Origin of the sequence: Streptomyces sp. ICC4, from assembly GCF_003287915.1 — a bacterium.
GTDB classification, from domain to species: domain Bacteria; phylum Actinomycetota; class Actinomycetes; order Streptomycetales; family Streptomycetaceae; genus Streptomyces; species Streptomyces tritrimontium.
Genome location: NZ_CP030286.1, coordinates 4,823,696 through 4,879,601, shown reverse-complemented (window position 1 = coordinate 4,879,601; position 55,906 = coordinate 4,823,696). Strand labels below are relative to the sequence as shown.

The following is a 55,906-nucleotide window of genomic DNA, read 5'->3' as shown; positions in this document are numbered from 1 at the left end:
GAGATCCGGATGATCGGCGGGAAGCTGGTGACGATCTGGGCGGTCCGCGGGGACCTCGATCCGGCGCTGGCGGTACCGGGGACCTTCACCATGGAGTGGCCGCCGAAGTCGGGGCGGACGGCGGAGTTCCCCGAGCTGGACCGGGTGGAGTGGTTCGCTCCGGAGACGGCCAGGTCGAAGCTGGTGGTCTCTCAGATCCCCTTCCTGCAGAGGCTGTTGGAACTCCTGGAGAACGAGGGTTGACCCGACCTTTACTTGCCAACAAACCCCACCTGCATGGACATTGCACGTATGACGAACGTCGTGCTGGTGGGAACCCTGGACACCAAGGGTGTGGAGTACGGCTGGTTGCGCGAGGGACTGCTGCGCGCCGGCGTCGAAGTGGTCATGGTCGACACAGGAATCATGGACGAGCCCCGTGTGCCCGCCGATGTGCCGCGTGAAGCGGTGGCGCGGGCCGCGGGAACGGAACTGAACGAGCTGCGCACGGCCGCCGACCGCGGCGCCGCCGTGACGGCGATGGCCCGGGGCGCGGAGGCGACCCTCTTACGCCTGCACGCCGAGGGCAGACTGCACGGGGTCCTCGCCATCGGCGGCAGCGGCGGAACCTCCATCGCCACCCGGGCGATGCGCGCGCTGCCGCTGGGCGTCCCGAAGGTGATGGTCTCGTCCATGGCGTCCGGGGACGTGGCCCCGTACGTCGGGTCCGCGGACATCACCATGATGTACAGCGTCGTGGACATCGCGGGGATCAACAGCATCTCCGCACCGGTCCTGGCCAATGCCGTGCAGGCCGTCGCGGGGATGGCCAAGGCCTTCGAAGGCGCCTCCTCGGAGCTGCGGCGCCCGGCCCGGCTGGGCGAGGGCGGCCGGCCGCTGATCGCGGCCAGCATGGCGGGCGTGACCACGATCGGCGTGGACGCGGCCCGGGAGCGGCTGACCGAGCTCGGCTACGAGGTGCTGGTCTTCCACGTCAGCGGCACCGGCGGCCGGACCCTGGAGACCCTGGCCGGCCAGGGGATCTTCGCGGGCGTCCTCGACCTCACGCTCAGCGAGCTCGCCGACGACCTGTGCGGCGGCATACTCAGCGCCGGCCCCGACCGGCTCAGCGCGGCCGGGAGGGCCGGGATTCCGCAGGTGGTGAGCCTGGGAGCGCTGGACATGGTGAAGTTCGGCCCGCTGGAGAGCCTGCCGGAGCGGGTCCGCTACCGCCGCGTCCGCGTCCACAACCCCTCGATCACGGTGATCCGTACGACCGGGGCCGAATGCGCCGAACTCGGCCGCCGGGTCGCCGCCAAACTCCGTGCGGCCACCGGCCCCACGGCCGTCTGCGTCCCACTGCGCGGACTGTCCACCCTCGGTGCGCCGGGCGGACCCTACCATGACCCCGACGCCGACGGGGCGTTGTTCTCGGCATTGCGCGAGGGACTGCGGGGCAGCGCCGCCCGGCTCTACGACTACGACACCCACATCAACGATCCGGACTTCGGGCGGGCGGCCGCCGACCGGCTGCACGCCATGATCGGCGCGGAGGCGGAGGCGGAGGCGGCCTGATCCGGCCGCCACGGCCGCGTTACCCGGCCGAGACCGGTTCGCCGGGAACCGGCCGTGGCCGGAAGGTGTCCCAGTGGGTGGCCGGTCCCCGCGAGGACCGGCCCCGGGGCGCGGTCACGCCACGGCAGGGGGAAGGGTATGAACGGCATGTGGTCGGTTCCCGGTTACTCGGAGGTCCGCGAGCTCGGCTCGGGCGGCAGCGGCCGCGTCGTGCTCGCCGTCCACGACGGCACGGGCACGGCGGTCGCGGTGAAGTACCTGAACGACCGGATGCTCGAGAACCCGGCCTTCGTCCGGGAGTTCCGCGCGGAGGCCCAGCTCCTCGGCGACCTGCGCTCGCCGTACGTCGTCGGGCTGTACGAGTACGTGGAAGCGCCCGGCGGCGCCGCCATCGTGATGGAGCTCGTGGACGGCGTCCCGCTGAACGCCCTCCTCAAGCAGTCCGGTCGGACCGGCCCCGAGGCCGCGCTGGTGCTGCTGAAGGGCTCCCTGCTCGGGCTGGCCGACGCCCACCGGGCCGGCGTGGTCCACCGCGACTACAAGCCGGCGAACGTGCTGGTGGCCGCCGACGGCACCTCCAAGCTGGTCGACTTCGGGATCGCCACCCCGCAGGGCACCACGCCCGGGGCCGCCGGCACGCCCGCGTACATGGCGCCGGAGCAGTGGCAGGGCCGGCCGGCCTCGCCCGCGGCGGACGTGTACGCCGCGACGGCGACCTTCTTCGAATGCCTGACCGGCCGCAAGCCCTTCGACGGGCAGAGCTTCGCCGAGCTCGCGGTCCAGCACGTCGAGGCCCCGGTGCCCGAGTCCGAGGCGCCCGAGCCGGTGCGCCCGCTGATCCGGCGGGGGATGGCGAAGTCCCCGGAGCAGCGGCCCGTGGACGCCGACCGGTTCGTCGCGGAGCTGGAGTCGGTGGCCGTGGCCGCGTACGGGCCCGAGTGGGAGGAGCGCGGACAGCGCAAGCTGGCCGCGCTGGCGGCCCTGCTGCCGCTGCTGTTCCCCTCGGCCGGCGCCCCGGCGCAGGGCACCACCGCGCTGGCCACGACGACCCTGCCGAGTCCCGCGCCGCGCTGGACCCCAGGCCGGCGCGGCCTGGCCGCGGCCGGGGCCACCCTGGTCCTCGGGATCGTGGCCGTGCTCGGCTACCAGGCGGTCGGCGCGGAGCCGGGCGGGGCGAAGGCCCTGAACGCCTTCGCGACGTCGAGCGCGTCGGGCCCGTCCCCGGCCGGCACCTCGTCCCCGGAGCAGTCGGCCTCGCCGAGCCCGAGCACCAGCCCGAGCCCGTCGCCCAGTACGACGCCCTCGCCGTCCGCGTCCGCCACGCCGAGCCACACCGGCCCGGCGTCCCCGACGCCGACGCCCACCAAGTCCCCGACGCCCACACCGACGCCGAGCGTGATCGTCTCCTCGGTGTCCGTCACCCTCAAAACCGCGCCCACGTTCGGTGAAGCGACCGTGAGCCTCGATGTCAAAGGCGGGCCCGTCACCGTGGTCTTCGAGTGGTTCATCGGCAACGCGCCGAACGACCTCGCCGTCGCGGACGGCAGCGAGTCCGTCTCCGCGGGCCCGCCGGCCGCGGTGTCGCAGAGGCACACCTTCACGCGCGGCAGGGGCTGCTACCTGACCGTGCGCGTCTCCACCAAGCCCGCCGCCGCCAAGCAGTACTCGTACGCGACCGCCTCGATCCCGCGCTGCGTGCCGCCGGTGCCGGTGCCCCGATGAGCGACCCCCGCGCCCCGCAGGGCGAAGACGACGAGTACAGCGCCACCGTCCTGGGCAGCCACTGGATCAGCGGCCCGCCCCAGCGCACGGACGAGACCGAACGGCTGGAGGCGCCCGGCGAGCACGCGACCCGGCAGCTCGAGGCGCCCGCCGAGGACGCGACCGAGCGGCTGGCGCCCGCCGAGGGCGCGACGCGGCAGCTGGAGATACCGGCCGCAGGGGACGGAACCCGGCAGCTGGAGATGCCCGTCGGCGACGGGACCCGGCGCGTGCCGGCCGAGGCCGTGCCGGACCGCGTCGAAGGGTCCGTCCTGCGGTTCGGTCCGGGGGTGACGGCCGCCCTCCCGCTGCCGTTCCCGGTGGCCCCGCCACCCCGGCCGCCCCGCCGGCGCGGCGAATGGCGCCGCTACACCCTGGCGGCCGTGATCCTGCTCGCGGTCCTCGCCTACCTTGGCTGGCAGCGCTACGGCCCGGCCCTGGAGGTCCGGGACGTTGCGGTCACCACCGGCCCCGAGGGCCCCGGCTGCGACGCGACCGCCGACGTCGTCGCCGTCGTACGGACCAACGGCCGACCGGGGGTCATCACCTACCGCTGGCTGCGCAGCGACGGGACCCGCTCGGAGCAGCTGACCGAGCGGGTGCCGAGCGGCCGGCACGAGGCCCGGCTGCACCTGCTGTGGACCTTCCAGGGCGCGGGGACCTACCCCGCGAAGGCCGAGCTCCAGCTGGTCTCGCCGGACCGGCGCACGGCCTCGGCGGAGTTCACCTACCGCTGCCGCCCGTAGGCCGTCCCGCCGGGATCCGGATGACGGCGAGGCCGACGTCGAGGTCCACGCGGGAGCGCGGCGGAGCGCCGTCCTCCTCGTCGTCGCGCATGACGAGGGCGCTCTGCCGCTCCTTGAGCTCGTTCTGCTTGCCCGGCGAGAAGCTGGCGTGGAGCTGCTCGAAGCCGGTGGCGGACATCTGCCGTTGCTTTGATCATCAAGTGATCTCAGCAATCCCGGTGTTTCCACCGGAATGGTCCGTAACGGGTCACCAGCAGGCGAGTTGCGCGCCGGTGTCGTGTTGACGGTCTCCCGTTTCCTTCCCGGCCCGGGGGCTGGGGATCGCGCCACCTGCCCGCCCCGTCCCGGCCTTGCGGCGCGGGCGAGTGGCGCGGGTCTTCCGGTCGGCTCCACGGGGCTTCGACTCCGCCTCGACGGCGTTGTCCAGGTCTCCGGCCACTCCGGTACCTGTGGTGCGGGCCGCGAGGGCGACCAGGTTGTGTCCGGCGTTCGCGTCCCGGTCAAGGACGAGGCCGCAGGCGTCGCACTCGAAGACGCGCGTGCTGAGGGGCAGCTTGGTTTTCACCGCACCGCAGCGGGAGCAGGTCTTCGAGGAGGGGAACCAGCGGTCGGCGACGACGAGACGCGTGCCGTGCCGACGGGTCTTGTAGGTGAGCCGGCGTCGGATCTCGCCGAACGCGGCATCCGCGATCCGGCGGGACAGGCGCCGGTTGCGGCCCATTCCGGCGACGTTGAGGTCTTCGACGACGATCGTGCCGTACTCGCAGGCGAGACGGGTCGTCATCTTGTGGAGGGTGTCCTCGCGGAGGTTCGCGACCCGGTGATGGATCACGTTCCGAGCCCGGTTGGCCTTCTCCCAGCGCTTCGACGACTGCTGCCCGGTGTGCCGGTCGGGGCCGCGCCGGCGGGAGACGATCCGGCTGGCGCGGCGCAGCTGTTTCTGTGCGCGGTCGAGGTGGCGTGGGTTGGGTTCCTCGCTGAGGACACCATCGCTGTCCGCGAGGACGGCCAGCGTTTTGATGCCGAGGTCGATACCGACCGCCGCGTCCGGACGGGCCACTTTCACCAGCTGGTGCTTCTGCTCGACCTGGAGGGACACGAACCAGCGGCCCCGGTCCAGGCATGCGGTCGCGGAGAGGATCCGCATGTTTCCCTCGTCGATGAGGGCTCGCAGGTCAGCTCGGTTCTCGTGGAGGCGGACGGCGGCGATCCTGGGCAGGGTGATGTGCCTGCCGTCAGGCTCGATACGGATCGTGCCCGTGGTGAACCGGCAGGTCAGGCGCGCTTTCCCCTTCAACTTCAAGCGGGGGATACCCATCTTCGGGCCCTTGCGCTTCCCGCTCTTCGACTTCGTGTAGTTGCCGAACGCCGCCGACGCGTTGGCCAGGCCCGTGTTGTACGCCTCTTTGGAATTTTCCTCCCACCAGTCGGCGAAGCGCGGGTTGGTGCACTTGTCCTCGTTGAACGCCTTCCGCAGCGAGGGCAGCGACCACGACCGCCACGGAGTCAGCTCGTCCTCGGGGATGCCGTACGACTGCTCGGCCTTGCGCTGCCACCACACAGCGGTGACGTACGCGACCCCCCAGTTGTACGCGGCCCGCGCCCCACCTCCGTGCGAGTGCAGGTGGCGAGCGCGAGCTTGTGCGCGAGGACGGTGAAGCCCGGCCGTGGCTTGAACTTCTTCATCCGGCCACCTCCGGGCCTGTGGCGACGGCGACGGCCCGGGCGGCGCGATTGTTCGCGGAGCGCCGGCCGTACAGACGTGCGCACATCGAGGTCAAAACCTCGGTCATGTCCCGTACGAGGTCGTCGGCGGTCTCCGCCGGGTCAAGGACGACCAGACGCCGCCCCGAGGCCGAGAGGACAGCTTCCAGGTGCTCGACGCCGAACCGGGCGAGGCGGTCGCGATGCTCGACCACGATCGTCCCCACACCCGGGTCGGCGAGCAGCCGGTGCAACTTGCGGCGGCGCCCGTTCAAGCCGGAACCGACCTCCGTCACCACGTCAGTGACCGCGAGACCCTGGGACGTTGCGCCCTGAACGGTCCGGGCGACCTGGCGCTCCAGGTCCGCCTTCTGATCAACGGACGAGACACGGCAGTACGCCACGACCCGCCCGGCGGCCTGCGGGGCGGGCCCGGTCACGAGCCATGTACCCGACGGCGTCTGGACGACCGGGACCGGCATACGGCCCTCTTTCGCCCAGGTCCACGCGGTCTGGTAGTGCACGCCGTTGCGCGCCGCCCACTCGGAAAGCTTCACGACATCAGGATGTTCACTGATGATGCCGGATATCCACCGAAAGAAATGGGAACTGTTGTTCACCCCTTGCGGCCGTTCCAGCGCCAGGGGAGCACGCCCGCGCGCCCCGCGCGTTCCAGCGCCAGGTCGAGGAAGGCCATGGCGGTGAGCAGCAGCGCCAGCCCCGGCAGGGTCATGAAGACGATGAAGGCCATGGCCCGAGCCTAAGCGGTGTCCTGCCCCGGGCCCAGGTCGTCCTTTCGGCCCACTGCCGCGGCCCCGGGTCCGGTCCTTCCGGCCGGGGGATCGGGGCCGTGCGGCCGAGGCGCGCGCACCCCCGCGCTGGTTGACTCGAAGGTGTTGACGAAGGCGCTCAGGACGCCTTCACGGCACCCTTGCCGCCACGTTCCAGCCGGCGATACACCCCAAACGGAACGTGGCTGTCCCGCACGGCTGCCAAGTCCGCGCGGGAGGCCCGCAGTCCCTTTGGGGAGTGGCTGCGGGCCACCTTGCCGTCCGGCCTCAGAACCTCGCGTGGGCCGTGATGTCCGCCGCGAACTCCCCCGTCATCGCCGGGGTCACCGTCGGCCGGCACTGCGCCACGGCCGCCAGGTAGTCCTCCGTGCTCGCGCCGAGCTGCGCCGCCGTCGCGCCCCGCGCGCCCACCGCCTCCAGGTCCCGCTCGAAGGACACCTGCGCCGCGATCCGCGCCGCGTGCTCGATGTCGGCCGGGGTGAACAGCTCGGTCGCCGCCACCAGGGCCGCCACGTCCACGTCGGGGCGGCCCGCCGTGTAGCGGGACCAGATGGCGGCGCGGGCCCCCGCGTCCGGGGTGCCGATCGGGATCAGGTAGTCGAAGCGTCCGGGCCGCAGGAAAGCCGGGTCGAGCGAGCGGATGGAGTTGGTCGCGCAGACCAGCAGCCGCTCGTCGCCCTCCCGGAAGCCCGGTATCAGCTTGAGCAGCTCGTTGGTCACCCCGTGGATCCCGCCGGGCTGCGCGGGCTCGGTGCGCACGGGCGCGATCTCCTCGACCTCGTCGATGAAGACGAGGACCCGCTCCAGCTCGGCGATCCGCGCGAAGGCGTCGCGCAGCGCGGCCGCGAGGTTGCCCTCGTCGGCCAGCCGGGAGGGCAGCAGTTCCACGAACGGCCAGCCGAGCCGGGAGGCGATGGCCCGGGCGAAGGTGGTCTTGCCGGTGCCGGGCGGGCCGAAGAGGGTGATGGCGCGCGGCGGCCGGACCCCGTGCGAGGCGGCCCGCTCCGGTTCGGCGAGCGGCAGCACCACGCGCCGCTCGATGAGGTCCTTCTCCTTCTCCATGCCGGCGACCTTGGCCCACAGGTCGCCCTGCAGGAAGCGGCCGCCGAGGTCGTCGAGGAGGCCGGCGGCCGGGCCGTGCAGCGGCTCGGTCTTCTCGAAGTAGGCGACGGCGGGCTGCCGGGTGTAGCCCGCGTTCAGCAGGCCCTCGCCGAGCATGTCCTCCTCCGGCAGGACGTAGGCGATGCGGCCGACGCGGGCGGCGATGAGCCGCCGCTCCAGCTCCACGAGCAGGGCGCTGGCCAGGCCCCGGCCGCGCCAGCCGGCGGCGATGGCGATGCGCATGACCCACGCGCGCTCACCGGTGACGCAGGCGAGGGCGGCGCCGATCGGGACGCCCTGGTGGACGGCGACCACGCAGGGCTGCCGGTCGGTCAGGGCGCTGATGCACTCGGCGAGTGAGAAGACCGACTCCTGGCCGAGTTCGGCCGTGGTGTCGATCAGGTGGACAACGGCCGCGAGATCGCTCTCGCGGTAGTCGTGGATCAGCCAGTTCACCGGGTACCGCCCCTCGTTCGTGCTCCTGCGTGCCTGCCGCGCACCTTCTGCCGCGAGGCTAGGGGCGGGCGGGCCCCGCGCTCACGCTCCGTCGTGCACAACACCCGGTCCGGAAACCGTCCGTGTCGTCCATAGACTGGTGGTTTCCGCCCGAACTGTTGACCGAGGACCCCTACGCCTTCATGACATCCCACATATCCACCGCCCCGCGCCCGTACCTGGCGTGGCTGGTTCCGGTCTTCTGGACGCTGGCGCTCGGACTGTGGGGGCTCTCCCGGCAGGACAGCGTGTGGCGGGACGAGGCGGCGACCTGGCAGGTGGCGGCGCGCTCCCCCGGCGAGATCTGGCACATGCTCGGCACCGTGGACGCCGTCCACGGCCTGTACTACCTGCTGATGCACTTCCTCTTCGAGGCCTTCGGGGCGAGTACGACGACCCTGCGCCTCCCCTCCGTGCTGGCGGTGGCGGTGGCCGCAGCGTGCGTGGCGCTGATCGGGCGCCGGCTGGCCGGCCCGTGGGCGGGAGCGGCCGGCGGGCTGGCCCTCGGGCTGCTGCCCGCCGTGCAGTTCCAGCTCCAGGAGGGCCGCCCGTACGCGCTGGTCGCGGGCGGCGCCGGGGTCTCGACCCTGCTGCTGGTCTCGCTGCTCGCACCCGCACCCGGCGCCGGGGCCGGGGCCGGGCGGCGGAGCTGGCCGCGCTGGACGGCGTACGGGGGCGTCGTGCTGGTCTGCGCGCTGCTGAACTGGTTCTCGCTGCTGATCCTTCCCGCGCACGCGGTGACCCTGTGGTGGGTGCGGGCCGGGCGCGGCGTCCCGGCGCGCTGGCTGGCCGCCTCGGCGGCGGCCGTGGCGGGGGCACTGCCGCTGATCCTGTTCAGCCGGACCCAGTCCGGGCAGGTCTCGTGGATTCCGCCGCTGACCTGGCACATGCTGATCGGCCCGGCGGTCCTGCTGGCGGTCGGCGCGCTGGGGGCGTGGGCGGACCGGTGGAACGGGCCGCGCACCGGCCGGCGCCGGCGGCTGTCGGCGGCATCGGTCGGGCTGCCGCTGCTGGCCGTGCCGCTGCTGGGGCTGGCCGCCGCCTCGCTGGTCCAGCCGCTGTTCCTGGACCGGTACGTGCTGTTCGCCATGCTGGGCCTGGCCCTGCTGATCGGCGCGGGGCTCGGTGCGGCCGTACGGGCCCTCGCGCCGCGGTGTCCGAAGGCGTCGGCCGCGCTCGTACCGGCCGTGGTCGGGGTCGCGGCGCTGGCGATGCTGCCGGTGGCGCTGGCCGACCGGTCCCCGGCCAGCCGGGTGGACGACGTACGGGCGGCGGCCGGGGAGGTGTCCCGGCTGAAGCGGGACGGCGACGGGGTGCTCTTCGTCCCGGCGGCCCGGCGGGACACCGCGCTGGTCTCGCCCGGGGCGTTCGCGGGGCTGACGGACGTCGCGCTGGCGCGCGGCCCGGTGGAATCGGGCACCCTCAAGGGCGAGGAGGCCGGCCCTGACCGGATCCGGGCGGCGCTGGGCGGGCGGCGCCGGATACTGCTGGTGACGGACGCGGCGAAGGCGGCGAGGCCCCCGGGCTCCGCGGCGGACAGGATGAAGGCCGCCGTCCTGGCGGCGGACTTCACCGTGGTCGAGGACGTGCAGCTCAGGGGCCGCCGGGTGACGGTGTACGAACGCCGCCCCTGATCCCGCCGGGCGCGGGCGCGGGCGCGGGACACCGAGGACGGCCCGCGGGCGCGGGCAGGGGCCTCAGTTGTCGAACCACACGGTGAGCCGGACCCGTTCGTCGCCGTACAGCCCGGCGAGGGTTTCCATCACCGTCCAGAGCGGCTTCCATTCCCCGTCGGGTGCGACGGCGTCGCGCCGGGTGATCCGCCCGATCCGGTAGAGGCGGTCATCGCCGTCAGGCCATTCGGTGCCCTCCGGCAAGTCGTGCGCCTCGTACCGGAACAGCCTGCCGGGGTCGCGGACGGTGGACAGGCCCGCCACCTCGGCGATCCGCGGGTCCCAGCCCGTCTTGCCGGTCATCACCCAGCCTTCGTCGGTGCGGCGGTACTCGTGGATGCGGGCGTCGACCCGCTCCGCCGGCTCCGACCAGTCGACCCGCTTGAGCTCGGCCCAGCTGATCCAGGTGGGGCTGTGCCCGTCGACGCCCCAGTCCGCGAACTGCGCGCGCACCACGTCCGAGACGTCCTTCGGCAGCCCCCTGTCCTCGGCGAGCGGCCGGAAGCCGGCGAAGTTGCGCATGCCGAAGAGGCAGCCGAAGGCGTCGTACGACCGCCCGTGGTGGAGCAGCTCGATGTCGACGGCCGCCACCCACGGCTCGTCGTCCTCGACCACGCACTCCACGAATCCATGTATGTCTGTTCCCATGGGCCGTGATTCTCCGTGCGGTCCGGCTCTGACACCAAGGGGATTTCGCGCTCCACGGCGGACCCCCGAGGGACCCCCGGCGGCGACTTCACAGCCGATTCACATGAATTACCCGACTCCGGCCACAGGTTCGCCGACGAGGCTCTGGGCATGATCCAGCGCCTTCCCCACCGACCGGACCGCCGCCCCCGCGCCCGTGGCCGGCGCGCGTCCCGGATCCTGCTCGCCCTGGCCGCGATGACCGCGCTGCTCAGCGTCGACGTGCCCGACGCGCTCGCGAAGCCGCCGCTCGGCGTCACCGCGACGGCCGCGGCCGACGCGACGGCCCAGCGCGTCGGCGCGCTCTTCGCGGGCGGCCTCGGCGGTGGGCACTTCTGCACGGCCTCCGTGGTGCGCAGCGAGGACCGCGACGTGATCGCCACCGCGGCGCACTGTCTGGGGGCCCTGGACGACACCTACTTCGCCCCCGGCTACCGGGACGGCGAGGCACCGTACGGCCTGTGGAAGTTGACGGACATGTACGTGGCGCCGGACTGGACGGACGGCCGGAACCCGGACCACGACATCGCCTTCGCCACGCTGGCCCCGCTGGACGGCCGGCAGGTCGAGGACGTGGTCGGCGGCTTCCCGGTGGCGGCGGAGCAGCCCGCCGACGCCACGGTCTCGATCGTGGGCTATCCGAGTTCGGACGAGTCCCCGCTGTACTGCGCCAACGGCACGACGCTGCTCTCCGCGACCCAGCGCCGCATCGACTGCCCCGAGCTCAGCGGCGGCACCAGCGGCAGTCCCTGGCTCGTCGACGGCGCCCTCGCGGGGGTCCTCGGCGGCCACGAGGGCGGCGGGACCGTCCCGGAGGTCTCGTACAGCGCGGTCATGGGCGACCAGGCGGTGGAGCTCTACCGGGAGGCGGCCGACAACGGCTGAGGCGCCGTACGCCCTACGCGCCCCGCGTGCTCTGCGTGCTCTGCGTGCTCTGCGTGCCGGGAGTCGCGGACGCGGCGGCCGTGGCGGACGTGGCGGGGGCCTCGAACCAGGTCGGCTCGTCCCGCAGGGCCCGGCGGATCCGGTCGACGGCGAAGGACTCCAGCGGCTCCGGCAGCGCGTCCGGCTCGAACCAGGCCACCTCCAGCGACTCGTTGTCGTTGACGCGCGCCCGCCCGCCCGTGGCCCGGCAGCGGAAGGTGATGTCCTGGAACTGGCAGACGTCGCCGTTGGGGTACGTCATCGGCGGGAGCATCTCCACCAGCACCACCCGCTCCGGTACGCACCGCACCGCCGTCTCCTCGTACACCTCGCGCACCGCCGTGTCGGCGGGCTGCTCCCCCGGCTCGGCGATCCCGCCGATCACCGACCAGCGCCCGGTGTCGGCGCGCCGCCCGAGCAGCACCCGCCCCAGGTCGTCGACGACGATGGCGGTCACCCCGGGCAGCAGGAGCAGCTGGTGCCCGGCGGTGGCGCGCAGGGTGCGGATGAAGTCGGGTGTGGTCATCCCCCGACCTTACGAGTCCTTCGCGAAGCGGCGGGCGAACGACCAGCCGAGGCCGGCCGCGGCGACGGCCAGCAGGACGTACTCGGCGAGCGGGCCGTAGCGGGTGGCGGGGGTCTCGGTGGAGCGCAGCGGGATCTCCGCGACCAGGGCGTCGGCGGTGAACATCTTCGTCTGCTGCACGATCGCACCGTCGGGGCGGATGACGGCGCTGACCCCGCTGGTGACGGGGACCAGGACGGTGCGGCTGTGCTCGACGGCGCGGACCCGGTCCATGGCCAGCTGCTGGTAGGTCATCTCGGTGCGGCCGAAGGTGGCGTTGTTGCTGGGCACCGCGATGACCTGGGCGCCGGCCTGGACGGTGGAGCGGACGGCGTCGTCGAAGGCGGCTTCGTAGCAGGTGACCATGCCGACTCCGCTGCCCGCCATGTCGAAGACGCCGGGCTCCTCGCCGGGGCCGAAGTCGCGGCGCACCCGGTCGACGTCGGAGCTGAAGAGGCGGACGAAGGACCGCATCGGGATGCGCTCGCCGAAGGGCTGGATCTTGCGCTTGTCGTAGGTGTCGGTGGGGCCCTTGACCGGGTCCCACAGGATCATCGTGTTGCGCAGCGGTCCGGTCTCGGGGGCCAGTACGGAGCCGATGGCGACGGGCACCCCGATGGCCTTGACCGCGTTGTCGATGACGGCGTAGGCGTCGGCCTCGGCGTACGGGTCGATGTCGGAGGAGTTCTCCGGCCAGACGACGAAGTCCGGCTTGGGCACCCGGCCGGCCTTGACGTCCTCGGCGAGCTGGATGGTGCGGTTGGCGTGGTTGTCGAGGACCTGGCGGCGCTGGGCGTTGAAGTCGAAGCCGGCGCGCGGGACGTTGCCCTGGATGACGGCGGCGATCACGGTGCCGTCCTCTGCCGTGTCGGAGACCAGGGGCCGGGCCGCGAGGGCGCCGGCGAGCGGGGCGGCCACGGCGGTGGCGGCGAGCAGCGCGGCGGTGGCCCGGCGGGTGTCGGCGCCGACGCGCACCACCTCGTAGAGGCCGAATCCGCACAGGGCCACGGCGAAGGAGAGCAGCGGGGTGCCGCCGAACGCCACGAGCGGCAGGAAGACCCCGTCGGGCTGTCCGTAGGCGAGCTTGCCCCAGGAGAAGCCGCCGAAGGGGGCCCGGGCGCGCAGGGCCTCGCCGGCGATCCAGACGGCGGCGCCCCACAGCGGCCAGGCGGGGAGCCGGGTGACGAGGGCGATGCCGAGGGTGGTCAGGCCGAGGAGGAGGGATTCGAGGGTGACGAGGGCCAGCCACGGGACCGGGCCGACGCCCTCACCGGTCCAGACGAGCAGCGGCAGCAGGAAGGCGAGGCCGTGCAGGAGGCCGAGGCCGAACCCGGCCCGTGCGCGGCGCCCGTACAGGCACCAGCACCGTACGGGCCCCCTGCCCCTGGGGCCGGCACGTCCGGGCGGGAAGTTGCCCGGTGCACTGCCTTGCGGGCCGTGCCGGGTGGACTCCGTCCGGGGGGACCCCCGGTTCCCCCGTTCCCAGGGCTCCGCCCCGACCCGGCGAGCCCGGGTTGCGCCCGAGGCCCCCGGGGCGGAGCCCCCGGCGGCGGCGCCGCACCTCGCCGCAGTGGCACGGCACGGCATCACAATCCGGCCCCGCCGGCGTCGGGCGGGATCCCGCCCGGCGAACCCGTCATAGCCGGAGGCCAGCCGCTCCTCTACGCTGCACCCCTACCACGCGGGATCTTCAGGGGCGGGACATGGAACAGACGCACACCACCACCCACAACGGCGCCGCGGCCACCCCCGGCGCGCAGCGCCGGGTGCTCGTCGTCGAGGACGACCACACCATCGCCGAGGCGATCGCGGCCCGGCTGCGCGCCGAGGGCTTCCAGGTGCAGACGGCCGCCGACGGCCCGGCCGCGGTGACGGCGGCCGAGAGCTGGCTGCCGGAGCTGCTGGTCCTGGACGTCATGCTGCCCGGCTTCGACGGCCTGGAGGTGTGCCGCCGGGTCCAGGCCCAGCGGCCCGTCCCGGTGCTGATGCTCACCGCCCGGGACGACGAGACCGACATGCTCGTCGGCCTCGGGGTCGGCGCCGACGACTACATGACGAAGCCCTTCTCGATGCGCGAGCTGGCCGCGCGGGTCCACGTGCTCCTGCGCCGGGTGGAGCGGGCCAACGTGGCCGCGCACGCCCCGCGCGGGGCCACGCTGCGCCTGGGCGATCTGGAGATCGACCACGCGCAGCGGCGGGTGCGGGTGCACACCGAGGACGTGCACCTGACGCCGACCGAGTTCGACCTGCTGGTGTGCCTGGCCGGGACGCCCCGGGCGGTGCTCTCGCGGGAGCAGCTCCTCGCCGAGGTGTGGGACTGGGCCGACGCGTCCGGGACCCGTACGGTCGACAGCCACATCAAGGCCCTGCGCCGGAAGATCGGCGCCGAGCGGATCCGTACGGTCCACGGCGTCGGGTACGCCCTGGAGACCCCGGCGCAGCCGTGAGCGGGCACCGGCCGCCGGGGCAGCGGCCTCCCGGGGGGCTGCGGCCCTTCTCGCCGTTCTCGATCAAGACCAAGCTGGGCACGCTCGTCGTCGTGTCGGTCTTCATCACCACGGGCCTGCTGATGGTGGCGGTGCGCACGAGCACCGAGGTGCGCTTCATCACGGTGTTCTCGGTGATCGCCTCGATGCTCATCACGCAGTTCGTCGCGCACGGCCTGACCGCGCCGCTGGACGACATGACGACGGTGGCACGGGCGATATCGCACGGGGACTACACGCGCCGGGTGCGCGGGGCGGGCCGCCGCGACGAGCTGGGCGACCTGGCCTCCACCATCAATCTGATGGCGGACGACCTGGAGGCGGTGGACCGGCACCGCAAGGAGCTCGTCGCGAACGTCTCGCACGAGCTGCGCACCCCGATCGCGGCCCTGCGCGCGGTGCTGGAGAACGTGGTGGACGGGGTCTCGGCCGCCGATCCGGAGACCATGCGGACGGCGCTGAAGCAGACCGAGCGGCTCGGGCGGCTGGTGGAGACCCTGCTGGACCTGTCCCGCGTCGACAACGGTGTGGTGCCGCTGCGGGCCCGCCGCTTCGAGGTGTGGCCGTACCTGTCGGGGGTGCTGAAGGAGTCGGGTCTGGCGGCTTCCGGCCGGCCGGGGCTGTCCTCGGGCTCGGGCGGGCACACCCGCAACGACGTCCACCTCCACCTGGACGTGTTCCCGCCGGAGCTGACGGCGTACGCGGACGCCGAGCGGCTGCACCAGGTCGTGGCGAACCTGATCGACAACGCGGTCAAGCACAGTCCGCCGCACGGCCGGGTCACCGTCCGGGCGCGGACGGGCGACGCGCCCGGGAGCCTGGCGCTGGAGGTGCGGGACGAAGGGCCCGGGATCCCCGAGGAGGAGCGCCACCGGGTCTTCGAGCGGTTCAACCGGGGCAGCGCGAGGGGCGGCGACGGCGGGACCGGTCTGGGCCTGGCCATCGCCAGATGGGCGGTCGGGCTGCACGGCGGGCACATCGGGGTGGCCGAATCGGCACGGGGGTGCCGCATCCTCGTCACGCTTCCGGGCAGCTCGCAGGCGCCGGGTTGACGTAGGGTTCGAGTGGGAAGGACATGATCTCGGCCACACGCGCCGGGGTCCGTCAGGGGTGCGAAGCCAAGGGGGCCGCAACCGCGGTGCCTCCTGCCCGAACCGGGCTTGTTTCCCGCCATTCCAGGTGGTGAAACCCGCCGTTCGATGTGACGTACGCGACGGAAGTCCCGCCCGGTCTGCATCTCACGGTCTGGGAGGCGTAGCCTTTATTCCCGCTGTCCATACCTTGTGAAGCGGAAGAGGGCGGTTGCCGCCGTGTCGCCACAGTCCCCCAGTAACTCGAGCACCACGACCGAAGCAGGAGGGAGCGGGAAGAACCCCGCCCCAGGCTTCGGTGCCAATGAGTGGCTCGTCGACGAGATTTATCAGCAGTACCTCCAGGACCCGAACTCGGTCGACCGGGCCTGGTGGGACTTTTTCGCCGACTACAAGCCGGGGGGCGCTGTCGCTCCGGTGAAGGCGGACGATCCCACGGAGAAGCCGACTCCTCCCCCCGCCGCGACGACGACGGACGGCGCCTCCGCACAGGCCGCCGCCTCCGTCACCGCCGCGACTCCGCAGGCTTCCGACGCCGCCGCCGCGACCACGACACCTGTGCCAGCTCCTGCCCCTGTACCTGCCACCCCCTCTGGTGCCCCTGCTGTGACTGTCACCTCCCAGGCCCCGGCCGCCGCACCGGCCGCTCCTGCCACTCCTGCCACTCCTGCCACTCCTGCTCCGGCTCCCGCCGCCGCGCCCACCACTGGGGCCCCCACGGGCCCCGAACTGGTGACGCTCCGCGGCCCGGCGGCTGCCGTGGTCAAGAACATGAACGCCTCGCTGGAAGTGCCGACGGCCACGTCCGTCCGCGCCGTCCCGGTGAAGCTGCTGTTCGACAACCGCATCGTCATCAACAACCACCTCAAGCGCGCCCGCGGTGGGAAGATCTCGTTCACCCACCTCATCGGCTACGCGATGGTGCAGGCCATCAAGGCCATGCCGTCGATGAACTACTCCTTCGCGGAGAAGGACGGCAAGCCGACCCTGGTCAAGCCGGAGCACATCAACTTCGGTCTCGCGATCGACCTGGTGAAGCCCAACGGCGACCGCCAGCTCGTCGTCGCCGGCATCAAGAAGGCCGAGACCCTCAACTTCTTCGAGTTCTGGCAGGCGTACGAGGACATCGTCCGCCGCGCCCGCGTCGGCAAGCTGACGATGGACGACTTCACCGGGGTGACGGTCTCCCTCACCAACCCCGGCGGCCTGGGCACCGTCCACTCCGTGCCCCGCCTGATGCCCGGACAGTCGGTCATCATGGGCGTCGGCTCGATGGACTACCCCGCGGAGTTCCAGGGCACCTCGCAGGACACCCTGAACAAGCTGGGCATCTCCAAGGTCATGACCCTGACCTCGACGTACGACCACCGGACCATCCAGGGCGCGGCCTCCGGCGAGTTCCTGCGCGTCGTGGCGAACATGCTGCTCGGCGAGAGCGGCTTCTACGACGACGTCTTCGAGGCGCTGCGCATCCCGTACGAGCCGGTCCGCTGGCTCCGGGACATCGACGCCTCGCACGACGACGACGTCACGAAGGCCGCCCGCGTCTTCGAGCTGATCCACTCCTACCGGGTCCGCGGCCACGTCATGGCCGACACCGACCCGCTGGAGTACAAGCAGCGCAAGCACCCCGACCTCGACATCACCGAGCACGGCCTCACCCTGTGGGACCTGGAGCGCGAGTTCGCGGTCGGCGGCTTCTCCGGCAAGTCGATGATGAAGCTCCGCGACATCCTCGGCGTGCTGCGCGACTCGTACTGCCGCACCACCGGCGTCGAGTTCATGCACATCCAGGACCCGAAGCAGCGCCGCTGGATCCAGGACCGCATCGAGCGCCCGCACTCCAAGCCGGAGCGCGAGGAGCAGCTGCGGATCCTGCGCCGGCTGAACGCCGCGGAGGCCTTCGAGACCTTCCTGCAGACGAAGTACGTCGGCCAGAAGCGCTTCTCGCTGGAGGGCGGCGAGTCCGTCATCCCGCTGCTCGACGCCGTCATCGACTCGGCCGCCGAGGCCCGCCTCGAAGAGGTCGCGATCGGCATGGCCCACCGCGGCCGGCTGAACGTGCTCGCCAACATCGTCGGCAAGTCGTACGCGCAGATCTTCCGCGAGTTCGAGGGCAACCTCGACCCGAAGTCCATGCACGGCTCCGGCGACGTCAAGTACCACCTGGGCGCCAACGGCACCTTCACGGGCCTGGACGGGGAGCAGATCAAGGTCTCGCTCGTCGCGAACCCCTCGCACCTGGAGGCGGTGGACCCGGTCCTGGAGGGCGTCGTCCGCGCCAAGCAGGACATCATCAACAAGGGCGGCACGGACTTCACGGTCCTGCCCGTCGCCCTGCACGGCGACGCGGCCTTCGCGGGCCAGGGTGTGGTCGCCGAGACGCTGAACATGTCGCAGCTGCGCGGCTACCGCACCGGCGGCACCGTGCACGTGGTCATCAACAACCAGGTCGGCTTCACCGCCGCCCCGGAGTCCTCGCGTTCCTCGATGTACGCGACCGACGTGGCCCGCATGATCGAGGCGCCGATCTTCCACGTGAACGGCGACGACCCGGAGGCCGTGGTCCGCATCGCGCGGCTCGCCTTCGAGTTCCGTCAGGCGTTCAACAAGGACGTGGTCATCGACCTCATCTGCTACCGCCGCCGCGGGCACAACGAGTCCGACAACCCGGCGTTCACGCAGCCGCTGATGTACGACCTGATCGACAAGAAGCGCTCGGTGCGCAAGCTGTACACCGAGTCCCTCATCGGTCGCGGCGACATCACCCTGGAAGAGGCCGAGCAGGCGCTCCAGGACTTCCAGGGCCAGCTGGAGAAGGTCTTCGCGGAGGTCCGCGAGGCCGCCACGCAGCCCGCGGCCATCCCGCCGATCCCGGCCCCGCAGGCCGACTTCCCGGTGGCGATGAACACGGCGATCTCCCAGGAGGTCGTCAAGCGCATCGCCGAGGCCCAGGTCAACATCCCCGACACGGTCACCGTCCACCCGCGCCTGCTGCCGCAGCTGCAGCGCCGCGCCGCGATGATCGACGACGGCACCATCGACTGGGGCATGGGCGAGACCCTCGCCTTCGGCTCGCTGCTGATGGAGGGCACCCCGGTCCGGCTGTCCGGCCAGGACTCCCGCCGCGGCACGTTCGGCCAGCGCCACGCGGTCCTCATCGACCGGGAGACCGGCGAGGACTACACCCCGCTGCTCTACCTGTCGGACGACCAGGCCCGCTACAACGTCTACGACTCGCTGCTCTCGGAGTACGCGGCGATGGGCTTCGAGTACGGCTACTCGCTGGCCCGCCCGGACGCGCTGGTCCTCTGGGAGGCGCAGTTCGGCGACTTCGTCAACGGCGCGCAGACCGTCGTCGACGAGTTCATCTCCTCGGCCGAGCAGAAGTGGGGCCAGACGTCCGGCGTCACGCTCCTCCTGCCGCACGGCTACGAGGGCCAGGGCCCGGACCACTCCTCCGCGCGCCCCGAGCGCTTCCTGCAGATGTGCGCGCAGGACAACATGACGGTGGCCATGCCCACGCTCCCGTCGAACTACTTCCACCTGCTGCGCTGGCAGGTCCACAACCCGCACCACAAGCCGCTCATCGTCTTCACCCCGAAGTCGATGCTGCGCCTGAAGGCCGCGGCGTCGAAGGCGGAGGAGTTCACGACCGGTTCCTTCCGTCCGGTCATCGGCGACACGCGCGTCTCCTCCGGAGCCGGTGACCCGAACGAGATCCGCAAGGTCGTCTTCTGCGCGGGCAAGGTCTACTACGACCTCGAGGCCGAGCGGGAGAAGCGCGGTACCACCGACGCTGCGGCTCGCGAAACGGCGATTATCCGCATCGAGCGGCTGTACCCGCTGCCGGGCGCGGAACTCCAGGCGGAGATCGCCAAGTTCCCGAACGCGGCGAAGTACATCTGGGCCCAGGAGGAGCCGGCGAACCAGGGTGCGTGGCCGTTCATCGCGCTGAACCTGATCGACCACCTCGACCTGGCGGTCGGCGCGGACATCCCGGCCGGCGAGCGCCTGCGCCGCATCTCCCGCCCGCACGGCTCCTCGCCGGCGGTCGGTTCGGCCAAGCGCCACCAGGCGGAGCAGCAGCTCCTCATGAACGAGGTCTTCGAGGCGTAGCCGCCGCGCTCGGCCCGAAGAGCGGAAGGCCCGGACCCCATGGGGGTCCGGGCCTTCCGGCCGTCTCGGGCCCCTCCCGTGTTCGATGCGCGGGGTCCGGGGCGGAGCCCCGGGAGACGAAGTGTCAGGCGACCGCGAACGCGGCCAGGTTCGGGTGCGCCGCGCACCAGGCCACCCGGTCCCGCTCCACCGCCGCGCGGGCCACCGCGTGCTGGCCCCCCGGCGGCGGGTCCCCGTCCATGGCCCGCTCCGCCGCGGCCATCGCCTCCACGAACACCCGCCCCGCACGGGTGAGTTCCGCCCGCGCCAGGAGCACCGGCAGGACCGCCGCGACCTGCGCGCGGATCCGGGCGTGCTGGGCCCACGCCCCCCTGGCCCCGTAGAGCGCGGCGCGCTGCCAGTAGCCCGCCAGTGCCAGCTGGGCGTACGCGCCCCGCAGCAGGCCCTCCAGGGGCCGCGGGTCGCCGCGCCAGGGCGCCCAGTAGCGCGCGGAGCGGTCGGCGGTGTGCAGGGCGACCGCCTGCGCCAGGGCCGCCAGCTTCCCGTGCTGCACCTCGTGCACGAGGGTCGCGGCCAGCGCGGGCGGGGCCTGTGCCCGTGCCAGTACGGTGCCGGCCGCCTCGGGCAGGGTCCCGCCGGCGGCCCGGGAGCTGCCGGACAGCGGGACGACGGAGCGCAGCAGCAGTCCGGCCTCCTCCGCGCGGGCGGTGTCGTAGCGCCTGAGCAGCGTGAGGGCGCCGGACCACTGGATGTCCCAGCGCTTGTGCCCCTTGGGGGTGAGCCGGCGGGCCGGGTGCACGGTCCCCGGGGCCCGGTAGGGGTCGAGGTCGTCGAGGGCGGCCCGCCCGCCGGGGAGCGCGTGCAGGGCCAGCGCGGCCGGGTCCGCGGGGTCCCAGGAGCCCTCGGTGAGGACGACCGGGCCGGCGCGGGCCGGGCGCAGCAGTCCGAGGGTGGGCAGGACGAGGCGTCCGTGCGCGGGCCGCAGCGTGGCCTTGAAGCCGATGCCGGCCCGCAGCGCCGCGGCGGCGGCGAGCGCCCCGAGGTGCCCGGTGTCGGGCGGCGGCCCGTACGGGGAGCGCAGCCGGCGCAGCGTCTCCTCGGCCCAGACCCCGGTGGCCGGATAGTGCACCACGTCGCCGGCCGCGCCGGGGTCGCGCCGCTCGGCCTCCTCCAGCAGGGCCCAGTGCTCGGCCGCCTGCGCGCCGGGGACGGCCTCGGCCACGCCCCGCAGCAGCTCGCGCAGCAGCCCCAACCGCCGGGACCGCCGTACGCCGCGCACCAGCGCGGTGCCCTCGGCCGAGGGTTCCGTCGAGCCGAGTGCCCACAGCACGCCTTCGCCGGGCTCCGGATGGTCCATCGCCTGCCTCCCGCCGCGGACCCTCCATCCCTGCCCCGGGGAGGAGCTCCGCGAACGGCGGAAAGCGGTCAAGTCCGACCACCGCGGCCGGGCGGATTATCCTGGCGGGAAACACCCGACCACCGCACGGAGCCCGACTTGTACTTCACCGATCGCGGCATCGAGGAGCTGGAGAAGCGGCGCGGCGAGGAGGAGGTCACCTTCGAGTGGCTCGCCGAGCAGCTGCGCACCTTCGTCGACATGAACCCGGACTTCGAGGTCCCGGTGGAACGCCTCGCCACGTGGCTGGCCCGCCTGGACGACGACGAGGACGACGAGGACGCGTAGCGCGGCGCGCGCGCGAGCGCACGCACGCACGCACGACGAAGGGGCCCGACCGCTGACGCGGTCGGGCCCCTTCGTCATCGTCCCGGAGGACAGGGTCGCTCAGGGCGCGCTCAGGCGGCCTTGGTCTCCCAGAAGATGCGGTCGATCTCGGCGATGAGCTCCAGCGCCTTGGCGCCGGTCGCCGGGTCGTTCGACGCCTTGGCGGCCGAGAGGGCCTTCAGGGTGTCGTTGACCAGGGAGTGCAGCTGCGGGTACTTCTCGAAGTGCGGCGGCTTGAAGTAGTCGCTCCACAGCACGGAGACGTGGTGCTTCGCGAGCTCGGCGCGCTGCTCCTTGATGGTGATGGCGCGCGCGCGGAAGTCGGCGTCGTCGTTGGCCTGGTACTTCTCCTGCACGGCCTTGACGGACTCGGCCTCGATGCGGGCCTGGGCAGGGTCGTACACGCCGCACGGAAGATCGCAGTGGGCGGAGACCTTCGCCTTGGGGGCGAACAGGCGGGAAAGCATGGAGTTTGTCCTCCTCGTGATCGTCTTCTCAAGGGGGAGATTACTCCGTGCGAAGGGCCTTTTCGCGGGCGCCCCCGTGTGGTTGGGACAAAAGTCCAGGGGCGTGCCCGGGGCGGTGCGCGAATGTACGGAAGAGTGCGGCAGCATGCGGGGTGGGACGAGAGCCGGCCTAGGAGGTCAGGGATGGCGGAGAGCGCGCGCTCGCGCCGGCGGACGCGGGAGTGGACGTCGCCGTTGAAGCGGATCGGGATCCTGGAGGTGACGGGCCCCTCGATGGCCCCGACGCTGGAGCACGGGGACCAGTTGCTGGTCCGCTACGGGGCTCCGGTGCGCCCGGGCCACGTGGTGGTGCTGCGCCACCCGTTCCAGCAGGACCTGCTGGTCGTCAAGCGGGCGGCGGAGCGGCGGCCGGGCGGCTGGTGGGTGCTGGGCGACAACCCGTACAACGAGACGGGCGACAGCACCGACTACGGGGCGGTGCCCGACGAGCTCGTGCTGGCGACCGGGGTGGCGCGCTGGCGGCCGCGGCCGCGCCCCGAGCACGCGGCGGACGATCAGCGCTCGCTGAGGGCGTGGCTTTCCTGGGCCTCCTCGGCGCTGCGGCCGCTGCGCACGGACGTCTCGGCCTCCAGGCGCTTGCGGGCGCGGTAGGCGGCCACGTTCGCGCGGGTGGCGCACCGGTCGGAGCAGTAGCGCCGGGAGCGGTTGGTGGAGGTGTCGAGGTAGGCGTTGCGGCAGGGCGGCGCCTGGCACAGGCCGAGCCGGTCGGGGCCGTGCGCGGTGAGGTGGAAGGCCAGCCCGAAGCACGCGATCGCGGCGTAGCCGGCGGAGGCGTTCGAGGGGTGGTCGGCGAGGTGGATGTGCCAGTCGGGGCCACCGTGCTCGCTGTGCTCGCCCTGTTCGCCGTGCTCGTCGATGGCCACGTGCCCCGAGATCTGGGGGCTGACCGGGAACTCCATGAGCAGGGAGTTCAGCAGGTCGACGGCGAGTACGTGGTCGCCCGTGTCGGCGGCTTCGAAGACCGAGCGCAGCCGGCCGCGGACGTTGCGGAAGCGGGTGACGTCGCCGTCCGTGACGCGGCGGGCCATCTGCACGCTGGCGCCGAACAGGGTGCGGACGGCGTCCACGGAGGTCAGCGAGTCCTTGTTGCGGGCCGGCTCCTCGGTGTTGACCAGGCGCACGGCATAGTCCGAGTAATGGGCCAGTTCCACTTGTAGTCCTTACGGCTGCGGATTAGTGTCTCGGGTAACGGCTGAGACATGTTCGAGGGTATTACGCGTGGAGGATTTCGTGGTGGATACGGCACGCTCTGATACGGCACCCGCCGACTGGCAGGCCTGGCAGGACAGCTGGGACCGCCAGCAGGAGTGGTACATGCCGGACCGCGAGGAGCGGTTCCGGGTGATGCTGGACATGCTCGAGGCCCTGGTGGGCACCGCCCCCCGGGTGCTGGACCTCGCCTGCGGCACGGGAAGCATCACGGACCGCGTCCTCAAGAGGTTCCCGGAATCCACCAGTACGGGCGTCGATCTCGACCCCGCGCTGTTGACGATCGCCCGGGGCCACTTCGCCGGCGACCCGCGGGTCACCTTCGTGACCGCCGACCTCAAGGACCCCGACTGGCGCGCGGCCCTCCCCCACGGCTCCTACGACGCCGTGCTGACCGCCACCGCCCTGCACTGGCTGCCCAGCGAGGACCTGACCGTCCTGTACGGGCAGCTCGCGCCCCTGGTGCGCACCGGCGGGGTGTTCATGAACGCCGACCACATGCCCGACCCCGCCACCCCGCGGATCAACGCCGCCGAGCGCGCCCACCGCCACGCAGGCATGGACCGGGCGAAGGCGGCCGGGGTGCTCGACTGGCGCGAGTGGTGGGCCCTCGCGGCCGCCGACCCGGCGCTCGCCGAGCCGACGAAGGCCCGCTTCGAGATCTACGGGGAGCACGCGGACGGCGACACCCCGCCCGAGTCCTGGCACGCGGACACGCTGCGCGCCGCCGGCTTCGCGGAGGCCCGTACGGTCTGGCGCTCGCCGTCGGACGCACTGGTGCTGGGCCTGAAGTAGCAGGGACCCGGGCATGCGGCAGGGGCGGTACGGGAGGACCCGTACCGCCCCTGGCGCGTGTGGAGCGGTGACAGCTGAGCAGCGGAGCAGCGGAGCGGTTACAGGACCTTCGAGAGGAAGGCCTTGGTGCGGTCGTGCTGGGGGTTGCCCAGGACTTCGCGGGGGTGGCCGGATTCGACGACGACGCCGCCGTCCATGAAGACGAGGTTGTCGCCGACCTCGCGGGCGAATCCCATCTCGTGGGTGACCACGATCATGGTCATGCCGGATTCGGCCAGGTCCCGCATGACGTCGAGGACGTCGCCGACGAGCTCGGGGTCGAGCGCCGAGGTGGGCTCGTCGAAGAGCATCAGCTTGGGTTCCATGGCCAGCGCGCGGGCGATGGCCACGCGCTGCTGCTGGCCGCCGGAGAGCTGGGTGGGGTAGCTCCCGCCCTTGTCGCCGAGGCCGACCCGGTCGAGGAGCTTGACGGCGCGGGCCCGCGCGACCGACTTGCTCTCGCCCTTGACCATGACGGGGGCTTCCATGACGTTCTCTATGGCCGTCATGTGCGGGAAGAGGTTGAAGCGCTGGAACACCATGCCGATGTCCTTGCGCTGCGCCGCGACCTCGCTGTCCTTGAGCTCGTAGAGCTTGTCGCCCTTCTGGCGGTAGCCGACGAGCCGCCCGTCGACCGAGAGCCGGCCGGCGTTGATCTGCTCCAGGTGGTTGATGCACCGCAGGAACGTCGACTTGCCGGAGCCGGACGGGCCGACCAGGCAGAAGACCTCACGCGGGGCGACCTCCAGGTCGATGCCCTTGAGGATGTGCGCCGCGCCGTACGACTTGTGGACGCCTTCCGCCTTCACCATGGCAGTCGTCGACATCAGGCCACCGCCTTGCGGTTCGAGAAGCGGGAGAGGTTCGCCTTGATCTTCTGCAGCGGGGTGGGCGGCAGGGATCGCAGCGTGCCGCGCGAGTAGCGGCGCTCCAGGTAGTACTGCCCGACGCTGAACACGCTGGTCAGGGCGAGGTACCAGATCGACGCGACGAAGAACATCTCCATCACCGCGAACGAGGTGGAGGCGATGTCCTGGGCCGCGCGCAGCAGGTCGAAGTACTGGACGGCGACCACGAGCGACGAGGTCTTGAGCATGTTGATGAACTCGTTGCCCGTGGGCGGCACGATCACCCGCATGGCCTGCGGCAGCACGATCCGGCGCATGGTCTTCGCCTGGGTCATGCCGAGCGCGTGCGAGGCCTCGGTCTGGCCCTCGTCGACCGACTGGATGCCGGCCCGGACGATCTCCGCCATGTACGCGCCCTCGTTCAGGCCGAGGCCCAGCAGGGCGGCCAGGAACGGGGTCATGACCTGGGTCATCTCGTCCTTGTAGAACCCGAGGTTCAGGACCGGGAAGATCAGGGCGAGGTTGAACCAGATGAGGAGCTGCACGTACACCGGGGTGCCGCGGAAGAACCAGATGTAGAACCAGGCGATGGTGCTGGTCACCGGGTTCTTCGAGAGCCGCATCACTGCGAAGAGGACACCGAGCACCAAGCCCAGGGCCATCGAGGCGACGCTGATCCAGATCGTGTTGAACAGACCCCGGATGATGGTGGAGTCGAACAGCTTCTCCGGCACGGTCGCCCAGCGGACGTTGCCCTGCGAGAAGGCGATGGCGAGCGCCACGACCAGGCCGATGACGACGATGGCGCTGATCCAGCGCCCGTAGTGGCGGACCGGGATGGCACGGATCGCCTCGGGGGGGACGGCCCCGGCCGGCGGGGTGTCCGCCGGGCCCGGGACCTTGTCGAGCTTGTCAGTCACAGTGACTGCCCTTCAGTGTGCTGCGTGGGGCGCGGAGGTTACTGGCCTGCGTTGGTCTTGGCCTCGGTAACGGCGCCGGAGCCCGCGTTCCACTTGTCGAGGGCGGCCTTGTACGAGCCGTCCTTGATGATCGCGTCGAGGGCTGCCTTGAGGGCGTCGCGCAGCTCGGTGTTCTTCTTGTCCACCGCGATGCCGAACAGGCCGGCGTCGGTCGGGTTGGCGATGGCCTCGAAGTCGTTGCCGCCGCCGGCGGTCTGCGCGATGTACGCGGCGACCGGGGAGTCGTTCAGGTCGGCGACGGCGCCGCCGGCCTTCACGCGGGTCTGGGCCTCGGCGTCGGTCGGGAAGGACTCGATGGAGACCTCGCCCTTGCCGGCCGTCTTGCACTTCTCGGACTGGTCCTTGGCGGACTGCTCGTAGGTCGTGCCGCGCTGGACGGCGACCTTCTTGCCGCAGAGGTCGTCGAGGGTCTTGATCCCGTCCGGGTTGCCCTTCTTGACCAGGATGCCGGTCGAGGCGCTGAAGTAGTCGACGAAGTCGACGCCCGCACCGGTCTTGGCGCCCTTGTCGTCCAGGCCCTCCTGACGGGCCTTGGTGTCGGTGAGCGAGGACATGACCACGTCGCTGCGGCCCGTCTGCATGCTGCCGATCAGGGTGTCGAAGGTGCCCGACTCGAACTTGAAGGTGACACCGAGCTGCTTGCCGAGCGCCTCGGCGATGCCGGGGTCGACACCGACGATCTTGCCGCCCTCGGTGAACTCCATCGGCGCGTAGGTGGCGTCCGTGCCGACCTTGATGACGCCCGCGTCCTGGATCTTCTTCGGCAGCTTGGAGAACAGCGGGGCGCTGTTCTCCTTGCCCGACGGCGTGGCCGCGGAACCCTTGTCCGTCTGGTCACCACAGCCGGTGAGGATCAGGGCGCCGGCGACCGCGATCGCGCCGACCGCGGCGATCCGGGACCGGGCGGCGGTCGTACGACGGGTGGTGCTTGCGGTCATGAGCTGGTTCCTCCGGCAGTGGGGAAAAACGCATCCGAGAGAGGTCGGGCACGCACCATCGAGTGTCGCGACCTTGTGTGATTACGGCATCTTGCCATTCGGACTGAGACATTCAGGGTGCCCGTCAGGTCAAAATCGGATAACGGACACCCCCCGGCGCCCAACAGCCCTGCGGAGTAGGGCCCTCCGGACCGGATTAAACGCTGTGACCAGGGCTTTTCGCCGCAGTTTTTGCGGCACGTCTCGCCTGTTGGACGGCAAGGTTTGGACTTTTCGCCAAAACCAGGGCATCCGACCTATGGTCGAGGGGGAATCGACTCGTCTGGGTGAGTGTTCTTCGGGTAGAACAGATCCTTACACCCCTCATCCGGGGCTCAGGGCGCGCGTGCGGCGCGCCCGCGCGTACGAACCTCCCCCTTCGCGGCGACGGGCCAAACCGTCGACGCGGCGGACGGACGCGGTGCCCGCCCACCCCTTAACCAGGAGTGGTCACCCTCAACGATTCAAAGACTTAAGGGGTCAACACAGTGGCAGCGGAGATCGTCAATCCTCGCAGCGACAGCGTGACGGACAACAACCCGGATGCGGTGTTCGCGCTGCACCGGGGCGGCAAGATGGCCATCGTGGCCACCGTGCCGGTCCACAACAAGGACGACCTGTCCCTGGCGTACACGCCCGGCGTTGCGAAGGTCTGCAGCGCCATTGCCGAGCAGCCCGACCTGGTGAACGAATACACCTGGAAGTCCAACGTGGTCGCCGTCGTCACCGACGGTACGGCCGTGCTCGGACTCGGTGACATCGGGCCGGAAGCCTCCCTCCCCGTGATGGAGGGCAAGGCCATTCTCTTCAAGCAGTTCGGTGGTGTGGACGCGGTTCCGATCGCGCTCGCCACCAAGGACACGGACGAGATCATCGAGACCGTGATCCGCCTCGCGCCGTCCTTCGGCGGGGTGAACCTGGAGGACATCTCGGCGCCGCGCTGCTTCGAGATCGAGCGCCGCCTCCAGGAAGCCCTGGACATCCCGATCTTCCACGACGACCAGCACGGCACGGCCATCGTGACGCTGGCCGCCATGCGCAACGCCGCGAAGCTCACCGGCCGGACCCTCGGCGACCTGCGCGCCGTGATCTCGGGCGCGGGCGCGGCGGGCATCGCCATCGCCAAGATCCTGGTCGACGCGGGCATCGGCGACGTCTGCGTCACCGACCGCAAGGGCGTCGTCTCCGCCGACCGGTCCGACCTGACGGACGTCAAGGCGGAGATCGCGGGCCTGACGAACAAGACGGGCCAGACCGGCTCCCTGGAGAACGCGCTCGCGGGCGCGGACGTCTTCATCGGCGTCTCCGGCGGTACGGTCCCCGAGTCCGCGGTGGCGACGATGGCGAAGGACTGCTTCGTCTTCGCCATGGCCAACCCGAACCCGGAGGTCCACCCCGACGTCGCGCACAAGTACGCGGCGGTCGTGGCGACGGGCCGTTCGGACTTCCCGAACCAGATCAACAACGTGCTGGCGTTCCCGGGCATCTTCGCCGGTGCGCTGAAGGTCCGCGCGACCCGGATCACCGAGGGCATGAAGATCGCCGCCGCCGACGCCATCGCCGGCGTCGTGGGTGACGAGCTCGCCGCCGACTACGTGATCCCCTCGCCGTTCGACGCGCGCGTCGCGGAGGCCGTGACCGCGGCCGTCGCGGCCGCCGCCAAGGCGGACGGCGTGGCCCGCCTGGCCTGACGGCCACGTTGAGCCATACGGAGCAGGGCCCCGCCGAAACCATTCGGCGGGGCCCTGCTTTCGTACGCCCCGACGCCCGTGCGGCCCGCCTGCCCTGGATCCGCGGGCTACCGGGCGGTAGCCTCGCGGCCATGTTCGCTGCCTACGCCGCCCGAATCGACCGTGACCAGCCGCTCCGAGGCCTTGAGCTGGGCGACCGCCCCGCCCCGCAGGCCCGCCCCGGCTGGGTGACCGTGAACGTCAAGGCCGCCTCCCTCAACCACCACGACCTGTGGTCGCTGCGCGGAGTCGGCCTCGGCGAGGAGAAGCTCCCCATGATCCTCGGCTGCGACGCGGCCGGGATCGACCAGGACGGCAACGAGGTCGTCCTGCACTCCGTCATCGGCCAGAGCGGCCACGGGGTCGGTCCCGACGAGCCCCGCTCGATCCTGACCGAGCGCTACCAGGGGACCTTCGCCGAGCAGGTCACCGTCCCCGCCTGGAACGTCCTGCGCAAGCCCGCCGAGCTCACCTTCGAACAGGCCGCCTGCCTGCCCACCGCATGGCTGACCGCCTACCGGATGCTGTTCACCAACGCCGGCGTCCGCCCCGGTGACTCGGTCCTGGTCCAGGGCGCGGGCGGCGGCGTCGCCACCGCCGCCATCGTCCTCGGCAAGGCCGCCGGCCTGCGGGTCTTCGCGACCAGCCGGGACGAGGCCAAACGCAAGCGCGCCGTGGAGCTGGGGGCCGAGGAGGCGTACGAGCCCGGCGCACGGCTCCCCCGCCGGGTCGACGCCGTCATCGAGACGGTCGGCGCCGCCACCTGGTCGCACTCGGTCAAGTCCCTGCGCCCCGGCGGCACCCTGGTCATCTCGGGCGCCACGAGCGGAGACCGGCCGGCGCACGCCGAGCTGACCCGGATCTTCTTCCTGGAGCTCAAGGTGGTCGGCTCGACGATGGGCTCGAAGGACGAGCTGGAGGACCTGCTGTCCTTCTGCGCGGCGACCGGCGTCCGCCCGGTGATCGACGAGACGCTGCCGCTGGACCGGGCCCGCGAGGGCTTCGAGAAGCTGGAGTCCGGGGACCTGTTCGGCAAGATCGTCCTCACGATGTAGCCCCCGCGCGCGGCGACCGCCGCGGCATGTCAATGTGGGTTGACACCCTCCCGTTGTCAACCTACATTGACATGCATGACGGAAGCTACCGATCTCGCCGCACGGGCCGGCGACCGCGACCCGCGAGTGGGCCTGCGCGCCGTGGCCGCCCTGCGCAGGCTGCTGGAGCAGCTGGAGGCCGTACAGGTGCGCGGGGCCCGCGCGCAGGGCTGGTCCTGGCAGGACATCGCGGCCGAGCTGGGCGTCAGCCGGCAGGCCGTACACAAGAAGCACGGGAGGCTCTGATGTTCGAACGCTTCACCCAGGATGCCCGGTCCGCCGTGACGGGCGCGGTCACCGAGGCCGAGCGGTCCGGGGCCGCGGCCGTCACCGAGGAGCACCTGCTTCTCTCCCTGCTGTCGACGGGCGTCCTGGACCCCCTGGACGCAGACCGGAACGCGATCGCCGCCGACCTCGCGGCGGCCCGCCGCCGGGGCGGCATGTCCAAGGCGGACGAGGAGGCGCTGGCCGGCCTCGGCATCGACCTCACCGCGATCGTCGCCCGCATCGAGGAGACCCACGGCGAAGGCGCGCTCTCGGCCCCCGCCGCCCGCGAACGCCGCGGCCGCACCCGCTTCACTCCGGGCGCGAAGAAGGTCCTGGAGCAGTCGCTGCGCATCGCCCTGGGCCGCAAGGACCGGCACATCTCCACGCTCCACCTGCTCCTCTCCCTCCTCTCCCGCCCCGGTACGCCCGCTGAGGTCCTCACGGACCACGGGATCACCTACGCGGGAGCCGAGGCCGCCCTGGCGGCCTGAGACGCGACGAAACTCCCCGCGTTCTTTCGGTGTCCCGTACAACCATCGGCACGGCCCGCGAGTCTCGTGCTGCGAAAGAACGTTCTCCAGGGGGTTTTGTCTGTGAAGTTGTCCCGCATCGCCGCGGCGGTCGCCGCTGCCGCTCTGGCTCCGGCCGTGCTCCTGTCCTCCCCGGCCTTCGCCACGGGCCAGGAGGCCGGGGCCCCCGCCGCTCCGACCGCACCCGACCAGGCCCCGGCCGACCAGCCCGGCCAGGACGAGCCCGGCAAGGACCAGGCCGAGCAGGACCGCAAAGCCATCCTCGCGATCATCGCCGACCCGATGGCCAGCGCGTACATGAAGGAAGCCGGCCTCAAGGCCATCGCCGACGGCCCCGCGGCCATGCGCAAGTTCATCGAGACCGGCCAGCACACCATCCGCCGCGACGACTACCGGGTGCTGATCGCCCGGCTGGCGAACGACGCCGGTCCCGGTCTGATAAAGGGGATCAAGGACATCTTCCGGGCCGACGCGACCTTGGCGGAGCTGCGCCACTTCTACGAGGTCACCCAGCACGAGCTGCGCGACGACGACAACAAGGTCGACATCTCCCGGCTGATCGGTACCGGTGGCTCCGCGGTGAAGGAGGCGGGCAAGGAGGCCCTGAAGGGCACTCCCGCCGACCGCATCGCCTTCCTGAAGACGGGGCAGTACCTCGCGCAGGCCTCCGACGACCGCGTCGAGCTCGCCCGCATCGACGAAGGCTGGGACGGCCCCCTCCTGAGCGAGGCGATCGGCAAGCTCCTGAACGGTTCCGCGACCCCGGCCGAGCTGCGCCACTTCCTCCAGGTGACCCAGTACGAACTGCGCGACCAGGACAACCGTGTCGCGATCGCGAAGATCATCGACGGCGGGGGCCCGGAACTGGTCAAGGCCGGCCGCGCGGCGCTGGCGGGTACCGCCGCCGACCGCAGCGAGTTCCTGAAGACGGGCCAGCACGAGGCGCGCGCCAAGGACAAGAAGGCCCAGCAGGAGAAGGAGAAGGAACAGCAGGAAAAGGAGCAGCAGGAGAAGCCGGAGCAGGACAACTCCGGCTCCGGCTCCGGCTCCGGGAGCAGCACCGGGAATTCCGCTGTCACCCCTCAGGGCGGCAGCGGTTCCTCCCTCGCCTCCACCGGCGCCGGTGACTCCGCTCTGATCGCGGGTGGTGCGGGCACCGCACTCGTCGCCGGGGCAGGTCTCCTGCTCGCCTCGCGGATGCGCCGCGCCGCCTCCGCGCGCTGACCCGACCACACACCGGCCGGCCACACGGGCCGGCCGGGCGCCCCTAGAGCCGAAAGCGAAGGCCTAGGCCTGCGGGCCGAGGGCCGAGGCGATGCGGGCGGCCGCCTCCGCCAGGTGGGTACGGGCCTGCGACAGCTGGCCGTCGCTGACGCCCCGGTCGCGGGCCACGTCGCGGATGTCGTCGCGGAAGCGGTCCAGCAGCCGGTCCAGGTCGCGGGCCGGGTCCCCCGTCGTCGACACGTCCCGCGCCCAGTCCGCGGAGGCGGAGGCCGGCGCGGCCGAAGGGGCCGCCGTGTCCGCGGCGGTCGGCGCGGACGGGGGCGACGGCGCGGCCGGGGTGGAGCTGCCCAGCCAGGCTCCGGCCAGGTTGCCCAGGACTCCGCCCGACTTCGCGAACTGCTCCTGCAGCTGGCTCGCGATCCGCTGGACCTCCTCGCGGGCGCGCTCCTGCGCCTCCTTGGCCTGGCGGCGGGCCGTCTGGGCCTCCTCGCGGGCCCGGCGGCTCTCGTCCTTCGCCCGGCGCGCCTGCTCCTTCCACTCCGCCCTCGCCTTGCGGAGCTCCTCCTTGGCCGCCTTCCAGGACTCGTCCTCCACCTGCGTGGCCGAGGCGCTGGCCGCGGCCCGCAGCTCGCGCCGCAGCTCGCCCGCCGCACCGCTCACGTCGGCGCGGATCTCGGCCGCCAGCTCGGAGACGGAGTCGCGGATCTCCAGTTCGAGATCGGCCAGCTCACCGCCGCGGTCGGCCAGTTCGGCACGGCCCGCCTCGTTGATCGAGTACACCTTGCGTCCGCCCTCGGTGGCATGCGTGACCAGGCCTTCGGCCTCCAGCTTGGCCAGCCGCGGGTACACCGTGCCCGCGGAGGGCGCGTACAGCCCCTCGAAGCGCTCCTCGAGCAGCCGGATCACCTCGTACCCGTGGCGCGGGGCCTCGTCGAGCAGCTTGAGGAGGTAGAGGCGGAGGCGGCCGTGGGCGAAGACGGGCGGCATGTCAGAGCACCTTCTTGTCGAGCGCGATCGGGGTGGCCGGGCCGGTCGGGTCGGTCGGGGAGGAGGCCGCCGGGCGGCGCAGCAGCGCGATGGATCCGGAGACGGTGGTGGCGCGCAGGCTACCGGTGCCCGCGCCCAGGGTGCCGGTGATCCGCTTGGCGCCCAGTTGGCCGGAGACGCGCAGATCCTCGAAGGCGTTGGAGACGCCGCCGGTGGCGGTGTTGGCCTCGACCCGGGCGTCCGCCGGGTGCGGGAGGCGGATGGCGACCTCCCCCGAGACGGAGTTGAGGAAGATCTCGACCGGGTGCGACGGCGACCGGTCGTCGAGCGCCAGGTCGATGAGCATGTCGCCGCTGACCGAGTCGGCCCGTACGCTGCCGCCCGCGCCGTCGACGACGGTCAGTCCGCCGGAGACGGAGTGGAAGCCGAGCTCGCCGGTCACGGACTGGGCCTCGACGCTGCCGGAGACGGTGTGCGCCTTGATCCGGCCGGACAGGCCGACGAGCGTGGCGTCTCCGGAGACCCCCTGGACGTCGGTGCCGCCGTCGACGCCGGAGACGAAGACGGTGGCGCTGACGGTGGCCAGCCGCACGTGGGCGGCGGCCGGGACCGTCAGGGTCACGGTCGCGCTGCGCTCCCAGGCCTTGCGGCCCGAGTCGGAGGCGGACCAGGCCTTCCAGGGCTTGCCCTCGAACCACTTCTTGAACCCCTGCGCGCCGTTCCACGGGAGGTCCTCGTAGGAGACGGTGAGGGTGCCGCCCTCTTGCACCACATACAGGGGCGGCCCGTCGATCTCGGCCACTTCCAGGCGGGCCGGGCCCTCGTCGGCGGCGACGACATTGACCGTGCCGCCGACCACGCGGACGCGGACCTCGGTCAGCGGCTCCTCGAAGGTGAGCTTCTGCGGTTCGGCGACCGACCACGTCTTCTGCTCTGCCTCTGCCATGGTGCTGCTCCTCCTCGGCGTACGTGCACGGACTGGGGCTCGACGCACGCAACATATCGCGTCTTCTGGCTAACACGATATATCGCGGTTGGAGGAAGTCAAGCACGTCGGGAAGATCCGAAATCCTCGGTTTGGGGCGGTTTGGCTTAGCGTGTGGACATGTCGATCTCCCGGACCACCGCGGGCGGACTGCTCCTCTGCCGCGCCGAGCCCCTCGCCGCCCGCCCCGCCGCGCACATCCTGCGCGAGCGCCTGCTGCTCGCCCCGGCCGGCGGGTGGAGCGCGCTGGTCCCCGAGGGCAAGCCCTGGCTCGACGGCGAGGAGTCCGTGGCCGAGGTGCTGGCGGGATGGGGCTCGGCGGTCGCGCTGAGCTCCGGCTGGCCGGTGCTCGGCCTGTGGTGGGAGGACGGCCGGACCGGCTTCGTGCTGGCCTCGGGTTTCCGCCGGTCAGCGGCCTACGCCTGGGACGCGACGGGCCGGCCGTACGGCGAGCCGGACCCCGACGCCATGCGGGTGCTGGCGGCGCGGCTCGGGCTGGACCCCGTACTGGACCTGGAGGAGTTGGAGCACCTCACCCGGCCCGACGAGGCCGCGGACGGCGACGCCCGGCTGCTCGGCCTCATCGCGCTGCTTTCCCGCGCGGGCCTCGTGCTGCCCGCCGGCCTGGCTCCGGGGGAACCGGCCGACCGGCTCCGGGAGGCGGCCCGGGTCGCGCCGGGGGCCGAGCGGGTGGAGTGGTCGGGCTGGCGCGACGCGGTACGGGCGGAACTCGCCGTCGTCGAGGACGGCCTCCTCGGGCCGTGGCGGCGGGGCCCCGGGGCGCGGCTGCTGGGCGGGGCGCAAGTGGCCGTCGGCGCACCCCTGATGATGTGGGCGGCCCGCCGCCGGGACGCGGGCTGGCTGGCCGCGGGGACCCTGCTGGTCGCACACGGCGCGGGCGCCCTGGCCTACGACCGGTCCCGCGCCCGGGACTGAGCCCCGCCCGAGCCTGGGCCCCGCCCGAGCCTCGGCCCCCGGCCGCGGCCCGGGCGGGGCCCAGGCGCTGGCCTGTCGCTTTTACAGATCGGACGGCGCCGACGACGTACCCTGAGTACGCAGCGGTGGACGACGCACCAACGCGGCCACCGCCCGCAGCCGCAGGGCCTCCTGCGCCGACGGCGACAGATGCCGTGCGTCCCCCACCAGATCGCTCACACCCAGCTCAACGACCCAGAACCCGAACCGTTTCTGATCAATAGTGGGCCTGGCCACTCGCTTCTGGGCGCTGGTCGGGTTGGTCCAGACGACCGCCATCACGTTCTCCGTGCTGAACACCCCGAATGAATGGTTCTGGTCGTACTTCCTCATGTACGCCGTGCACTTGGCGCTGCTGGCCACCGCCGCGGGACGCGCCTACGGCGTGGACGGCGCCCTGCGCCCCGTGTGGCGGCAGCGGGGCGGCCGGCTGTCGCGGGTTCTGCTCGCAGCGTCGTGAACAAGGAAGGGATTCCCATGCAGACTCCGCGATCCGCCATCGGCCGCACTGCCGCCGGCCTGGGCGTGGGCGCGGCGGCGAGCAGCGTCCTGGTCATCGCCGACGGCCCGCCGTGGGGGATCGTCACGCTGGGCGGGACAGGGACGCTGGTTCTGCTCCTCCTGGCCGCCGTCGCCGTGACGGCTGGGCTTGTGGGGGCGCGTTCGCTGATCGTCCTGGCCGGGGCGGGTTTCCTGGCGGCCGCCGTCCTTCAGCTGGTGCAGATCGGCTGGACCGGTGCGAACCTGCTCGGGGGCGACGGTTCCACCGTGGCCCTGCTGCTCGGCTTCGCCGCGGGCCTGCTCGCCCTCGGCCTCACCACCGGGCCCGACGGCCCTGCTGCCCCCACTCCCGCCACGGGAAGGGACGACCCCACATGAACGTTGACAGTCTGTTGCAGCCCGTCCTGGCCACCGCCACGGAACACGCGCCGACCGTTGACGCGGACGGCCTGTTCCCCGTCGAAGCGGTAGCAGCCCTGGGCGCGTCCGGCCTGCTGGGTCTGACACTGCCCGAACGGGAGGGCGGGCTGGGAGCCGGCCCGGAAGAGTTCGCCCACGTCACGGCCGAGCTGGCGGGCGCATGCGGATCGACGGCCATGGTCTATCTCATGCATGTCAGCGGTGCCATGACGGTACTGGCCGCGCCCCCGCCGGGGATGCCGGACCTGCCGGGCGACCTGGCCACGGGCAGGGCACTGGCCACGCTGGCGTTCAGCGAACCCGGGTCCCGCTCGCACTTCTGGGCGCCGATCTCCCAGGCCAAACGCAATGGCGGCCAAGAGGCCCGGTTCACCGCCGACAAGAGCTGGGTGACCTCCGCCGGACACGCACAGATGTACATCACATCCGTGCTCTCCGCCGACGAGCCCGGCACCGTCGACCTGTACGCCATCGAAGCAGGCGCCCCGGGTGTGTCCGTCACCGGCGCGTTCCAGGGTCTGGGCTTGCGCGGCAACGCCTCTTCGCCGATGCGGTTCGACATGACAGTCCCCGACACCCTTCGCCTCGGAGCTTCGGGCGGCGGGCTCACCCTGATGACCGAGACCGTCATGCCCTGGTTCAACCTGGGCAACGCCGCCGTCTCCCTGGGCCTGGCACGGGCCGCCCTGAACGGCGCCGTGCGGCACACCAGTGGCGCCACCCTGCAGCACACCGGCCAGACCCTCGCCGAGCTCCCCACCATCCGCGCCCGCCTGGCCCGCATGTCCCTGCAGCTGGAAGCCGCACACGCCTACCTGCGTGCTGCGGCGGCCAGCATCGCCGCACCCGACGAGCAGACCCCGCTGTACGTCCTCGGGGTCAAGGCATTGGCCAACGACACCGCGCTGACCGTCACCGACGACGCCATGCGGGTCTGCGGCGGCGCCGCGTTCTCCCAGCACCTGGCCATCGAACGGTTCTTCCGCGACGCCCGCGCCGGCCACGTCATGGCCCCCACCGCCGACGTCTTGTACGACTTCTACGGCAAGGCCATCACCGGCCAGCCGGTATTCGGCTGAACCCGGACCGCCGGGGCGACGCACCCGACAGGGAGGACCTCATGGAACCGCTGGTTGTCGGCGCGGTGGCCTACACCCCCAACGTGGTGCCCATCTGGGAAGGCATCCGCGACTACTACCGCACCGCCCCCGTCGAGATGGACTTCGTTCTCTTCTCCAACTACGGCCGCCAGGTCGACGCACTGCTGGCCGGGACCATCGACATCGCCTGGAACACCAACCTTGCCTGGGTACGCACCGTCCTCCAGTCCGGCGACCGCGCCCGGGCGCTGGCCATGCGCGACACCGACCTCACCTTCCGCAGCCACCTCGTCTGCCGCGCCGGGGCCGGACTGCGCGGCCCCGCCGACCTCAAGGGCCGACGTCTCGCCCTCGGCAGCCGCGACTCCGCACAGGCCGCGATCCTGCCCCTGCACTACCTGCGCCGCGAAGGCATCACCGACGGCGACGTGGAACTCCTGCGCATCGACACCGACCTGGGAAAGCACGGCGACACCGGACGCAGCGAGCTGGACGCCATCCGGGCCGTCCTCGACGGCGACGCCGACGCCGCCGCGATCGGCATCACCACCTGGGAATCCATCGGCCGGGACGAACTGATGCCCGACGCCCTCGAAGCGTTCTGGACCAGCCCCGTCTACTGCCACTGCAACTTCACCGCACTCGACACCCTCGACACCACCCGCGCCGACGCCTGGACCACGCACCTGCTCGCCATGGACTGGAACAACCCCGAACACCACAGAATCCTCGAACTGGAAGGCCTCCAACGCTGGGTACGCCCCCAGCTCGACGGCTACACCGACCTCTTCCAGGCCGTTGAGGAACAGCACATAGCGCCCCGGTGGTGACGACGATGGTGATCCTTGAGCTGGTCGAGAAAGTCTCTTCCATCGCGGACGGAGATACGATCACGCTGCCCGTCGCCTTGCCGGACGACGCGGAACTGGCCGGCGCCTGGTGCGCCCGTACCGGCAACACACTCGTGGCCGCCGACGACACCAGCATCACCATCCGCCGCGGGCGCCCGCCCGATCCCATCGCCGCACTGCCCGAAGACCGCCGTCCCGGGGCACGCCTGTGGCTCTACACCAACTTCGACTGCAACCTCGCCTGCGACTACTGCTGCGCCCGATCCTCACCCCAGACAGCAAGGCGAGCCCTGGGCGTTGACAGGGTGGAAGAGATCGCGAAAGCAGCCCCAGCAGCCGGAGTCCTGGAGATCCTGCTCACCGGCGGTGAACCGTTCATCCTGCCCGACCTCGACGAGATCGTCGCCGCATGCACCGCCGCGCTGCCCACCACCCTCCTCACCAACGGCATGCTCTTCCGCGGACACCGGCTCCAGATACTCCAGGCGATGCCCCGCGACCGGCTCACCCTGCAGATCAGCCTCGACTCCGCCACCCCCGACCTGCACGACTCCCACCGAGGCAAAGGCACCTGGACCAAGGCCGTCGCCGGCGTCCGGACCGCCCTCGGCGAGGGCTTCACCGTGCGGGTGGCCGCCACCCTCACCACCGACGACCGGCACGAGGAGAGGGAACTGCGCTCCTTCCTTGACTCGCTCGGCATCGCCCGCGAGAACCAGGTGGTCCGCCCCCTCGCTCACCAGGGCGCCGCCGACGAGGGCCTGGAACTCACCGTCCAGACCCTGATCCCGGAAGTGACCATCACCGCCGACGGCGTCTACTGGCACCCCGTCGGAGCCGACAACGACGAACAGCTCGTCACCCGCGACATCTTCCCCCTCGATGCCGCCATCGAGCTCGTACAAGCAAGGTTCCGCACCTACCGACTGAAAGCCGAGACCGCAGCCCGCACCTTCCCCTGCGCATGAGCCCGTTGCCAGCCCGAGGCCAGCCCCGACCCGTCGAGGGGCCGCTCGGATGACACCTGATTGTTTACCAAACGGGTCGACTCGTAATATAAATACCGTGAACTCTTCTCCGCCCTCAAGGGGACGTCCCAGGGATCGGCGCGCACACGCGGCGATCATCAGCGCGACCGCAGAGCTGGTGGCAGAGGCCGGCTACGCCGCGACATCGATCGGGGCCGTGGCCGCGCGGGCCGGTGTTGGCAAGGACACGATCTACCGGCGATGGCCGGGCAAGCCGGAGCTGATCTTCGAAGCCGTCTTCACGACCACCGACCAAGCTCCGATACCGGACTCCGGAACGCTGACCGGGGACCTGACCGTACTGCTGCAGGGCCTCATCGCGGAGTTCCACGCGCCTGCCGCCGCAGCGGCGCTCCCGGGGCTGCTCGCCGACTTCGCCGCCGACCCCGTCCTGAAGGCGCGCATCCGGACCGACTTCCTGGCCCCGTCGAAGGAACGACTGCTGATCGTCTTCGAACGCGCCGTGCTCCGCGGCGAGATCGCGGCAGGCACACCGGTTGACCTGGTCCTGGACATGCTCGCCGGAGCCGTGTTCTTCCACCTCGGACTGGTCGGAGAACACCCGACTCCGCAGCTGGCCGGCCGGCTGGCTGCCGTTATAGCCAAAGGAATCGAGATCCGATGAACGGCTGGCTCCTCGCAGCGGGCATCACCGCGTTCGGCGTGTCCGCAGCGCACATCGTCGGCGGGCACCGGGAGATAGTGCGCCCGCTGCTGTCCAGCGGGCTGGTGGACGAGCCCAAACGCGTCTTGCACGCCGTGTGGCACATGGTGAGCGTCGACCTGGTGCTCTCCGGAGTCGCTTTGGTCTACCTCGCGCTGGCGGACGGCACGCCAGGGACCAGCCTGGTGGCATGGTTCGTGGCTGCGCACTTCATCGCGTACGCAGCAGCCTTCCTGATCATCACACTGTCGGTCGGCTGGCCGAAACCGCTACTCCGGCTGCCGCAGTGGATCCTGCTCCTGCCGGTCGCGCTACTGACAGCGGCGGGCGCCGCGTAGCCAGCTCGGGGAGAGTGGGTGAGCCGGCCATCGGGGAACGTCGCGATCCCGTCGTGGCCTTCGGCCTTGGCGTTGGCCACGTGCTTCTTGAGCCAGGCCATGGATCCGCGCCGGCCAGTCCCTCCCGGTGGTCCAGCGCCCGTCCGTGGCGATTCTCGATCCTCGGTGCTGCGCTTGTAGAGCCAGGCGCAGCACCGTGAGGTCAGAACTTGCCGCTGTTGTTCGCCTCGCCGGGAGACGGGAGGGGCTCGGCGACGTCCCAGCGCTCGACGATCAGGCCGTCCTCCAGCCGGATGTCATGCGCGCATGCGGGTCATGCCATGTCCCGCGGGGGTGTGACACCGGCTGTGGCGCCACCGCAACCCTCACGGGCCTCCCGGGACGGCGACCGTCACGGGTACTCGACGGTCCGGGTTGCCTTGTTGACGAACACGTACGCCTTCGGCGTCTGGTCCGCCGCGAAGCGCAGCCGGAGCCGGGTGACTCGTGTCCCCTCGATCGCGAAGCGTCCGGCCGCCGGCAGGCCGGTGAAGGACTTGCTTCCCGAGGAGAAGGCGGTGACCGCGCCGGCACCACGGGACGAGCCCAGCCCGAGGTTCCAACGGTGCGCCCGCCGAGGCGGTTCAATGTCCCGCAGAGGCTGGCATGAAGTAATGAATCAGTGCTTCAATTCTTTCATGCCCTACCGAAGACCCCCTGCCGTGCAGGCCCGCCTCGACGCCCGTCGCGACCAGGTGCTGGAGGCCGCCGTGCGCCTGCTCTCACGTGAGGGGTACGCCGGCTGCTCGGTGGCGGCGATCGCTGCCGAAGCGGGAATCTCCACGGGCAGCGTGTACCAGTCCTTCTCTGGCAAGTCCGAGCTGGCGGCCGCACTTTTCCGGGCCCTGGTGGCCCGCGAGGTGGAGGCGGTGGCCGCCGCGGCAGAGCGTCCCGGATCAGCGGCGCAGCGCGTGGCCGCCGCGGTGGAAACCTTCGCCACCCGGGCCCTGCAGGCGCCGCGCCGGGCCTTCGCGCTGCTCGCGGAGCCGGTGGACCCGGCTGTCGACTCCGAACGGCTCGTCTTCAGGCGGGCGTTCCGTGATGTGTTCGCCCAGCAGATCGCCGCGGGTGTGGCCACCGGCGAACTGCCCCCGCAGTCACCGGAGCTGACGGCGGCGGCGCTCGTCGGCGCGGTCGCCGAGGCGCTCGTCGGTCCGCTCGCCGACGGTGACGCGAGACCGGACGACGTGATTCCCGCACTGATCACCTTCACCCTGCGTTCCCTTGGAGGGCACGATGCCGCAGACGCATGAGGTCACCAACCAGGTCCCGCCACACCACGGTTACGACGCTGCTGCCGACCCGGCGTTGCTGGAGGCGACCGCCCGGGAGGGCGCCGGCTGGGCCGTGGCCGAGATGCATGAACTCGGGGTGATCGCCGGCTCGGAGCAGTCCGCCGAATGGGGCCGCGTGGTCAACGAGAATCCTCCGGTGCTGCGTACCCATGACCGCTACGGGCACCGCATCGACGAGGTGGAGTTCCACCCGTACTGGCACGAGCTCATGGATACGGCCGTCGGCCACGGCCTGCACGCCGCACCGTGGCGGGACGACCGGCTGGGCGCGCACGTGGCCAGGGCCGCGAAGTTCTACATCTGGGGGCAGGTCGAGGCGGGCCACATCTGCCCGGTGTCGATGACCTATGCGGCGGTCCCCGCGTTGCGCGCCGCACCGGATCTCGCGGGCTGGCTGGAGCCGCTGCTCACCTCCCGGGAGTACGACTTCGGGCTGCGCCAGCCCGACACCAAGCGCGGCCTGATCGCCGGCATGTCGATGACCGAGAAGCAGGGCGGCTCCGACGTACGGGCCAACACCACCACCGCGGTACCCGCCGGCGACGGCACGTACCGCCTCACCGGGCACAAGTGGTTCACCTCCGCCCCCATGTCGGACGTCTTCCTGACCCTGGCCCAGGCCCCCGGGGGGCTGTCGTGCTTCCTGCTGCCCCGGGTGCTCCCGGACGCCAGCCGCAACCGAATCCTGCTGCAGCGTCTCAAGGACAAGCTGGGCAACCGCTCCAACGCTTCCGCCGAGATCGAGTACGACGAAGCGTTCGGCTGGCTGGTCGGGGAGGAAGGAAGAGGGGTGGCGACCATCATCGAGATGGTCAACATGACCCGGCTCGACTGCGTCCTGGGCGCCGCCTCCGGGATGCGCCTCGGTCTCATCCGGGCCGTCCATCACGCCGCCCACCGACGCGCCTTCGGCAAGGCCCTCATCGACCAGCCCCTGATGCGCAACGTCCTGGCCGACCTCGCCCTGGAGTCCGAAGCGGCGACCGCGGTGGCTATGCGACTCGCGGGCGCCACCGACCGGGTCGCCGCGGGGAACACCGAAGAAGCCCACCTGCGCCGCCTGGGTCTGGCCGTGACCAAGTACTGGGTCTGCAAGCGCGGCCCCGCGCACGCCGCCGAAGCCCTCGAATGCCTGGGCGGAAACGGCTACATCGAGGAATCCGGCATGCCCCGCCTGTACCGGGAAGCTCCACTGGCATCCATCTGGGAAGGCTCCGGCAACGTCGCCGCCCTGGACTCGCTCCGGGCGATGACCCGGCAGCCGGAGACCGTCGAGTCCTTCTTCGCCGAAGTCGAGCAGGCCGCGGGCGCCGACCGGCACCTGGACGCGGCGGTCGCCGGCCTCCACAAGCACCTGGCCGACCCCGGCGAAGCCGAATACCGCGCCCGACAGCTCACCGAGACGATGGCGCTCGTCCTCCAAGGCTCACTCCTGCAACGCCACGCGCCCACCGCGGTCGCCGACGCCTTCTGTGTCTCCCGGCTCGGCGGCGAGCACGGCAACGCGTTCGGCACCCTGCCGCCCGGGGTGGACACCGCGGCCATCCTCGACCGCGCCCGGACGGTCGCCATCTGACGGAGGACGCCGACCAGGTCATCGCGATCCGGCAGGAGCCCCGCCTCCGCCCGTGCGGTTACCGCGCGCCGGGCAGCCCGTGACGACGCCGGGCTCACGGCGCTGCCGAGGGAGCGGGTCTCCATGCTGGACGGGGCGGCGGACGACGGCCGCGCCGCTTCCGGGCGACGCCGTCGTCGCACCGCGGTCAGGCAGCGTCGAAATCTGACACCGTGGCATATCTTCCCGTTGGGACGGTTATCTGTCGCTCCGTGAGCCACTCGAGGAATCCCATGGATGATGCAGGCGGCAAGCATGACGAACCGCACCGGGCAGAACCTCATGCTGCGGACGGCGGCGCCGCCCCGGGCCCGGGACCGCGCGATGAGGAGACGACGACGCCGTCTCGCTCGGGTGCGGCAAAAGGGAGCCCACTCCCTACGAGTGACGTCGCGTCGGTGGCAGGGAGCGAGAGGGGCGGCAGTCGGAGCCCGGCGAGTCCTTCTGCTTCTGCCGACGGGCCGGCCGACGACCGCACAGCGGCGACGGCAACGGCACGCCTTCGTGCGGCCGCGGGCGCCGTGGGAGCCCGGCTGGGCTCGGTGTTGCGGGTCAGGCCGGCGGCCGGTCCCTCCCGCCCGGAGTTCTGGCGCAGTCCTCTGCGGGGGCCGTGGCTGACATCGGTTCTCGGCGCGGTGCTGCTGGTCGGCGTCACCGTGCTGTTCGCGACGGGGCTGCTGTCCTATGCCGCCTATAACCCGGATCTGGCGCCAGGCAATGACCAGACACCCGACAAAGGGTGGCTGGGCTTCTACCTGTTCTCCTGGCCGACGAGCCCGTACTGGCTGTACCGCCTCACCCAGGGCGTCCATGTCACCCTCGGCATCGTGCTGATCCCGGTGCTGCTGGCGAAGCTGTGGTCGGTGATCCCCCGGCTGTTCGCCTGGCCGCCGGTGAAGTCGGTCAGTCACGGGCTGGAGCGGCTGTCTTTGCTGCTGCTGGTCGGCGGGGTCTTGTTCGTGTTCGCCACCGGGGTGCTCAACGTCCAGCTGGACTACATCTTCCCCGGCTCGTTCTACGTCCTTCACCTCTACGGGTCCTGGGTGTTCATCGGCGCCTTCGTCGTGCACATCGCCTTCCGTATCCCCCTGATGATGCGGACGCTGCGCAGCCGCAGCCTGTGGGCGGAACTGCGCACGCCGGTCAGCCGCACGCAGCCAGAACCGGCTGACGAGACAGGCCTGGTGGCCCCGAGTCCGGCCCCGCCATCCATGTCGCGACGAGGCGCTCTGGGCATGGTGGGCGCGGGCTCACTGCTGCTGCTCGGGGTGACGGCCGGGCAGAGCATCGGCGGGTCCCTGAGGGCCACCGCGCTGCTCGCTCCACACGGACAGGACCCGGGGCCGGGCCCCAACGGCTTCCAGATCAACAAGACCGCCGCCGGCGTCGGCATCCAGGCCCGTGACATCGGCCCGGCCTGGAGGCTGGTCGTACGCGGCGGCGGCCTGGAGTCGGTTCTCAGCCGGGAGCAGCTCCTGGCGCTGCCCCAGCACGGTGCCGCGCTGCCGATCGCCTGCGTGGAGGGGTGGTCCACTTCCGACCAGGAGTGGAGCGGGGTACGGCTGGCCGATCTCGCCGCACTGGTCGGGTTCGGGGACCGGACGCCGGGAGTGTTCGTCGAATCCGCCCAACGAAGCGGATCCTTCCGCTCGGCGGCGCTGCACGACAACCAGGTCCGCGACCCGCGCTCCCTGCTGGCACTACGCGTCAACGGAGCCGACCTTTCGCCGGATCACGGGTATCCGGCTCGGGTCATCGTCCCGGCCAACCCAGGGGTGCACAACACCAAGTGGGTCACCCGTCTCACTTTCGGAGAGAGCGCATGAAGGGCCTCACCTCACGCTACGGGGCCTCACCCCTGCACCTGCTGCTGGTGCTGTGCTCCTTCGCCCTCACCGTGTATGCGGGGATCCGGCTGCTGCACGGGGACACGGTCGGTGTCGTCGTCTGGTTCGTCGGAGCCGCCCTCCTGCACGACCTGGTCCTGCTGCCGCTCTACACGATCACCGACCGCGGCGCGCAGGCGATCCTGCCCCGCCGCGGGCATGTCGCCCAGTCCGGTAGCCCCGGGACGGCGAGGGGATGGATCAACTACGTCCGGGTACCGGCCTTCCTCTCCGGCGTCCTGCTGCTGACCTGGTTTCCCCTGATCCTTAGGCAGGTGGACGGCTACGAGTCGTCTTCCGGCCTGCCAGAAGACGTGTTCCTGGGACGCTGGCTACTGATCACCGCACTTCTGTTCGGCCTCTCGGCCCTCTGGCTGCTGGTCAGCATGTGGTCCTCCCGCCTCATCCGGCCGGCTCCCCGCCGGACCCGGCCAGGAGACCCGCAGAGTGACCGCCATTGATGACTGACCGCCGCAGCGGTCGATCCTCTCCTGCCCCCATACATCCAGCCGCGCTGATCGGCTCGAAGCCGGGCAGAACGACCCCACGCATCGGCCTGAGGATCACCGTCGGGATCGGCGGTGAGAGGGCCCGCCCTGGGGTCGCATCACCGCGAAGCGCCGCTGTCAGGGAGCGCGGCGCAGTGCGACGAAACTGCGGTGTGGGGTCCTCCACCGCTCGCTGGACACCCAGCCCGTTTCCCGAGCCACGCGCAAGAGTGCCGGGACGCCGAGTCTGGCCCAGGGAAACGCCGTGCCGAAGCTGGACCGTCCGTCGCTCATACGTACCAGCATCCGATCGTCGACATCCCCGGGCGCCGTCTCCACGAGCAGCAGCCCCCCGGCCGCCGTGATCTGTGAGATGCGCCCCAGCAGGGCGCGTGGGTCCCCGCCGATTCCGATGTTCCCGTCGATCAGCAACGCCGTGTGCCAACGGCCCTCATCCGGCAACGGATCGAACACGGAGCGGCACAGCGCTCTGCCACCCAGAGGAGCGGAGCGGGCCGTTCGGGCCACAGCCTCGGGACTTACGTCGATGCCGAGCGCCGGGTGCCCGAGGCCGGGGAGGGCTGCGACCAGCCGCCCCGGGCCGCAGCCGATGTCGAGGACCGTTCCCGCGCACCGGTGGAGGACCGTCAGGTCGGCGAGATCGGCGCGGGCGCACCACCGCTCAACCTCCAGCGGCAGGAGCCGGCCACCGGCCCCACGCAGGAACAGCGGACCGCGGCCGGCGCGGATCGCGTCGTGGTAGAGGCCGGCTTGCCACGGCCGGAGCCTGTGGGTCCGCATCGTAAAGGTGCCACTCATCGGGATTCAGCCCCCGCCGGTCATGTCGTCATATGGTCGGCTTAGCACCACCCCACGTAAACGCTCGCACGCCATAGCTGTCCATCCGGCACGCCGCCGGATCACCTGTCCGGCCCCAGCTGCCGGACCGGGCACGTGCCCGCGATGTGCCAGATCATCTCCACCAGGTGCGGCCAGACGGGCGGCGGATTGCGCGGTCAGTGCAACAGGGGGTGCCGGGAGGGTAGAGGGATGGAGATGCTGATCCAATCGCCCGACGACGAAGGGTTTTGCCATGCTGGAGCGTGCCCGCCGTAAGAAGCAGACCGCGATCACATTCGTCATCCCCGCGGACCGCCCCTTGGGCCACGTCAGTGTCGTAGGCGATTTCAACGACTGGCAGCCCGCAGACAACCTCTTCGTCGCGCGAGCGGACGGCACCCGCGCGGTCACGATCGCCCTGCCCAATGAGCAGCGGTACGCGTTCCGCTACCTCGCCCACGGCGGCTATTGGTTCGACGACGAGAGCGCCGATGGCCACGACGGTCGCAACAGCATCGTCCACACCTGAGCGCCGGACTCGTCACGGCTGACAAGGCGATGACGAGGAGCGGGGCGCCACCCCGCGGTCAGGATCGGACGGTCCCCAGGGTCCGCCAGGGAGCATTGCCCCGATCACCCTGAACAGCAGAGACCCTGACGGCCTGTCGGCCGTCAGGGTCTTCTCACGCCGTCGCATCCCGAGTGGCGGCGTGGATGTGCTCGTCTTCAATGTCCCGCAACACTGGATGCGGAGGGGAGACTCCCGCTCTCCCTGCTCCAGACCGACGGGGAAGATGAGGCTGGAGCTGTTCTGGCGGATCCACCGCTGCGAGCGCAAGCGCCGCCATCGACCCCGGACTCCTCACCCCGACGCCGTCAGGACAACATCTGACCGTGTGAGGTGGGACGCCCCGCTATGGCTTGCTGACGCTCCTGGTCACGGAGGCGGTGGCGCCTTCGTTGTCGGTGACGGTGAGTGTGATGGTGTAGGGGCCGTGGTCGACGTAGGAGTGGTAGGCGCTGGAATTGGTGGTGCTGGTGCTGGTGGCGCCGTCACCGAAGGTCCACGACCACTTGGTGATCGTCCCGTCGGAGTCGGCGGAACCACTGCCGTAGAGGAAGCAGTTCATCTGCGGAATCGTGGTGTAGGTGATGCAGCCGTCCGTGAAGCTCGCGGTCGGAGCCTTGTTGGGGCCGACGCGGAAGCTCTTGCCGGCCGTGCCGGTGTCCCCGCTGTTGTCGGTGACAGTGAGCGTGACGCTGTAGACGGCTCCCTTGCTATAGGTGTGCGAGATGGTCTTCCCCGTGCCGGTGGTGCCGTCGCCGAAGTCCCACGACCACCTGGTGATCGTTCCGTTGGAGTCGGAGGACGCCGAGCCGTCGAAGCTGCAGGCGAAGGTGGTGTTGTTGCAGCTGTTGGTGAAGCTGGCGGTGGGCGGGGGCGGCCCGCCCGGGGCTGCCCAGCCTTGGCTGTAGAGCAGACGGTTGGGTGAGCCGGCGCCGGGGTTGGTGACTGCTCCGGCGGTGGCGGCGTTGACCATGGCCGAGGTCACCTGGGCCGGGGAGGCGCTCGGGTTGGCCTGCAGGTACAGGGCGATGGCGCCGGCCACGTGGGGGGAGGCCATGGAGGTGCCGCTCAGCTTCTGGGAGGCGGGGGCGGTGAACCACGTGTCCGACTCGATGTTGACCCCGGGCGCGAAGATGTCCGTACAGGTACCGAAGTTGGAGAACGAGGCACGGGCGTCGGTGATGTCGGTGGCACCGACCGTGTTGGCACCGGCCACCCGGGCCGGGGAGACGGTGCAGGCGTCGACATTGGAGTTGCCGGCTGCGATCGCGTAGCTGACCCCGGAGTTGATGGACTTGGCCACCGCGGCGTCCAGGGTGGCGTTGGCCTCACCGCCCAGGCTCATGTTGGCCACGGCCGGCTTGATGGCGTTGGCGGTGACCCAGTCCACGCCGGCTATCACCCAGGACCAGTCCGCGCCACCGTCACAGTTCAGGACGCGTACGGCGTGCAGGGTGACCGCTTTGGCCATACCCCAGGTGGAACCGCCGACGGTACCGGCCACGTGCGTGCCGTGGCCGTTGCAGTCCAATCCGTTCTGGCCGCTGCCGGGCACGGTATCCACGCCGACGGACCAGCGGCCGTCGAACTGTCCGTGATTGTTGCGCATGCCCGTGTCGAGGATGTACGCGTGCACGCCGGCACCGGTCTGGGTGTAGGTGTAGGCGTTGTTCAGCGGCAGGGCCCGCTGGTCCGTGCGGTCCAGGCCCCAGTCGGCCGGACTCTGGCTTCCCGCGATGTGGGCGCGGCCGTCGGCCTCGACACGGGCGACCGCGGGGTCGGCGGCCAGCCGCTTCGCGGCGGCCTCGCCCAGCTTCACCGAGAAGCCGTTCAGGGCCGTGGTGTACACGTGCCCGACCTCGCCGCCGTACCGCTTGGCGAGGTCGCCTGTGGCGCCCGGGACGCCACGGGACCTCAGGGTCGCGGTGTCCTTGAGCGTGACGATGTAGCTGCCGGCGATCGCTCCCGGGCGATCCGCACCGAGGATTTCCGCAGTGGGCGAACTACTTGCGGGCGCGCTGAACGCGACGGCGGCGGGCAACGCCAGAGTGCCGGACATGGCCAGGACGACGGCGGATATGAGGGTTCGTGGGGACACTGTTCCTCCCGGTGGGGGTCGGGGTGGAGGGTTCGACCCGAGAGGACCATGTCGTTTGCACGGTGCCCACAGCAATACGTAGGGATACGCAGGAGATAGCGGCTGCCTACCTACTGCTGACGGGATGTCATCGTCGCGGCGATCGCCTGGCGTGAGCTGACGTCCAGTTTGTGCATGATGCCGGCCATGTGCTGCTCGACAGTTCGGGGCGACAGGTAGAGGGCGGCGGCGATCTCCCGGTTGGTCATACCGGCTGCGGCGAGTTCGGCAACCTGCTGTTCGCGGGGCGAGAGTTGCCGACCGTACCCGCGGGGACCTCTGCGGTGCGGCACGGCGACGCCGTGCTTGCGCAGGGTCAGCCGGCAGCGCGCGGCGTCCCAGCCGGCGCCCAGCGCGTCGAACTCGGTGAGGGCCTGTTTCAGCGCGTCCAGCCCGTCACGCCCGGCGGTGAACCTGCACGCGCCCCTCGCTTCCACGGCCCGCGCCGCCTCGTACGGCCGGGGCAGGGCGCGGTAGAGCGCCTCCGCCTCGGCGTAGCGCTGCTCGGCCTCGCCATAGCGCCGGCGCGCCTGGGCGAGCACGGCGCGGCACACCGCGAGTGCGCTCAACGCGGCGGGGCTGTCGCGGTCGGCGATGCCCGCGGCGTACTCCGCCACAACCTCCTCCGCGGCGCCGAGCCGACCGTCGCGGACCATGGCCTCGACGACGACCGGCGCCACGTCCACGGCCCAGACCCAGACGCCCTTGCGCCGGATCGCGTCGAGCAGTCGGTACGCCTCGGCGGTGTCCTCGGCCGTACCGCCCGCGCGCACCAGCGCCGCCCGCGCGGCCGCGAGCACGGGTACCCAACCGTTGGGGTTGGCCTGCACCGCTGCTCGCAGTGCCCGTACGGCCTCGGGCACGTCGCCGGCGGCCAAGGCGAGCAGGCCGGCGACCAACTGCGCCTCGGCCGCGGGTGCGGCCTGGTCGGCGAGGCGGGCCGAGGCGGACAGGGCCCGGTCGCGCAGCCCGGTCCACCGACCGACCGCCCAGTCCAGCATCAGCCGGCCGGACTCGGCCATGCCGGTCAGGTAGGGGGCGTCGGCTTCGGCGAGGAGTTCCTGCCCGCGGTGCAGGAACTCCTCGGCGGCGCGGTGGTGGCCGAGGCTGTTTGTGGACTGCGCCAGGTTGACGCAGGCACGGGCCAGGTGCAGCCGTTGCGCCGGAGTTGCTTCCGCGGTCGGCAGGGTCTCGACCACCTGCCAGGCCTCGGAGTCGCCCGAGGACATCAGCGCGCAGGCACGGTTGACCAGCACCGCGGTGACGATGACCGGGTCACGCACCCGGTGTGCGGCCGCCGTGGCCTGCCGCAGCCACTCCAGGTGCTCGCCCAGGCTGGCGCCGTCGATCGCGACGGGCACGGCGAGTGAGGCCAACGCGCGGGCCACCAGGGCGGGCCGGTGCCGCAGTTCGGTGACCGCGCAGGCGATCTCGTCGATCGCGGTGTGGCCGGCGCCGCCCTGGTTGCGCAGCAGCAACCCGAGGTTGAGCCGCAGCTCGCCGTGTACCTCGGCGGGCATCGGCTCGGCGAGGGCGCGGCGTAGCACGGCGACGGTCTTGACGTGGTCCACACCGGCCCACGCCGCACGGCTCAGCTTTACCGCCATCCGAACCCGATCGTCCGAGGGCAGGCCAGGATCGGACAGCACGGCCAGCAGCAGGGGGGCGGCGGCCGATTCGTTGCGCGCGGCCATGGCCTGATCGGCGGCCGCCTCGGCGTAGTGCCGCCACTGGGCCGCGTCGCCTGCCCACCGGGCGTGGTGGGCGAGCTGCGGCAGTGACGGCGGTCCCGGTGCGGCCCGCAGCGCGTGTACCGCACGGGTGTGCATTTCGCGTCGGCGCAGGGTCGGCAACGACTCGTAGACGGCCTGGGCTACCAGCGGGTGGCGCACGGTGTAGCGGCCCTCGCCGTGTTCGCACAGCAGGGTCCTCGCCAATGCCACCGACAGTCCGTTCGTCGCCCGCCGCCGGGAGAGCCCGGCCACCGCGGCGAGCGACTCCCCGGTCGCCGGCCGGCCGAGTACGGCGGCGGCCTGTACGACCAGCTGCCCGTCCGGCGCCAGGCGCGCCGGGCGGTCGAGCAGCCAACGGCGCAGCGCGGGCGGCAGGTCCAACTCCGTCAAAGACCGGCTCGACCACCCGGGACCGTCACCAATCGCCGCCCGCTCGTCCCGCATCGCCCGCGTGATCACCTCGACCGCGAACGGCAGTCCCCTGGTCCGCTCGTGCAAGGCTTCGACGAACCCGGCCGGCATCGCCTCATCGGTGACGAGCAGGCCGGCCAGCTCCCCCACCCCGGCCACATCCAACGGTGCCAGGCGCAATTCGGTGAGACTGCCGCGGGCGGACAACTCGGTGAAGAGACGCCCCAGCGGTGATGCGTCCGCCAGCTCCTCCCGCCGCACTGTCAGCACGATGCTCAGTTGGTGTGGCATGTGACGCATCACGTACTGCAGAACATCCTGGGTATGCGTGTCACTCAGGTGGACATCCTCCAGGACGAGCAGCGTCGGACCCGATGCGCACAACAGCTCCCGGACTGCCCGCGCCAGCCGGTGTCTCTCCGCTCCTCGGTCGCCCAGCGGCGGCAAAGCCGAGGGCAGGTGCTCCGCGAGCTCCGGAAGCAGCGGCACCAGAGCCCCGACCACCGGGTTCAACGGCAGCGTCCACGACGGCACACCGCGTAGACACCGCAGCGCCTCCACGACCGGGGCGAGCGGGAACGGTTCGTGAGACTGGTAGCACTGGCCGAACAGAATGCGCCGGCCAGTGCCGGCCCTGTCATCGAGGAGCTCGGCGACCAGCCGGGTCTTGCCGACGCCGGCCTCGCCCTCGACCACGAGCAGGGCCCGAGGGCTGAACGCGCCCGCCATGAGCAGACGCCGTTCGGCATCCCGGCCAACCAGTGTGGACCACGCGGCCGGCCTGGTCCAATGCGGCGGCCGGGTCGGTTCGCGTTCGCGGCATTGCTCTGGCGTCACGCCCACGTTGCCCCTCGGCACGTCCTGAGCCGAATGCGATACCCCGGACCGCCATCTGGGCACGTCGAGATCGGCGTAATGAACGGCGAGAGGGTCGGCACCCAGCGTGATCGGCTTGCCGACGTAGTCGGGCGATACCGCGCCCGGTCCCTCAAGCCGCGGTCTCTCTTCCGAGGTGCGCCCCCTCGCGGCAGGCAGCGGACGCGATATTCAACTCCGCTCCGGACGAGCCGTATCTGTGGCCGGTACTCGACGTGCCACAGCATGCCGCCACCCTCGCACAAAAGGTAGATATCGCGTCCATCTTTCAGGGGGACCCCCGAAGCCGCTGACGCCCTCCCGGAAGAGGGTGGGAGGGCGTCGGGTGTGAGCGGGGCGGGTTATGGAACGCGGATGCAGCCGCCGTTGATGGCCTGGTGGAGCATTGCCTTGCGGGTGTTGGGTCCGTATTCGCCGTCCGCCGCGGTTCCGGCCTTTTGCTGGGTACGGATGAGAGCGTCGCGGGTCCTTCCGCCGAAGTCGCCGTCTTCGACGAGGTTCTCGCCGTAGCAAAGGTTCATGGAGTGCTGGAGTTTCTGGACGGCCGGGCTGTTGGTGCCGCGCACCATGTTGCAGTTCACGGTGTTGCCGGCCTTGTACATCGGGACCCAGGCCCCGGCGTACGAGGCGACCCAGTCGCAGGTGGGGGTGGCGGCGGCAGCCGAATTGAGGGGAGCGATGCCCAGTAGGCCTCCCGCGATGAGCGTGGCTGCCAGCGCGGCGAAGTTCTTGCGCATGAGGTCTCCTTGGGACGGGGTCCTGCGTGCCGTGCCGTGCGGTGGCCTGCGGCCCGTCAGCCGACGAATGACTTGACTTGGCCGTAGACGGTGGTGTCGGTGCGCAGTGCGCCGTGGCTCAGGCAGGCGGTCTTGGTGTTCGTGGCGCCGGTGAGGGCAACGCTGCTGTCGGGGTTGATCGTGCTGTCGCAGGGCGACCACCAGGTGGCGTAGCGGGAAGCGCCGGGGGTCTCGTCGCCGGAGTTGAGGGCGTTCAGGAACGTGGATCCGGGGCGCATTTCCGTGCAGGAGGCGCCGCCGCAGAAATTAGCGGTGTCGGTGCCGTGGTTGGGGCCGCCAAGGGAGATCCAGGCGTCGACCTTGGTGTCGCCGCCGAGGTTCTTGAGGAAGTAGCGGGAGGACAGGCCACCCATGGAGTGGGTGACGACGTCGACCTTGGTCGCGCCGGTTGCGGCGAGGACGCGGTCGATCTCCGCCGAGAGCTGGGAGGCGGTGGTGGCGTTGGACTGGCTGGTGTTGTACGTCCACTTGTCGAGGTGACTGACCGGCCACCCGTCGGTGGCGAACCGGCCGGCCATGGTGTCCCAGGTGGATCCGCTGGAGTTCCAGCCGTGTACGAAAACGATCGGATCGGGTGCCGCCGCGGCGGGCTGCGCGCCGGCTGCCGGCGTCTGGAGTGAGAGGGCGGCGAGAAGGCCGGCGGCGAGTGCGCCGACGAGTGCGGCGCGGGATGAGATGGGCATGGCGAGACTCCGGATCTCGGGCGAGGGAAGGGGCACCGGGCGTGGCAACAGAGGGGCGCAGCGGGTTGGGCAAGGGACGCCGTCCTGCAGGCACGCTCGGCACCGCGGCTCCACTGCGGGGACGCGATACCGAGCGTTCGGGTGGTGTCGCCTGTGCCGGACGACGCGGATGATCGCGCACACGCATCGCGCCATCGCCGAGGCGCTCCGGGCGGTGAGGCCCGGAGGCGCCGGTCGGGTCAGGTCAGCCGGCCGCGGTCAGGGCGCGGCGCAGTACTGGGCTTCCTTGCCGATGGAGCGGTACATGCAGTCCGCGTTCTCGACCAGTTGCAGTACCGCGTCGCGGTTGCGGCTGGTCTCGCGTTCGATGACCTCGTCGGGCGGGTAGAAGCCGCCGCCGCCGAAGCCGGTCGGGTACAGCTCGAAGGTATAGCCGAAGATCTTCTGGCTGCCCCACAGGTAGTCGTCGATCGACCCGTCGGTGATGTAGAGGTCGCTGGACTGTTCGGCGGTGTAGCCGTTGCTGGCGGCCATCTTCTGGCCGACGCTCGCGAAGGCGTCCCGGTCGTCCTGGGTCATGCCGGTCGCGGTGTTGGCAGTGGTGTACCCGAAGGGCCAGAGCACCAGCTCGCTGTACGTGTGGAAGTCGATGCCTGCCTTGATCTGCTGCTTCCCGCCGACGACGCGGCTGCGGACGAAGTCGGCGACGACCTTCACCTCAGGGGCGGACTCGGGGGCGGCGCCCCGGTAGGTGTCGGAGCTCTTGCTGCTGGAGGAGCCGCCGCAGCAGCCCCACTTGTAGTCCCAGTTGCGGTTCTCGTCCGTGCCGATGGCGGAGGAGCCGGCGTTGGGCTGGCGGTTCTTGCGCCAGCTCTTGTAGGAGCCGGTGGAGATGTCGTACTCGCCGCCGTCCGGGTTGAGGTCCGGGATGATCCAGATCTCGCGGCCGTTGACGGCATTGGCGATGCGCGAGTCGCTCGCGTAGTCCTCGCCGAACTCGCGCAGCAGATACAGCGCCATCTCGACGGTCAGGTGCTCGCGCGCGTGCTGATGGGCGGTGAAGAGGACCTCGGGCTCGTTCTCGTCGCTCGCGACGTTATCGCTGATCTTGATCGCGATCATGTCCCGGCCCTCGTAGGACTTGCCGATGACCTTCTTGCTCATGATGCTCGGGTACTGCGCGATGCGCTGGTCGATCTCCGCCATCGCCTCCGCGTAGTTGTGGTATTTGGAGTCGGCCGTGGGGAAGTCCATCGGTGCGATGGCGAGTCCGTCGGTACGGGCCGGCGGCCCGGGCAGCGCCTCGAGCTGGTAGCCGAGCGCGCGCAGCTTCTTGGCCTCCCCGGTGTCGGCGCTGACGACTACCGAGCGGGCGTCCACCTCGTCGATGGAGACACCGGTCGCGGCGAGCGCGGTGCGGGCGGCGACGGTGGCGGGGCCGTGGATCTCGTACTGCCTGATGTCCTCGTCGACGGTCGCCGTGGACGGCCGGGACGGGGCTGATGCGGTGGCGGTGACGCTCAGCGGTGTGGCAACCGCGAGAGCCAGTAAGGCCGCGAGGGTAGCGGTCTTCCTGCTCCGGATGCGAAGTCGCATGGCTTCTCCTGGAGTGTGGGGGTGACGTCTGCGTGAGGTCCCGGCCGACGCGGGGGAGGGCCGTCGGCCGGGAGTCCGGCGGGATCCGGGCCGGAGCGGGGCTGACGGGCCCCGCTCCGGCCTTACGGATGTCAGAACAGCGTGTAGAGAAGCCTGTTCGGGGAGCCGGTCTTCGGGTCCTGGACCTTGCCGGTGGTGGCGCCGTTCACCAGGGCGTCACGGACCTGGGCAGGTGTCGCCGTCGGGTTGGCCGCAAGGTAGAGGGCGGCGGCGCCGGCGGTGTGGGGGGCGGCCATGGAGGTGCCGCTGATGGTCTTGGTGGCGGTATTGCTGTCCTTCCAGGCGCTGGTGATGCTCACGCCGGGGGCGAACAGGTCCAGGCAGGTGCCGTAATTGGAGAACGAGGCGCGCTTGTCGGCGCTGTCGGTGGCGCCGACGGTGATCGCTTCGGCGACGCGGGCGGGCGAGGTGTTGCAGGCGTTCTGCGGGTTGCCGAAGAAGTCGCCGTTGCCGGCCGCGAGGGAGTAGGTCACGCCGGAGGTGATGGACTTCTTCACGGCGTTGTCGAGGGTGGTGTTCGCCCCGCCGCCCAGGCTCATGTTGGCGACGGCCGGCTTGATGGCGTTGGCAGTGACCCAGTCGACGCCGGCGATGACGGCAGAGTTGCTGCCCGAACCGTTGCAGTCCAGGACCCGTACGCCGACGATCGCGGCGCCCTTGGCGACACCGTAGGTGGAACCGGCGGCCGTACCCGCGACGTGGGTGCCATGTCCCTGACAATCATTGCCGTTCTGGCCGTCGCCCACCGTGTCGGTGCCGATGGACGCCCGGCCGCCGAACTCGCTGTGAGATGTGCGCAGTCCGGTGTCGATGACGTACACGTGGACATTGGAGGCGGTGGTGTTGTACGTGTACGTGCCGCTCAGCGGCAGGTTGCGCTGGTCGATCCGGTCGATGCCCCACGTCGCGTTGTTCTGCGTCGCGGTGAGCGTGACCTTCGAGTCCTGCTCGACGTAGGCGACCCGCGGGTCGGCGGCGAGTGCTCGCGCCTGGGCCTGTGTCATCGTCGCGGAGAAGCCGTTCAGCGCGCTGCGGTAGGTGTGCGTGAGGCGGGCGTTGTTGCGGCGGGTGAGCTCGCCCGCGACCGCGTCGATGGACGTGGTGTTGGCCTTGAGGGCGACGATCCAGCTGTCGGAGATCGCGCTCTCGCTCGCGGCCAACCGGACGTCGCCGGCAGTGGGCGGTGCGCTGTGGGCCGTGGAGCCGGCGACCTGTATGCCCGCCGTGAGCAGTAACGCGGGTACAAGGACGCTCAGTCGGCGTGTGAGGGGACGCATGTGGTGCACCAGACCTTTCGTTGACCGGATTGCGGACACGTATGGCTGCAGTGCGCCGCGCCCTGGATAGGGGCGCGGTTGGGGCACGGTGCGTGGTCTGTCTCTTATAACCATCT

General features: G+C 71.4%; 53 protein-coding genes and 1 pseudogene (1 of these 54 only partly in view). 30 read left to right on the top strand and 24 right to left on the bottom strand.

All coding sequences use genetic code 11. The features are described 5' to 3' along the window. The 4 genes from DRB89_RS22650 to DRB89_RS22635 all read left to right on the top strand — a co-directional run. Positions 1-243, top strand: the 3' portion of a protein-coding gene (locus tag DRB89_RS22650; RefSeq protein WP_112453595.1) for an NUDIX domain-containing protein. The gene continues 234 nt to the left of window position 1, outside the view; only the last 243 of its 477 coding nucleotides appear in the window; its start codon lies off the left edge, out of view; its stop codon occupies positions 241-243. Positions 244-291: 48 nt separating this feature from the next. Then, entirely contained in the window at positions 292-1,554 is a 1,263-nt protein-coding gene (locus tag DRB89_RS22645; RefSeq protein WP_112449798.1) for a Tm-1-like ATP-binding domain-containing protein, read from the top strand. 138 nt (positions 1,555-1,692) lie between these two features. Continuing rightward, positions 1,693-3,276 carry a serine/threonine-protein kinase gene (locus tag DRB89_RS22640; RefSeq protein ID WP_112449797.1) on the top strand — a complete coding sequence of 528 codons (1,584 nt, stop codon included), beginning with the start codon at positions 1,693-1,695 and terminating at the stop codon, positions 3,274-3,276. Next, a complete protein-coding gene (locus tag DRB89_RS22635; RefSeq protein WP_112449796.1) occupies positions 3,273-4,061 on the top strand; it encodes a hypothetical protein in 789 nt (262 codons plus the stop codon). Before DRB89_RS22640 ends, DRB89_RS22635 begins: the two co-directional genes overlap by 4 nt. Here DRB89_RS22635 and DRB89_RS22630 read toward each other — a convergent pair. The 5 genes and pseudogenes from DRB89_RS22630 to DRB89_RS22615 all read right to left on the bottom strand — a co-directional run. After that, positions 4,039-4,242 (bottom strand): annotated as a pseudogene (locus tag DRB89_RS22630) (DUF6191 domain-containing protein); the annotation flags it as partial. The gene DRB89_RS22635 and the pseudogene DRB89_RS22630 overlap by 23 nt on opposite strands. A 66-nt stretch (positions 4,243-4,308) precedes the next feature. Continuing rightward, positions 4,309-5,685: an IS607 family element RNA-guided endonuclease TnpB gene (gene tnpB / locus DRB89_RS22625; protein ID WP_112449795.1), complete on the bottom strand. Its 1,377-nt coding sequence runs from the start codon at positions 5,683-5,685 to the stop codon at positions 4,309-4,311. A 58-nt stretch (positions 5,686-5,743) separates the two neighbouring features. Beyond that, positions 5,744-6,322: an IS607 family transposase gene (locus DRB89_RS22620; protein ID WP_112449794.1), complete on the bottom strand. Its 579-nt coding sequence runs from the start codon at positions 6,320-6,322 to the stop codon at positions 5,744-5,746. Positions 6,323-6,381: 59 nt separating this feature from the next. Beyond that, the gene (locus DRB89_RS46020; RefSeq protein WP_275432099.1) at positions 6,382-6,516 is read right to left on the bottom strand and encodes a hypothetical protein; all 135 of its coding nucleotides are present in this window, start codon (positions 6,514-6,516) and stop codon (positions 6,382-6,384) included. 307 nt (positions 6,517-6,823) lie between these two features. Next, the gene (locus tag DRB89_RS22615; RefSeq protein WP_112449793.1) at positions 6,824-8,113 is read right to left on the bottom strand and encodes a bifunctional GNAT family N-acetyltransferase/ATP-binding protein; all 1,290 of its coding nucleotides are present in this window, start codon (positions 8,111-8,113) and stop codon (positions 6,824-6,826) included. A 182-nt stretch (positions 8,114-8,295) separates the two neighbouring features. Between DRB89_RS22615 and DRB89_RS22610 the strand changes: the two genes are divergently transcribed. Further along, a complete protein-coding gene (locus DRB89_RS22610) occupies positions 8,296-9,786 on the top strand; it encodes a glycosyltransferase family 39 protein (protein ID WP_112453594.1) in 1,491 nt (496 codons plus the stop codon). 63 nt (positions 9,787-9,849) lie between these two features. Here DRB89_RS22610 and DRB89_RS22605 read toward each other — a convergent pair whose 3' ends face one another. After that, entirely contained in the window at positions 9,850-10,473 is a 624-nt protein-coding gene (locus DRB89_RS22605; protein ID WP_112449792.1) for a hypothetical protein, read from the bottom strand. Positions 10,474-10,623: 150 nt separating this feature from the next. Here DRB89_RS22605 and DRB89_RS22600 point away from each other — a divergent pair, with 150 nt between their 5' ends. Further along, on the top strand, positions 10,624-11,397 hold the full coding sequence (locus tag DRB89_RS22600; protein WP_112449791.1) for a trypsin-like serine protease: 774 nt from the start codon (positions 10,624-10,626) through the stop codon (positions 11,395-11,397). Positions 11,398-11,410: 13 nt separating this feature from the next. Here the strand turns inward: DRB89_RS22600 and DRB89_RS22595 are convergent, their stop codons facing one another. Both DRB89_RS22595 and lnt read right to left on the bottom strand, forming a co-directional pair. Then, positions 11,411-11,962 (bottom strand): NUDIX domain-containing protein, encoded by a 552-nt coding sequence (locus DRB89_RS22595; protein WP_112449790.1) that lies wholly within the window; start codon positions 11,960-11,962, stop codon positions 11,411-11,413. A gap of 9 nt (positions 11,963-11,971) precedes the next feature. Then, positions 11,972-13,588: an apolipoprotein N-acyltransferase gene (gene lnt / locus DRB89_RS22590; protein WP_239516286.1), complete on the bottom strand. Its 1,617-nt coding sequence runs from the start codon at positions 13,586-13,588 to the stop codon at positions 11,972-11,974. A gap of 116 nt (positions 13,589-13,704) precedes the next feature. On the opposite strand from lnt, the gene DRB89_RS22585 reads away from it, so the two are divergent. The 3 genes from DRB89_RS22585 (at position 13,705) to DRB89_RS22575 (ending at position 19,697) form a co-directional block, all read left to right on the top strand. Then, positions 13,705-14,448: a response regulator transcription factor gene (locus DRB89_RS22585; RefSeq protein ID WP_112449822.1), complete on the top strand. Its 744-nt coding sequence runs from the start codon at positions 13,705-13,707 to the stop codon at positions 14,446-14,448. Continuing rightward, complete coding sequence (locus DRB89_RS22580; protein ID WP_239516285.1) at positions 14,445-15,539, top strand: HAMP domain-containing sensor histidine kinase; 1,095 nt, start codon at positions 14,445-14,447, stop codon at positions 15,537-15,539. Before DRB89_RS22585 ends, DRB89_RS22580 begins: the two co-directional genes overlap by 4 nt. A gap of 258 nt (positions 15,540-15,797) precedes the next feature. Then, on the top strand, positions 15,798-19,697 hold the full coding sequence (locus DRB89_RS22575; protein ID WP_112449821.1) for a multifunctional oxoglutarate decarboxylase/oxoglutarate dehydrogenase thiamine pyrophosphate-binding subunit/dihydrolipoyllysine-residue succinyltransferase subunit: 3,900 nt from the start codon (positions 15,798-15,800) through the stop codon (positions 19,695-19,697). Between the two features lie 124 nt (positions 19,698-19,821). Here DRB89_RS22575 and DRB89_RS22570 read toward each other — a convergent pair whose 3' ends face one another. After that, positions 19,822-21,054: an HEXXH motif-containing putative peptide modification protein gene (locus DRB89_RS22570; protein WP_112449820.1), complete on the bottom strand. Its 1,233-nt coding sequence runs from the start codon at positions 21,052-21,054 to the stop codon at positions 19,822-19,824. Positions 21,055-21,192: 138 nt separating this feature from the next. Here DRB89_RS22570 and DRB89_RS22565 point away from each other — a divergent pair, with 138 nt between their 5' ends. Further along, on the top strand, positions 21,193-21,381 hold the full coding sequence (locus DRB89_RS22565) for a DUF6104 family protein (RefSeq protein ID WP_112449819.1): 189 nt from the start codon (positions 21,193-21,195) through the stop codon (positions 21,379-21,381). Between the two features lie 110 nt (positions 21,382-21,491). Here the strand turns inward: DRB89_RS22565 and sodN are convergent, their stop codons facing one another. After that, positions 21,492-21,887 carry a superoxide dismutase, Ni gene (gene sodN / locus DRB89_RS22560; protein ID WP_112449818.1) on the bottom strand — a complete coding sequence of 132 codons (396 nt, stop codon included), beginning with the start codon at positions 21,885-21,887 and terminating at the stop codon, positions 21,492-21,494. Positions 21,888-22,070: 183 nt separating this feature from the next. Here sodN and sodX point away from each other — a divergent pair, with 183 nt between their 5' ends. Next, a complete protein-coding gene (sodX, locus tag DRB89_RS22555; protein WP_112449817.1) occupies positions 22,071-22,538 on the top strand; it encodes a nickel-type superoxide dismutase maturation protease in 468 nt (155 codons plus the stop codon). On the opposite strand, the gene DRB89_RS22550 is transcribed toward sodX, so the two are convergent. Beyond that, a complete protein-coding gene (locus tag DRB89_RS22550; protein ID WP_112449816.1) occupies positions 22,442-23,098 on the bottom strand; it encodes a CGNR zinc finger domain-containing protein in 657 nt (218 codons plus the stop codon). The genes sodX and DRB89_RS22550 overlap by 97 nt on opposite strands. Positions 23,099-23,261: 163 nt before the next feature. Here DRB89_RS22550 and DRB89_RS22545 point away from each other — a divergent pair, with 163 nt between their 5' ends. Beyond that, complete coding sequence (locus DRB89_RS22545; RefSeq protein ID WP_112449815.1) at positions 23,262-23,951, top strand: class I SAM-dependent methyltransferase; 690 nt, start codon at positions 23,262-23,264, stop codon at positions 23,949-23,951. Between the two features lie 98 nt (positions 23,952-24,049). Here DRB89_RS22545 and DRB89_RS22540 read toward each other — a convergent pair whose 3' ends face one another. The 3 genes from DRB89_RS22540 to DRB89_RS22530 form a co-directional block, all read right to left on the bottom strand. Beyond that, positions 24,050-24,817, bottom strand: coding sequence for an amino acid ABC transporter ATP-binding protein (locus DRB89_RS22540; RefSeq protein WP_112449814.1), 768 nt, complete (start codon positions 24,815-24,817; stop codon positions 24,050-24,052). Continuing rightward, the gene (locus tag DRB89_RS22535; protein WP_239516833.1) at positions 24,817-25,686 is read right to left on the bottom strand and encodes an amino acid ABC transporter permease; all 870 of its coding nucleotides are present in this window, start codon (positions 25,684-25,686) and stop codon (positions 24,817-24,819) included. The genes DRB89_RS22540 and DRB89_RS22535 overlap by 1 nt, the downstream gene beginning before the upstream one ends. Positions 25,687-25,796: 110 nt before the next feature. After that, entirely contained in the window at positions 25,797-26,756 is a 960-nt protein-coding gene (locus DRB89_RS22530) for an ABC transporter substrate-binding protein (RefSeq protein WP_112449812.1), read from the bottom strand. A gap of 527 nt (positions 26,757-27,283) precedes the next feature. On the opposite strand from DRB89_RS22530, the gene DRB89_RS22525 reads away from it, so the two are divergent. The 5 genes from DRB89_RS22525 to DRB89_RS22505 all read left to right on the top strand — a co-directional run bounded on the left by DRB89_RS22525 (position 27,284) and on the right by DRB89_RS22505 (position 31,640). Beyond that, complete coding sequence (locus DRB89_RS22525; RefSeq protein ID WP_112449811.1) at positions 27,284-28,486, top strand: NADP-dependent malic enzyme; 1,203 nt, start codon at positions 27,284-27,286, stop codon at positions 28,484-28,486. Between the two features lie 131 nt (positions 28,487-28,617). Then, positions 28,618-29,580: a zinc-binding dehydrogenase gene (locus DRB89_RS22520; RefSeq protein ID WP_112449810.1), complete on the top strand. Its 963-nt coding sequence runs from the start codon at positions 28,618-28,620 to the stop codon at positions 29,578-29,580. A 75-nt stretch (positions 29,581-29,655) separates the two neighbouring features. After that, positions 29,656-29,865, top strand: a complete 210-nt coding sequence (locus DRB89_RS22515) for a helix-turn-helix domain-containing protein (RefSeq protein ID WP_112449809.1) — start codon at positions 29,656-29,658, stop codon at positions 29,863-29,865. Beyond that, positions 29,865-30,377 carry a Clp protease N-terminal domain-containing protein gene (locus DRB89_RS22510; protein WP_112449808.1) on the top strand — a complete coding sequence of 171 codons (513 nt, stop codon included), beginning with the start codon at positions 29,865-29,867 and terminating at the stop codon, positions 30,375-30,377. The genes DRB89_RS22515 and DRB89_RS22510 overlap by 1 nt, the downstream gene beginning before the upstream one ends. A gap of 102 nt (positions 30,378-30,479) precedes the next feature. Further along, entirely contained in the window at positions 30,480-31,640 is a 1,161-nt protein-coding gene (locus DRB89_RS22505) for an ALF repeat-containing protein (protein ID WP_112449807.1), read from the top strand. Between the two features lie 63 nt (positions 31,641-31,703). Here the strand turns inward: DRB89_RS22505 and DRB89_RS22500 are convergent, their stop codons facing one another. Continuing rightward, the gene (locus tag DRB89_RS22500; RefSeq protein ID WP_112449806.1) at positions 31,704-32,627 is read right to left on the bottom strand and encodes a PadR family transcriptional regulator; all 924 of its coding nucleotides are present in this window, start codon (positions 32,625-32,627) and stop codon (positions 31,704-31,706) included. 1 nt (position 32,628) lies between these two features. Continuing rightward, a complete protein-coding gene (locus DRB89_RS22495; protein WP_112449805.1) occupies positions 32,629-33,573 on the bottom strand; it encodes a DUF4097 family beta strand repeat-containing protein in 945 nt (314 codons plus the stop codon). Positions 33,574-33,732: 159 nt separating this feature from the next. On the opposite strand from DRB89_RS22495, the gene DRB89_RS22490 reads away from it, so the two are divergent. Then, a complete protein-coding gene (locus tag DRB89_RS22490; RefSeq protein ID WP_112449804.1) occupies positions 33,733-34,548 on the top strand; it encodes a hypothetical protein in 816 nt (271 codons plus the stop codon). Positions 34,549-34,629: 81 nt separating this feature from the next. Here DRB89_RS22490 and DRB89_RS44780 read toward each other — a convergent pair whose 3' ends face one another. Further along, entirely contained in the window at positions 34,630-34,887 is a 258-nt protein-coding gene (locus DRB89_RS44780) for a hypothetical protein (RefSeq protein WP_239516284.1), read from the bottom strand. Here DRB89_RS44780 and DRB89_RS43100 point away from each other — a divergent pair. The 11 genes from DRB89_RS43100 (at position 34,877) to DRB89_RS22435 (ending at position 44,785) form a co-directional block, all read left to right on the top strand. Next, positions 34,877-35,047, top strand: a complete 171-nt coding sequence (locus DRB89_RS43100) for a hypothetical protein (RefSeq protein ID WP_162688688.1) — start codon at positions 34,877-34,879, stop codon at positions 35,045-35,047. The two genes, DRB89_RS44780 and DRB89_RS43100, sit on opposite strands and share 11 nt — an antisense overlap. A gap of 17 nt (positions 35,048-35,064) precedes the next feature. Further along, positions 35,065-35,466, top strand: a complete 402-nt coding sequence (locus DRB89_RS22480; RefSeq protein ID WP_112449137.1) for a hypothetical protein — start codon at positions 35,065-35,067, stop codon at positions 35,464-35,466. Next, the gene (locus DRB89_RS22475; RefSeq protein ID WP_112449138.1) at positions 35,463-36,587 is read left to right on the top strand and encodes an acyl-CoA dehydrogenase family protein; all 1,125 of its coding nucleotides are present in this window, start codon (positions 35,463-35,465) and stop codon (positions 36,585-36,587) included. The genes DRB89_RS22480 and DRB89_RS22475 overlap by 4 nt, the downstream gene beginning before the upstream one ends. A gap of 41 nt (positions 36,588-36,628) precedes the next feature. Then, positions 36,629-37,438: a PhnD/SsuA/transferrin family substrate-binding protein gene (locus DRB89_RS22470; protein ID WP_112449139.1), complete on the top strand. Its 810-nt coding sequence runs from the start codon at positions 36,629-36,631 to the stop codon at positions 37,436-37,438. A 5-nt stretch (positions 37,439-37,443) separates the two neighbouring features. Then, a complete protein-coding gene (locus DRB89_RS22465; protein WP_112453474.1) occupies positions 37,444-38,427 on the top strand; it encodes a radical SAM protein in 984 nt (327 codons plus the stop codon). A 49-nt stretch (positions 38,428-38,476) separates the two neighbouring features. Then, positions 38,477-39,112 carry a TetR/AcrR family transcriptional regulator gene (locus DRB89_RS22460; protein ID WP_275431896.1) on the top strand — a complete coding sequence of 212 codons (636 nt, stop codon included), beginning with the start codon at positions 38,477-38,479 and terminating at the stop codon, positions 39,110-39,112. After that, entirely contained in the window at positions 39,109-39,489 is a 381-nt protein-coding gene (locus tag DRB89_RS22455; protein WP_112449141.1) for a hypothetical protein, read from the top strand. Before DRB89_RS22460 ends, DRB89_RS22455 begins: the two co-directional genes overlap by 4 nt. 677 nt (positions 39,490-40,166) lie before the next feature. Further along, entirely contained in the window at positions 40,167-40,781 is a 615-nt protein-coding gene (locus tag DRB89_RS22450; protein WP_112449142.1) for a TetR/AcrR family transcriptional regulator, read from the top strand. Then, positions 40,765-42,399, top strand: a complete 1,635-nt coding sequence (locus tag DRB89_RS22445) for an isovaleryl-CoA dehydrogenase (RefSeq protein ID WP_112449143.1) — start codon at positions 40,765-40,767, stop codon at positions 42,397-42,399. The genes DRB89_RS22450 and DRB89_RS22445 overlap by 17 nt, the downstream gene beginning before the upstream one ends. Positions 42,400-42,983: 584 nt before the next feature. Continuing rightward, the gene (locus DRB89_RS22440; protein ID WP_204358041.1) at positions 42,984-44,264 is read left to right on the top strand and encodes a molybdopterin-dependent oxidoreductase; all 1,281 of its coding nucleotides are present in this window, start codon (positions 42,984-42,986) and stop codon (positions 44,262-44,264) included. After that, complete coding sequence (locus DRB89_RS22435) at positions 44,261-44,785, top strand: hypothetical protein (protein ID WP_112449145.1); 525 nt, start codon at positions 44,261-44,263, stop codon at positions 44,783-44,785. The genes DRB89_RS22440 and DRB89_RS22435 overlap by 4 nt, the downstream gene beginning before the upstream one ends. Before the next feature lie 165 nt (positions 44,786-44,950). Here DRB89_RS22435 and DRB89_RS22430 read toward each other — a convergent pair whose 3' ends face one another. Further along, entirely contained in the window at positions 44,951-45,613 is a 663-nt protein-coding gene (locus DRB89_RS22430; protein WP_239516832.1) for a methyltransferase domain-containing protein, read from the bottom strand. A gap of 292 nt (positions 45,614-45,905) precedes the next feature. On the opposite strand from DRB89_RS22430, the gene DRB89_RS22425 reads away from it, so the two are divergent. After that, positions 45,906-46,181 carry an isoamylase early set domain-containing protein gene (locus DRB89_RS22425; RefSeq protein WP_112449147.1) on the top strand — a complete coding sequence of 92 codons (276 nt, stop codon included), beginning with the start codon at positions 45,906-45,908 and terminating at the stop codon, positions 46,179-46,181. Between the two features lie 385 nt (positions 46,182-46,566). On the opposite strand, the gene DRB89_RS22420 is transcribed toward DRB89_RS22425, so the two are convergent. The 6 genes from DRB89_RS22420 to DRB89_RS22395 all read right to left on the bottom strand — a co-directional run bounded on the left by DRB89_RS22420 (position 46,567) and on the right by DRB89_RS22395 (position 55,790). After that, entirely contained in the window at positions 46,567-48,318 is a 1,752-nt protein-coding gene (locus DRB89_RS22420) for a S8 family serine peptidase (RefSeq protein ID WP_162688687.1), read from the bottom strand. A gap of 110 nt (positions 48,319-48,428) precedes the next feature. Beyond that, positions 48,429-51,338, bottom strand: a complete 2,910-nt coding sequence (locus DRB89_RS22415; protein ID WP_275431897.1) for a LuxR family transcriptional regulator — start codon at positions 51,336-51,338, stop codon at positions 48,429-48,431. A 380-nt stretch (positions 51,339-51,718) separates the two neighbouring features. After that, positions 51,719-52,114 carry a peptidoglycan-binding domain-containing protein gene (locus DRB89_RS22410; protein ID WP_112449150.1) on the bottom strand — a complete coding sequence of 132 codons (396 nt, stop codon included), beginning with the start codon at positions 52,112-52,114 and terminating at the stop codon, positions 51,719-51,721. Between the two features lie 56 nt (positions 52,115-52,170). After that, entirely contained in the window at positions 52,171-52,857 is a 687-nt protein-coding gene (locus tag DRB89_RS22405) for a triacylglycerol lipase (protein WP_112449151.1), read from the bottom strand. Between the two features lie 258 nt (positions 52,858-53,115). Further along, positions 53,116-54,453: a M14 family metallopeptidase gene (locus tag DRB89_RS22400; protein ID WP_112449152.1), complete on the bottom strand. Its 1,338-nt coding sequence runs from the start codon at positions 54,451-54,453 to the stop codon at positions 53,116-53,118. Between the two features lie 131 nt (positions 54,454-54,584). After that, entirely contained in the window at positions 54,585-55,790 is a 1,206-nt protein-coding gene (locus tag DRB89_RS22395; RefSeq protein WP_112453475.1) for a S8 family peptidase, read from the bottom strand. Positions 55,791-55,906 lie beyond the last annotated feature (116 nt).

Excerpts from the sequence above, each read along its gene's own strand:
- DRB89_RS22645 (WP_112449798.1), top strand. The coding sequence starts at position 292 with ATGACGAACGTCGTGCTGGTGGGAACCCTGGACACCAAGGGTGTGGAG.
- DRB89_RS22640 (WP_112449797.1), top strand. The coding sequence starts at position 1,693 with ATGAACGGCATGTGGTCGGTTCCCGGTTACTCGGAGGTCCGCGAGCTC.
- DRB89_RS22635 (WP_112449796.1), top strand. The coding sequence starts at position 3,273 with ATGAGCGACCCCCGCGCCCCGCAGGGCGAAGACGACGAGTACAGCGCC.
- DRB89_RS46020 (WP_275432099.1), bottom strand. The coding sequence starts at position 6,516 with ATGGCCTTCATCGTCTTCATGACCCTGCCGGGGCTGGCGCTGCTGCTC.
- DRB89_RS22610 (WP_112453594.1), top strand. The coding sequence starts at position 8,296 with ATGACATCCCACATATCCACCGCCCCGCGCCCGTACCTGGCGTGGCTG.
- DRB89_RS22605 (WP_112449792.1), bottom strand. The coding sequence starts at position 10,473 with ATGGGAACAGACATACATGGATTCGTGGAGTGCGTGGTCGAGGACGAC.
- DRB89_RS22600 (WP_112449791.1), top strand. The coding sequence starts at position 10,624 with ATGATCCAGCGCCTTCCCCACCGACCGGACCGCCGCCCCCGCGCCCGT.
- DRB89_RS22595 (WP_112449790.1), bottom strand. The coding sequence starts at position 11,962 with ATGACCACACCCGACTTCATCCGCACCCTGCGCGCCACCGCCGGGCAC.
- lnt (WP_239516286.1), bottom strand. The coding sequence starts at position 13,588 with ATGCCGTGCCGTGCCACTGCGGCGAGGTGCGGCGCCGCCGCCGGGGGC.
- DRB89_RS22585 (WP_112449822.1), top strand. The coding sequence starts at position 13,705 with ATGGAACAGACGCACACCACCACCCACAACGGCGCCGCGGCCACCCCC.
- DRB89_RS22570 (WP_112449820.1), bottom strand. The coding sequence starts at position 21,054 with ATGGACCATCCGGAGCCCGGCGAAGGCGTGCTGTGGGCACTCGGCTCG.
- sodN (WP_112449818.1), bottom strand. The coding sequence starts at position 21,887 with ATGCTTTCCCGCCTGTTCGCCCCCAAGGCGAAGGTCTCCGCCCACTGC.
- sodX (WP_112449817.1), top strand. The coding sequence starts at position 22,071 with ATGGCGGAGAGCGCGCGCTCGCGCCGGCGGACGCGGGAGTGGACGTCG.
- DRB89_RS22545 (WP_112449815.1), top strand. The coding sequence starts at position 23,262 with ATGCCGGACCGCGAGGAGCGGTTCCGGGTGATGCTGGACATGCTCGAG.
- DRB89_RS22540 (WP_112449814.1), bottom strand. The coding sequence starts at position 24,817 with ATGTCGACGACTGCCATGGTGAAGGCGGAAGGCGTCCACAAGTCGTAC.
- DRB89_RS22530 (WP_112449812.1), bottom strand. The coding sequence starts at position 26,756 with ATGACCGCAAGCACCACCCGTCGTACGACCGCCGCCCGGTCCCGGATC.
- DRB89_RS22520 (WP_112449810.1), top strand. The coding sequence starts at position 28,618 with ATGTTCGCTGCCTACGCCGCCCGAATCGACCGTGACCAGCCGCTCCGA.
- DRB89_RS22515 (WP_112449809.1), top strand. The coding sequence starts at position 29,656 with ATGACGGAAGCTACCGATCTCGCCGCACGGGCCGGCGACCGCGACCCG.
- DRB89_RS22510 (WP_112449808.1), top strand. The coding sequence starts at position 29,865 with ATGTTCGAACGCTTCACCCAGGATGCCCGGTCCGCCGTGACGGGCGCG.
- DRB89_RS22500 (WP_112449806.1), bottom strand. The coding sequence starts at position 32,627 with ATGCCGCCCGTCTTCGCCCACGGCCGCCTCCGCCTCTACCTCCTCAAG.
- DRB89_RS22495 (WP_112449805.1), bottom strand. The coding sequence starts at position 33,573 with ATGGCAGAGGCAGAGCAGAAGACGTGGTCGGTCGCCGAACCGCAGAAG.
- DRB89_RS22490 (WP_112449804.1), top strand. The coding sequence starts at position 33,733 with ATGTCGATCTCCCGGACCACCGCGGGCGGACTGCTCCTCTGCCGCGCC.
- DRB89_RS22480 (WP_112449137.1), top strand. The coding sequence starts at position 35,065 with ATGCAGACTCCGCGATCCGCCATCGGCCGCACTGCCGCCGGCCTGGGC.
- DRB89_RS22475 (WP_112449138.1), top strand. The coding sequence starts at position 35,463 with ATGAACGTTGACAGTCTGTTGCAGCCCGTCCTGGCCACCGCCACGGAA.
- DRB89_RS22470 (WP_112449139.1), top strand. The coding sequence starts at position 36,629 with ATGGAACCGCTGGTTGTCGGCGCGGTGGCCTACACCCCCAACGTGGTG.
- DRB89_RS22465 (WP_112453474.1), top strand. The coding sequence starts at position 37,444 with ATGGTGATCCTTGAGCTGGTCGAGAAAGTCTCTTCCATCGCGGACGGA.
- DRB89_RS22460 (WP_275431896.1), top strand. The coding sequence starts at position 38,477 with ATGACACCTGATTGTTTACCAAACGGGTCGACTCGTAATATAAATACC.
- DRB89_RS22455 (WP_112449141.1), top strand. The coding sequence starts at position 39,109 with ATGAACGGCTGGCTCCTCGCAGCGGGCATCACCGCGTTCGGCGTGTCC.
- DRB89_RS22450 (WP_112449142.1), top strand. The coding sequence starts at position 40,167 with ATGCCCTACCGAAGACCCCCTGCCGTGCAGGCCCGCCTCGACGCCCGT.
- DRB89_RS22445 (WP_112449143.1), top strand. The coding sequence starts at position 40,765 with ATGCCGCAGACGCATGAGGTCACCAACCAGGTCCCGCCACACCACGGT.
- DRB89_RS22435 (WP_112449145.1), top strand. The coding sequence starts at position 44,261 with ATGAAGGGCCTCACCTCACGCTACGGGGCCTCACCCCTGCACCTGCTG.
- DRB89_RS22430 (WP_239516832.1), bottom strand. The coding sequence starts at position 45,613 with ATGCGGACCCACAGGCTCCGGCCGTGGCAAGCCGGCCTCTACCACGAC.
- DRB89_RS22425 (WP_112449147.1), top strand. The coding sequence starts at position 45,906 with ATGCTGGAGCGTGCCCGCCGTAAGAAGCAGACCGCGATCACATTCGTC.
- DRB89_RS22410 (WP_112449150.1), bottom strand. The coding sequence starts at position 52,114 with ATGCGCAAGAACTTCGCCGCGCTGGCAGCCACGCTCATCGCGGGAGGC.
- DRB89_RS22405 (WP_112449151.1), bottom strand. The coding sequence starts at position 52,857 with ATGCCCATCTCATCCCGCGCCGCACTCGTCGGCGCACTCGCCGCCGGC.
- DRB89_RS22400 (WP_112449152.1), bottom strand. The coding sequence starts at position 54,453 with ATGCGACTTCGCATCCGGAGCAGGAAGACCGCTACCCTCGCGGCCTTA.
- DRB89_RS22395 (WP_112453475.1), bottom strand. The coding sequence starts at position 55,790 with ATGCGTCCCCTCACACGCCGACTGAGCGTCCTTGTACCCGCGTTACTG.